This window comes from Halorubrum orientale (assembly GCF_059623105.1).
Genome location: NZ_JBSPSR010000006.1, coordinates 54984 through 111403, shown reverse-complemented (window position 1 = coordinate 111403; position 56420 = coordinate 54984). Strand labels below are relative to the sequence as shown.

The 56420-nt window shown below is 63.6% G+C and carries 52 protein-coding genes, 3 tRNA genes and 2 pseudogenes (2 of these 57 cut by a window edge); 25 read left to right on the top strand and 32 right to left on the bottom strand.

Going from position 1 to position 56420, the window contains the following annotated elements; genetic code table 11:
• Positions 1–744, bottom strand: partial view of a M20 family metallopeptidase gene (locus ACWUI7_RS07355; RefSeq protein WP_496641567.1) — the 5' portion only. 453 nt of this gene lie to the left of the window's left edge; the window shows 744 of its 1197 coding nt (coding positions 1–744); the start codon lies at positions 742–744; the stop codon falls past the left edge of the window.
• 212 nt (positions 745–956) lie between these two features.
• On the opposite strand from ACWUI7_RS07355, the gene ACWUI7_RS07350 reads away from it, so the two are divergent.
• A tRNA-His gene (locus tag ACWUI7_RS07350) sits at positions 957–1029 on the top strand.
• Between the two features lie 502 nt (positions 1030–1531).
• On the opposite strand, the gene ACWUI7_RS07345 is transcribed toward ACWUI7_RS07350, so the two are convergent.
• On the bottom strand, positions 1532–2155 hold the full coding sequence (locus ACWUI7_RS07345; protein WP_496641566.1) for a peptide-methionine (S)-S-oxide reductase MsrA: 624 nt from the start codon (positions 2153–2155) through the stop codon (positions 1532–1534).
• Positions 2156–2715: 560 nt separating this feature from the next.
• Positions 2716–3177, bottom strand: a complete 462-nt coding sequence (gene lrp / locus ACWUI7_RS07340) for an HTH-type transcriptional regulator Lrp (RefSeq protein WP_496641565.1) — start codon at positions 3175–3177, stop codon at positions 2716–2718.
• Between the two features lie 594 nt (positions 3178–3771).
• On the opposite strand from lrp, the gene tnpA reads away from it, so the two are divergent.
• From tnpA to ACWUI7_RS07325, 3 genes and pseudogenes are all read left to right on the top strand, one after another.
• Complete coding sequence (gene tnpA, locus ACWUI7_RS07335; protein ID WP_496641765.1) at positions 3772–4203, top strand: IS200/IS605 family transposase; 432 nt, start codon at positions 3772–3774, stop codon at positions 4201–4203.
• Positions 4200–5473 (top strand): annotated as a pseudogene (locus ACWUI7_RS07330) (RNA-guided endonuclease InsQ/TnpB family protein). Before tnpA ends, ACWUI7_RS07330 begins: the two are co-directional and overlap by 4 nt.
• Before the next feature lie 309 nt (positions 5474–5782).
• On the top strand, positions 5783–6022 hold the full coding sequence (locus ACWUI7_RS07325; RefSeq protein WP_496641564.1) for a hypothetical protein: 240 nt from the start codon (positions 5783–5785) through the stop codon (positions 6020–6022).
• A gap of 136 nt (positions 6023–6158) precedes the next feature.
• Here the strand turns inward: ACWUI7_RS07325 and ACWUI7_RS07320 are convergent, their stop codons facing one another.
• A complete protein-coding gene (locus ACWUI7_RS07320) occupies positions 6159–6332 on the bottom strand; it encodes a hypothetical protein (RefSeq protein ID WP_496641563.1) in 174 nt (57 codons plus the stop codon).
• Between the two features lie 162 nt (positions 6333–6494).
• Here ACWUI7_RS07320 and uvsE point away from each other — a divergent pair, with 162 nt between their 5' ends.
• Positions 6495–7394, top strand: a complete 900-nt coding sequence (gene uvsE / locus ACWUI7_RS07315; protein ID WP_496641562.1) for a UV DNA damage repair endonuclease UvsE — start codon at positions 6495–6497, stop codon at positions 7392–7394.
• A gap of 238 nt (positions 7395–7632) precedes the next feature.
• On the opposite strand, the gene ACWUI7_RS07310 is transcribed toward uvsE, so the two are convergent.
• Positions 7633–9117, bottom strand: coding sequence for a DUF4864 domain-containing protein (locus ACWUI7_RS07310; protein WP_496641561.1), 1485 nt, complete (start codon positions 9115–9117; stop codon positions 7633–7635).
• 200 nt (positions 9118–9317) lie between these two features.
• Here ACWUI7_RS07310 and ACWUI7_RS07305 point away from each other — a divergent pair, with 200 nt between their 5' ends.
• Positions 9318–9950, top strand: a complete 633-nt coding sequence (locus tag ACWUI7_RS07305) for a peptidylprolyl isomerase (RefSeq protein ID WP_496641764.1) — start codon at positions 9318–9320, stop codon at positions 9948–9950.
• A gap of 50 nt (positions 9951–10000) precedes the next feature.
• Here the strand turns inward: ACWUI7_RS07305 and ACWUI7_RS07300 are convergent, their stop codons facing one another.
• Both ACWUI7_RS07300 and ACWUI7_RS07295 read right to left on the bottom strand, forming a co-directional pair.
• A complete protein-coding gene (locus ACWUI7_RS07300; protein WP_496641560.1) occupies positions 10001–10675 on the bottom strand; it encodes a deoxyribodipyrimidine photo-lyase in 675 nt (224 codons plus the stop codon).
• A gap of 488 nt (positions 10676–11163) precedes the next feature.
• Entirely contained in the window at positions 11164–11868 is a 705-nt protein-coding gene (locus tag ACWUI7_RS07295; RefSeq protein ID WP_496641559.1) for a type 1 glutamine amidotransferase, read from the bottom strand.
• Positions 11869–12510: 642 nt separating this feature from the next.
• Between ACWUI7_RS07295 and ACWUI7_RS07290 the strand changes: the two are divergent.
• Positions 12511–12633 (top strand): annotated as a pseudogene (locus ACWUI7_RS07290) (7-cyano-7-deazaguanine synthase QueC); the annotation flags it as partial.
• A gap of 125 nt (positions 12634–12758) precedes the next feature.
• Complete coding sequence (locus ACWUI7_RS07285) at positions 12759–12953, top strand: ribbon-helix-helix domain-containing protein (protein ID WP_496641558.1); 195 nt, start codon at positions 12759–12761, stop codon at positions 12951–12953.
• 88 nt (positions 12954–13041) lie between these two features.
• Here ACWUI7_RS07285 and ACWUI7_RS07280 read toward each other — a convergent pair.
• The 6 genes from ACWUI7_RS07280 to ACWUI7_RS07255 all read right to left on the bottom strand — a co-directional run bounded on the left by ACWUI7_RS07280 (position 13042) and on the right by ACWUI7_RS07255 (position 19313).
• Positions 13042–13114 (bottom strand) — tRNA-Pro (locus ACWUI7_RS07280).
• Between the two features lie 54 nt (positions 13115–13168).
• Positions 13169–13768 (bottom strand): tRNA (pseudouridine(54)-N(1))-methyltransferase TrmY, encoded by a 600-nt coding sequence (gene trmY, locus ACWUI7_RS07275; RefSeq protein ID WP_496641557.1) that lies wholly within the window; start codon positions 13766–13768, stop codon positions 13169–13171.
• Positions 13769–14003: 235 nt separating this feature from the next.
• Complete coding sequence (gene pyrF, locus ACWUI7_RS07270) at positions 14004–14834, bottom strand: orotidine-5'-phosphate decarboxylase (RefSeq protein ID WP_496641555.1); 831 nt, start codon at positions 14832–14834, stop codon at positions 14004–14006.
• Positions 14835–15080: 246 nt separating this feature from the next.
• On the bottom strand, positions 15081–18326 hold the full coding sequence (gene carB / locus ACWUI7_RS07265) for a carbamoyl-phosphate synthase large subunit (RefSeq protein WP_496641553.1): 3246 nt from the start codon (positions 18324–18326) through the stop codon (positions 15081–15083).
• A 152-nt stretch (positions 18327–18478) separates the two neighbouring features.
• Positions 18479–18685: a hypothetical protein gene (locus ACWUI7_RS07260; protein ID WP_496641552.1), complete on the bottom strand. Its 207-nt coding sequence runs from the start codon at positions 18683–18685 to the stop codon at positions 18479–18481.
• Between the two features lie 94 nt (positions 18686–18779).
• A complete protein-coding gene (locus tag ACWUI7_RS07255) occupies positions 18780–19313 on the bottom strand; it encodes a DUF5815 family protein (RefSeq protein ID WP_496641551.1) in 534 nt (177 codons plus the stop codon).
• A 379-nt stretch (positions 19314–19692) separates the two neighbouring features.
• On the opposite strand from ACWUI7_RS07255, the gene ACWUI7_RS07250 reads away from it, so the two are divergent.
• Positions 19693–21210 (top strand): HPP family protein, encoded by a 1518-nt coding sequence (locus ACWUI7_RS07250; protein WP_496641550.1) that lies wholly within the window; start codon positions 19693–19695, stop codon positions 21208–21210.
• Between the two features lie 54 nt (positions 21211–21264).
• Here ACWUI7_RS07250 and ACWUI7_RS07245 read toward each other — a convergent pair whose 3' ends face one another.
• Together ACWUI7_RS07245 and malA are read right to left on the bottom strand one after the other, a co-directional pair.
• Positions 21265–23487 carry a CDC48 family AAA ATPase gene (locus ACWUI7_RS07245; protein ID WP_496641549.1) on the bottom strand — a complete coding sequence of 741 codons (2223 nt, stop codon included), beginning with the start codon at positions 23485–23487 and terminating at the stop codon, positions 21265–21267.
• A 212-nt stretch (positions 23488–23699) separates the two neighbouring features.
• Entirely contained in the window at positions 23700–25688 is a 1989-nt protein-coding gene (gene malA, locus ACWUI7_RS07240; protein WP_496641548.1) for an alpha-amylase MalA, read from the bottom strand.
• Positions 25689–25838: 150 nt separating this feature from the next.
• Between malA and larC the strand changes: the two genes are divergently transcribed.
• Positions 25839–27326, top strand: a complete 1488-nt coding sequence (gene larC / locus ACWUI7_RS07235) for a nickel pincer cofactor biosynthesis protein LarC (protein ID WP_496641547.1) — start codon at positions 25839–25841, stop codon at positions 27324–27326.
• A 144-nt stretch (positions 27327–27470) separates the two neighbouring features.
• Positions 27471–28775, top strand: a complete 1305-nt coding sequence (aspS, locus tag ACWUI7_RS07230) for an aspartate--tRNA(Asn) ligase (protein ID WP_496641546.1) — start codon at positions 27471–27473, stop codon at positions 28773–28775.
• An 11-nt stretch (positions 28776–28786) separates the two neighbouring features.
• On the opposite strand, the gene ACWUI7_RS07225 is transcribed toward aspS, so the two are convergent.
• Positions 28787–29629, bottom strand: a complete 843-nt coding sequence (locus tag ACWUI7_RS07225) for an NAD(+)/NADH kinase (RefSeq protein ID WP_496641545.1) — start codon at positions 29627–29629, stop codon at positions 28787–28789.
• A 604-nt stretch (positions 29630–30233) separates the two neighbouring features.
• Positions 30234–30304, bottom strand: a tRNA-Gly gene (locus tag ACWUI7_RS07220).
• 110 nt (positions 30305–30414) lie between these two features.
• Here ACWUI7_RS07220 and ACWUI7_RS07215 point away from each other — a divergent pair.
• Positions 30415–31851 (top strand): M28 family peptidase, encoded by a 1437-nt coding sequence (locus ACWUI7_RS07215; RefSeq protein WP_496641544.1) that lies wholly within the window; start codon positions 30415–30417, stop codon positions 31849–31851.
• Between the two features lie 49 nt (positions 31852–31900).
• Here ACWUI7_RS07215 and ACWUI7_RS07210 read toward each other — a convergent pair whose 3' ends face one another.
• Positions 31901–32752 carry an NAD+ synthase gene (locus ACWUI7_RS07210; RefSeq protein ID WP_496641542.1) on the bottom strand — a complete coding sequence of 284 codons (852 nt, stop codon included), beginning with the start codon at positions 32750–32752 and terminating at the stop codon, positions 31901–31903.
• Positions 32753–33047: 295 nt separating this feature from the next.
• On the opposite strand from ACWUI7_RS07210, the gene ACWUI7_RS07205 reads away from it, so the two are divergent.
• Complete coding sequence (locus tag ACWUI7_RS07205) at positions 33048–33638, top strand: TrmB family transcriptional regulator (protein ID WP_496641541.1); 591 nt, start codon at positions 33048–33050, stop codon at positions 33636–33638.
• A 44-nt stretch (positions 33639–33682) separates the two neighbouring features.
• Here ACWUI7_RS07205 and truA read toward each other — a convergent pair whose 3' ends face one another.
• Positions 33683–34561, bottom strand: a complete 879-nt coding sequence (gene truA, locus ACWUI7_RS07200; protein ID WP_496641540.1) for a tRNA pseudouridine(38-40) synthase TruA — start codon at positions 34559–34561, stop codon at positions 33683–33685.
• Entirely contained in the window at positions 34554–34991 is a 438-nt protein-coding gene (locus ACWUI7_RS07195; protein WP_496641539.1) for a universal stress protein, read from the bottom strand. Before ACWUI7_RS07195 ends, truA begins: the two co-directional genes overlap by 8 nt.
• A 131-nt stretch (positions 34992–35122) precedes the next feature.
• Between ACWUI7_RS07195 and ACWUI7_RS07190 the strand changes: the two genes are divergently transcribed.
• Complete coding sequence (locus ACWUI7_RS07190; protein WP_496641538.1) at positions 35123–35689, top strand: peptidylprolyl isomerase; 567 nt, start codon at positions 35123–35125, stop codon at positions 35687–35689.
• Positions 35690–35693: 4 nt separating this feature from the next.
• Here ACWUI7_RS07190 and ACWUI7_RS07185 read toward each other — a convergent pair whose 3' ends face one another.
• Entirely contained in the window at positions 35694–36143 is a 450-nt protein-coding gene (locus ACWUI7_RS07185; protein WP_496641537.1) for a universal stress protein, read from the bottom strand.
• 116 nt (positions 36144–36259) lie between these two features.
• Here ACWUI7_RS07185 and ACWUI7_RS07180 point away from each other — a divergent pair, with 116 nt between their 5' ends.
• Positions 36260–37843, top strand: a complete 1584-nt coding sequence (locus ACWUI7_RS07180) for an amidohydrolase (protein ID WP_496641536.1) — start codon at positions 36260–36262, stop codon at positions 37841–37843.
• A gap of 103 nt (positions 37844–37946) precedes the next feature.
• A complete protein-coding gene (locus ACWUI7_RS07175) occupies positions 37947–38198 on the top strand; it encodes a SelT/SelW/SelH family protein (RefSeq protein ID WP_496641535.1) in 252 nt (83 codons plus the stop codon).
• 52 nt (positions 38199–38250) lie between these two features.
• Here ACWUI7_RS07175 and speB read toward each other — a convergent pair whose 3' ends face one another.
• The 4 genes from speB to ACWUI7_RS07155 all read right to left on the bottom strand — a co-directional run bounded on the left by speB (position 38251) and on the right by ACWUI7_RS07155 (position 40931).
• On the bottom strand, positions 38251–39075 hold the full coding sequence (gene speB, locus ACWUI7_RS07170; protein ID WP_496641763.1) for an agmatinase: 825 nt from the start codon (positions 39073–39075) through the stop codon (positions 38251–38253).
• Positions 39076–39084: 9 nt separating this feature from the next.
• The gene (locus tag ACWUI7_RS07165) at positions 39085–39459 is read right to left on the bottom strand and encodes a translation initiation factor IF-5A (protein WP_435161102.1); all 375 of its coding nucleotides are present in this window, start codon (positions 39457–39459) and stop codon (positions 39085–39087) included.
• Positions 39460–39529: 70 nt separating this feature from the next.
• A complete protein-coding gene (locus ACWUI7_RS07160; protein ID WP_496641762.1) occupies positions 39530–39799 on the bottom strand; it encodes a hypothetical protein in 270 nt (89 codons plus the stop codon).
• Position 39800: 1 nt separating this feature from the next.
• A complete protein-coding gene (locus ACWUI7_RS07155) occupies positions 39801–40931 on the bottom strand; it encodes an aminotransferase class I/II-fold pyridoxal phosphate-dependent enzyme (RefSeq protein ID WP_496641534.1) in 1131 nt (376 codons plus the stop codon).
• A gap of 86 nt (positions 40932–41017) precedes the next feature.
• Here ACWUI7_RS07155 and ACWUI7_RS07150 point away from each other — a divergent pair, with 86 nt between their 5' ends.
• From ACWUI7_RS07150 to ACWUI7_RS07135, 4 genes are all read left to right on the top strand, one after another.
• Positions 41018–42664, top strand: coding sequence for a succinic semialdehyde dehydrogenase (locus tag ACWUI7_RS07150; RefSeq protein ID WP_496641533.1), 1647 nt, complete (start codon positions 41018–41020; stop codon positions 42662–42664).
• 129 nt (positions 42665–42793) lie between these two features.
• Positions 42794–43822: a thymidylate synthase gene (gene thyA, locus ACWUI7_RS07145; RefSeq protein WP_496641532.1), complete on the top strand. Its 1029-nt coding sequence runs from the start codon at positions 42794–42796 to the stop codon at positions 43820–43822.
• Positions 43822–44391: a dihydrofolate reductase gene (locus ACWUI7_RS07140; protein ID WP_496641530.1), complete on the top strand. Its 570-nt coding sequence runs from the start codon at positions 43822–43824 to the stop codon at positions 44389–44391. Before thyA ends, ACWUI7_RS07140 begins: the two co-directional genes overlap by 1 nt.
• A gap of 72 nt (positions 44392–44463) precedes the next feature.
• Positions 44464–45219: a competence/damage-inducible protein A gene (locus ACWUI7_RS07135; RefSeq protein WP_496641529.1), complete on the top strand. Its 756-nt coding sequence runs from the start codon at positions 44464–44466 to the stop codon at positions 45217–45219.
• Here the strand turns inward: ACWUI7_RS07135 and ACWUI7_RS07130 are convergent.
• From ACWUI7_RS07130 to ACWUI7_RS07120, 3 genes are read right to left on the bottom strand one after another with little or no spacing between them, the layout of a single operon-like run.
• Positions 45216–46319 carry an ABC transporter permease gene (locus ACWUI7_RS07130; protein ID WP_496641761.1) on the bottom strand — a complete coding sequence of 368 codons (1104 nt, stop codon included), beginning with the start codon at positions 46317–46319 and terminating at the stop codon, positions 45216–45218. The two genes, ACWUI7_RS07135 and ACWUI7_RS07130, sit on opposite strands and share 4 nt — an antisense overlap.
• A 29-nt stretch (positions 46320–46348) precedes the next feature.
• Positions 46349–47056: an ABC transporter ATP-binding protein gene (locus ACWUI7_RS07125; RefSeq protein WP_496641528.1), complete on the bottom strand. Its 708-nt coding sequence runs from the start codon at positions 47054–47056 to the stop codon at positions 46349–46351.
• The gene (locus ACWUI7_RS07120; protein ID WP_496641527.1) at positions 47049–48512 is read right to left on the bottom strand and encodes a CARDB domain-containing protein; all 1464 of its coding nucleotides are present in this window, start codon (positions 48510–48512) and stop codon (positions 47049–47051) included. The genes ACWUI7_RS07125 and ACWUI7_RS07120 overlap by 8 nt, the downstream gene beginning before the upstream one ends.
• Before the next feature lie 138 nt (positions 48513–48650).
• Between ACWUI7_RS07120 and psmA the strand changes: the two genes are divergently transcribed.
• Entirely contained in the window at positions 48651–49466 is an 816-nt protein-coding gene (gene psmA / locus ACWUI7_RS07115; RefSeq protein ID WP_496641526.1) for an archaeal proteasome endopeptidase complex subunit alpha, read from the top strand.
• A 48-nt stretch (positions 49467–49514) separates the two neighbouring features.
• Entirely contained in the window at positions 49515–50378 is an 864-nt protein-coding gene (locus ACWUI7_RS07110) for an MOSC domain-containing protein (RefSeq protein WP_496641525.1), read from the top strand.
• 15 nt (positions 50379–50393) lie between these two features.
• On the opposite strand, the gene ACWUI7_RS07105 is transcribed toward ACWUI7_RS07110, so the two are convergent.
• Positions 50394–50909 (bottom strand): CinA family protein, encoded by a 516-nt coding sequence (locus ACWUI7_RS07105; RefSeq protein WP_496641760.1) that lies wholly within the window; start codon positions 50907–50909, stop codon positions 50394–50396.
• An 86-nt stretch (positions 50910–50995) separates the two neighbouring features.
• On the opposite strand from ACWUI7_RS07105, the gene ACWUI7_RS07100 reads away from it, so the two are divergent.
• From ACWUI7_RS07100 to ACWUI7_RS07090, 3 genes are all read left to right on the top strand, one after another.
• A complete protein-coding gene (locus ACWUI7_RS07100) occupies positions 50996–51646 on the top strand; it encodes a class I SAM-dependent methyltransferase (protein WP_496641524.1) in 651 nt (216 codons plus the stop codon).
• Entirely contained in the window at positions 51639–52253 is a 615-nt protein-coding gene (locus ACWUI7_RS07095) for a transcriptional regulator FilR1 domain-containing protein (RefSeq protein ID WP_496641523.1), read from the top strand. The genes ACWUI7_RS07100 and ACWUI7_RS07095 overlap by 8 nt, the downstream gene beginning before the upstream one ends.
• A gap of 182 nt (positions 52254–52435) precedes the next feature.
• Positions 52436–53761 (top strand): ABC transporter substrate-binding protein, encoded by a 1326-nt coding sequence (locus tag ACWUI7_RS07090; RefSeq protein ID WP_496641522.1) that lies wholly within the window; start codon positions 52436–52438, stop codon positions 53759–53761.
• 399 nt (positions 53762–54160) lie between these two features.
• Here ACWUI7_RS07090 and ACWUI7_RS07085 read toward each other — a convergent pair whose 3' ends face one another.
• From ACWUI7_RS07085 to ACWUI7_RS07075, 3 genes are all read right to left on the bottom strand, one after another.
• Positions 54161–54865 carry an ABC transporter ATP-binding protein gene (locus ACWUI7_RS07085; protein WP_496641521.1) on the bottom strand — a complete coding sequence of 235 codons (705 nt, stop codon included), beginning with the start codon at positions 54863–54865 and terminating at the stop codon, positions 54161–54163.
• Positions 54862–55716: an ABC transporter ATP-binding protein gene (locus ACWUI7_RS07080; protein WP_496641759.1), complete on the bottom strand. Its 855-nt coding sequence runs from the start codon at positions 55714–55716 to the stop codon at positions 54862–54864. The genes ACWUI7_RS07085 and ACWUI7_RS07080 overlap by 4 nt, the downstream gene beginning before the upstream one ends.
• A 104-nt stretch (positions 55717–55820) precedes the next feature.
• A protein-coding gene (locus ACWUI7_RS07075; RefSeq protein WP_496641520.1) for a branched-chain amino acid ABC transporter permease crosses the window boundary here: on the bottom strand, positions 55821–56420 show its end. It continues 756 nt past the right edge of the window; only the last 600 of its 1356 coding nucleotides appear in the window; its start codon lies off the right edge, out of view — the gene reads right to left on this strand; its stop codon occupies positions 55821–55823.

Here is a 56420-nt window from a genome sequence, read left to right as displayed (position 1 = left end):
GGTTCCGGCTTCGATCTCGGTCACCGTCGCAAACGCCCTGCCGCACAGTGATCCCTCACGTTCGCGCAATTTGGCGTCGTATGCGTCGATCGCCTCGAGGACCGGGCGGGCGGCGTCGATGGCGTTCGTACCCGCGTCAGGCTGGCTCGCGTGGGTCGCAACCCCGGGAACGACGAGCCGATACACCGCGAGCCCCTTAGTGCTCGTGGCGACGCGGAGACCGGTTGGCTCTAAGACGATCCCGTACTCGCCGTCGAACCCCCGCTCAAGGAGCCGCTTTGTCCCCGGGTCGGCGGTCTCTTCGCCCATCGCCGCGTGCACGACCACCGACCCAGCGTACGTTCCGTCGCGGATCGCAGGCGCGAGGTCGCGGGCGACGAGCATCGCGAGCGCCAACCCCGTCTTCATGTCTGCGCTGCCGCGGCCGTAGAGCCGGCCGTCCTCTACGACCCCGGCGTAGGGGTCGACAGACCAGACGTCGGGGTCGCCGGCCGGCACCACGTCGAGGTGCCCGTTCAACACGACGGTCGGTCCGCCGTCGCCGATCCGGGCCCCGACCTGTTGCCGGTCAGGATCCGGGTCATCGAGTAGCGTCGCGTCGACTCCCGCGCGCTCGAACCAGTCGAAGACGAACGACGCGGCCGCAGACTCCTCACCAGGAGGGTTCTCTGTCGGAATTTGGACCAGCGCTTTCGCGAGCGACTCGAGCTCAGCCGCTCGTACATCGACAGACGCGTCGTTCACATCACACCCCCATTATCGGTCGTCTCGTCGTGGCTAGTCGTCTCGTTGGGGTCGCTTATCGCGTCAAGATCGCTCGAGCGAGTTAGTGACCGGTCTCGTGAATGCATGTCACCCTGTGGCTCGTGCCGGTACATAAACTCGTCCCGCAATCGATCGGGTCGACGGCGAGTCGTAACGGTTATGAGTCGAAACGCGATATCTCTGGATGCGTGTCCGGGTTAGGGTAGTGGACTATCCTTCAGCCTTGTGGAGGCTGAGACGCGGGTTCGATTCTCGCACCCGGACCTTTTCCGACGAACGAAGTGAGGAGCGAAAAGTCCGGAAGGCGAAATCGAATCACGCGAGACGAGCGGAGCGAGTCTCGCCTCGGGTTCGATTCTCGCACCCGGACCTTTTCACGCGACTACAGACAAGAGTGGAAACGCCGACAGGCGAGAATCGAATCAGAGAGTGAAGCGAGCGAATGCGAGTGAAACGACCGTGGTTCGATTCTCGCACCCGGACCGTACCACTTCTAACCCTGTAGCTGTGGTGCGGTTTTGACTGGTTCTATACCAAGAAAGAAACAATAAACTAGGTCAAAGCGGCGGGGTTCGACGGTGGTAAAATCGTCTCGAACCGGCAGAATCAGAGCTTACAGACCGTCAGCTCGAAGATTATACGAAATCGCATCTTCAGAGACGTCTGTAAAACCGCTGAGGTCCCCTCAGAAGGGAGACCGTTCTATGCGATCCGACACAGCTTGGGAACGTATCTGACGCGTGAGGGCCTCGTGCTCGTGCCGCTGTCACGATGTCTCACGGCCAGGTGTCGAAACGTCCTCAACAACGGTGACATCATGTCCGGCCGCGTATCCATTCAGCTTAGCAGCGATTGGCGACTCACGCAACGCGTCATCGCCGTATCCGACTGCCTCGAACGCGTCCATGAACGACGAAACCGACCGGAGATTGTACTTCTGGTGGTAATCCTCAGCGGGATAGAAACGCGAGAGTTGCTCGATACGTGTTCCGATTCCATCGGCAGTGAGCCCGTGTACAGTGAGAAAATCATCAAGGACTGCCTGCTGGTCTTTCGTCGCAGCAAACACGATATTCTGATACTGTGTTTTTCTGGTCTGGTTCTGTGGGGTGTGTGAGTTAAAAACGTGATTCAGGAGTTTTTGATATGTGATCGTGTCTGGGTTGAACTCAACTTGGAACACCTCGGTGTGGTCACCTAAGTCATGATAGGTTGGCTCATGTTTTGTTCCGCCGGCATAGCCGACGCGGGTTCGAACAACGCCGTCCATCGCACCGAATTGGGCGTCTGGCCCCCAGAAACAGCCAATCCCGAACGTCGCCGTAGCAGTCTCAGCACTATCCATCGCACGATGGTCATACTCGCGTATCTGTGTTTGTGTAAGGGTCATAGGGACTACCAGCCGAGAGAGTCGCCGAAGAGCGGGTCGCGGATCCCACCGCATCTACCGGTAGTCAGACTTGCAGCCATATATGTTGAGTGGGCTCTATTGAAATTCTCTTCTTCAGACACATATCCGTGTAACACAGCCAGTCGACTAGGTAACGGGACATTCACTGGCTTACGCGATATCAAGCCTCGCGAAAACCTGCTCCGTCTGTTGCTCAAGACTCATTGAGCAATGAGCGAGCAGGCTGGACGTAGCTGTTTGCATCCCAACTCCGAGCAGTGCTGATGTTATCGAGGAAGAACGTGCTTCCTCAGGCGTCAATTGACCCGTTCGAACAAACACCGAGAGTAGTGTTAGGGTCGTCACGAGTCGTGTGCCGGCCCGGACGCTGATCGCCTTGCCTACGTCACCGTCCGCCATGCGCGAGCAACTGGCTGCGGTGTTCGACAATGAAGTGTGATATCAAAGCGTGGCTAGAGTTCGTTGGGCACTTCGCGTGAACTCACAACAACACTATACCATCACTCACTGGTGAGTAGAGCTATCTGGCCACTCCGAGCTCAGTCAGTATTCACATCAAGCTCAAACGACCGATTTTCGGTCACGATGTTCAGCACAACGCTCGTGTTTGATTCGTTGATGTCGGCGTTACTGAGAACGCTCTTGATCTGCTCGTTCATGTGGTCCGTGTCGATGAACTTCCCGACCGCAATCACGTCGTAATCGCCGGTCGTTTCGTAGACGCTCACCATCTGTTTTTCATTTCGAAGGCTATCTGTTACTGTAGGAAGCGCCTCGCCACGCACCTTCAGTTGGAGGATAGCCGTGACGTCGTAGCCGAGCTTGTCATAATCAACGATGGGGCTAAATCCCTCAATGACGCCCGCCTCTTCGAGATCAGCAAGGTGATTGGATACCGTCGTCACAGAGACATCAAGCTCCTCAGCCAGACTCCGCAAGCTTGCGCGACCATTGTGTAATAACGCATTGACAAGCTTTCCGTCCAGATTTTCGTACGTCATTGGATAATTGTACGGCTGTTAAGCTAAATACTTGTGTAATTAGATGTGTCAGTTGCCACGATATCACTCCTGTAGTTAATAGACACGCTGGTACCGCCGTACTGCAGACAACGTGTGAACCGCCTCAGGGTCAAACCCCGTGGTATTCGCCTCACACCGCCTGTAAGGTGCTCGGGCTAGCCCCCCAGGCAGTTCACGTTGTGCGTTCGTGTTGCTGGGTTCGCTTCCAAGTGACGTACAGTTCTCGGGCGGCGATAAGGCTGAGTACGACGCCAGCGAGGACCATTACGGTGTCTGCGTCGAGTTTTCTCATACATTACTGTAAGCGCGTACAGATGAAACTCTTTGGGCGGCTCCGAACTTCTACAGGTGAAGTAGCTGAGTGCTTGGAGACTCAACGCTGTGACGGTCCACTGATACGGTGAACCGCCTCAGGGACAAGCCCCATGGCATTCGGCTTACGGGAAATACGAGGCGAAAGCCTCGCGCTTCAGCGCGGGGATGAAGCCAACAAACAGTATTCAACCGCCGTCAATGGCATAGACGGGGTTCCAACGCAGTATTTAAGCCGTCCAACCGTGATAGTATACACAGATAGTAAAGAGTACCCGTCACGCGAAATACGAACTCTACTACCACATAGTGTTTGTACCGAAATCAGGCGGGACCGGAGGTCCCGCTGACCTCGCGGAACAAGGTTCCGCTCAGTATCGGCGTTCGCACCTGACGGGGGAGACGAAGGAACGTCTCGAAACCATCTTCGCGGAAATCTGTGAGGACAAGGGCCTCAAACTGGTCGAGTGCGAAGTCATGCCCGATCACGTACACCTGTTCATCGGAAGTCCACCCAAGAACGCCCCGTCACTCATCGTCAACTGGGTGAAGGGCATCTCGGCGCGGAAGTATAACCAGCGGTACGACGACCGCGTGAAGTGGACTCGCTCGTACTACGCCGGTACGGCGGGGAGCGCATCGAAAGGCGCTGTCGAACGATACATCGCTGAACAAGAGGGTGACGACGGATGAAGCGCGTCAACACCTTCGAGGTGGTTCCACAATCCGAGAACGACAAAGAGTGCCTTCGGCGGCTACTCGATGCGTCCGCCTCTCTGTGGAACGAATTGACCTATGAACGTCGTCAGAACTACTTCGGTGACGGCGACGTGTGGGACACTTCCGAGTACCGAGGACGCTACAACGGCGTCGTCGGAAGCGCGACCGTTCAACAGGTCACGCGCAAGAACAGCGAAGCGTGGCGGTCGTTCTTTGCTCTCAAGGAGAAAGGCGAGTACGCCAACCACCGTCGTACTGGGGCAACGAAGAGGATGGACGCGAACTCCGAACCTACATTCGGTGTGACCAGTACACGATTCAGTGGGGGAAGCGTAGCCGTCTCGAAATCCCTGTTGGGCAAGAATTGAAAGACGAATACGGACTCGGCTACCACGAACGACTCCGCCTCGAAGGCCGAGGCAACCCGAAGTGGGACGGCAAACAGGGTCGTCTGGAACTGGAGTACGACGAGGTTAGCGACACGTTCAGGGCTTTTCAACCAGTCACCGTCCCTGATTCTCGACTGGATTCACCACTGGCTTCTCACGAAGCCGCCCTCGACGTCGGCGCAAACAATCTCGTCGCGTGTTCTACGACTACTGGGAACCAGTACCTCTACGACGGGCGGGAGTTGTTCGAACGGTTCCGCGAGACGACCGACGAAATCGCCCGCCTACAGTCGAAACTCCGAGAGGGACGCTACAGTTCCAAACGGATTCGACGGTTGTACCGACAGCGGACGAAGCGCCGTGATCACGCACAGAACGCGCTGGTGCGTGACCTCGTTGAACGGCTGTACGACGAGAGCGTGGCGACGGTGTACGTAGGCGACTTGACCGACGTGCTGGAAACGCACTGGTCGGTCAGGGTGAACGAGAAGACGCACAACTTCTGGGCGTTCAAGAAGTTCATCTACCGTCTTGCGTGTGTCTGTGAGGAGTACGGCATTAGTCTCGAAACCGAGTCGGAAGCGTGGACTTCTCAAACGTGTCCTGAGTGTAGCGACCACGAGGAGACGGTTCGCCACGGAGATACGCTGATGTGTCCGTGTGGGTTCGAGGGGCATGCCGATCTCACGGCGTCGGAGACGTTCCTTCGAGAAAACAGCGATACGGAAGTCAGGCCGATGGCACGGCCCGTGCGATTCGAGTGGGACGACCACGACTGGTCGGGGAAACCACACCCTCACGAAAGTCCCAAAGAAGCGCGCACGAACCCGCAAGTTGCCTCCGTGGGTCGGTAGCCGAATCCCCAACGGAGGAATCCTCGCGCTTTAGCGTGGGGAGGATGTCAACAGCGTGTAAAAGTCACTAGCTGTTCGGACAGTGAGCGACGCATGCGGCCGACAGAATCAACTTCTATACGTGTAGCGGGTGTAATCATTTGGTACCGATGGCCGGGATAACAAAGAAAATCGGCGTCCGAGACGAGACGCTGTTCGCGCTCCTCATGATCGCCGTGTCGATAGTATTATTTGTAGTTATTTTGCGAAGTGAACGCTCATCAAGGGAGTGATGCGAAGTAATTTACTCACAGGGACAAATTATATGATGTGACTGAAGCACCTGAAGAGACGGCAGTCGACACAGTAGATGAAATCGAAACAGACGGTTTGACCCCTGCAGTGCTGGCATCGGTCGGATCGGTCGCTCTCGCTCTGTACTTCTACTACGTGCGCGGCGACAAGCAGCGCGGCCAGTTCGTTGGCTTCTGGCCTGTTACAATACTTGGTCTCGCGTCGTACTTCAAACTCGAAGAGATCAGACAAATGCTCGCTGAAAACGACGAGTAGGCCGGCCGACCTTTGTGTTGAGTCGTCACGCTGGATTCTAACACATCCAGAGTCAAAGAATCAAGTAGTCAATTAGGTGTAGATCAAGAATCGAATTCACGTTCGTATCGACCTTGGAGCCACGCCCCGAGGCTGGTCATTTATCGAAGTAGCTCGTGAAGAATCCAGAGAAGAACGCTGAGATACCCACTGCCAGTGCCATCTCAGTTAGGCCCCACGGCCCGTCACTGTCGTCTGTGAAAGCGACAGTGACGCCAACGCTGATCACGAGCGAGAGGAGTCCGTTCACGAGGTCCGTTTTGAAACTCATACGTGGTAGTTTGACTCCAGCTACTCGATTGTTTGGCTTAGGTCGACACTGCAGGGTGTCATTGACCCACGACCAGAGTCGTTTGCTTTCTCCTCGAATCTCCGTGTGAGGAGGCTCCGCTTCACCGAGCGATGTAATGGGCTCCGAGCGTAACAGGATCTAATGCTCGGATATCCGGGGTTGAACCGCACGCTGCGCGACCGTGATACGCCGGTACGCTGTACGCGTGGAATGCAGAAGCAGACGTTTGAGGAACGTGGGCTGCCGTATGTCTCGGCGCTTGCGCAGCAAAATCTCACGGACTTGTATGAATTGCTACAGTGGAATCGCGATCACCGAATTAGCTTGTATCGATGTACGTCATCGCTTATCCCATGGAACTCCCAGTTCGCTCTCAGTGAGCTTCCAGCATACGACGAAATCCAGCGTCTCGCACGACGATGCGGTGACCTGATTAAAGAAAATGAGATGCGCTTTACATTTCACCCAGACTATTGGTGCAAGCCGGCGAGTGAGTCAGCCGAGACTCGAGCTCGAGCCCGGAGAGCGATAGAGTATCACGCGGAGTGGTTTGACTTGCTCGGATTACCGGCTACTCCGTACTACGGTATCACCGTCCACATCGGCGCTACGTACGGCGATATTGGGGCAACCGCCGAGCGCTTTCAAGCGTTTGTCGATACCCTCTCAAACGACGCACGAGCACACTTGACGGTAGAAAATGATGACAAACAAAGCCTGTGGAGTGTACCCCAGCTCGTCGAGCGAATCAGTGACCCGACTGGCGTGCCTATCGTTTTTGACTATCATCACCACTCCTTTACCGACCGCGGATACAGCTATCAGGAAGCCTTTGAGATGGCGGCAGACACGTGGCAAGACGTTCGGCCGATAACTCACTACTCGGAGCCGGCATGCCTCCGTGACCCGACTGTACGTCCACAAGCACACGCCGAGCTCGTGAGCGATCTGCCAGAGTGGCTCCAGTCAGCAGCAGATGTGATGATCGAAGCTGACGGCAAAGAACGCGCCGTGCTCCAGCTGCGTGATGCCAAGGCGTAAGAACCGGCTAAAACTGGACCTCGGTGCGAAAACGGGTTTAGAAGACCTCTACTGACTGAGACCTTGTGGAGGCTGAGACGCGGGTTCGACTCTCGCACCCGGAGCTTCTGCGGAACGTCGTGATGAAGAAGGTCGGACGCAGAGAGTGAATCAGGGAGTAAAGCGAGCGAACGCGAGTGGAACGACTGTGGTTCGACTCTCGCACCTGGCCCTCCTCGTTCGACTGACCGTTGACTCTTCACCCGGTCCTCACCGGTTCTGAGGCGATGACGCCGTCGGTCATCCAGCAGCCGTCGTAGCCGGCCGATCCACCCGTAATCGATCCGTCTTCGGCGCCGATTTGCCGAAGTCGGAACGTGTACTGGGCGGTGACGGTCCCGTTCTCACGCGTCACCACACGGATCTTAGCGACATCGCCTTCGACCCGCTCAGAGGCGTACTCCGCGCTGTCGAACGAGAGCATCGGAGCGTACGTCGGCGTCTGAAACAGGTCGATAAATTGTGCCGTGCTCCCGACCGTCCGACGGTTACCGGGAGATGCAAACCGGCGAGTCGTTCGGATGCCGTCGTTCGTCGCCGGGTCGTTCTGCTGGAGTGCGTTCATCTGAATCTGCACGACGAGCAGCGGTGGACGGTCACAGGTCGGCTCCAGCGTCGTGTGTCGGCCGGCGACCGTGTCGGCTGCCAGCCCCGCGTCCCCGCCGTCGACGCTCTCGCCCGAGTCGTTTGAACTGACGCCGTCAGCATAGTAGTGCGGCGGTGACTCCCCTCCGACCGTGGCGCCCCCCTCGTCGGTCGCAACGTCGGGCGGGTCAGTCGAGGGATCGTCGTCGACTGGTCCGCCGGTGTTGCGGTCGTCAAGGTCACCGAGACCGTCGAAGGTACCGGTCCCACCGAAGTCGCCGACGCCGGTGACGAGTGCCGCGGCTCCACCAATCGCCACGAGCATCACCACGGCGATGGCGGCGACTACCACCGGCCGCCGGGTAGCTCGACTGTCTCGACCGCTCAGGGCGTTCTGCCCGTCTGCGTTTTTGCGCGGTCCGGTCGCTGTGGCATCCGCCTCACTCGCACCCGGCCCGGGTGCACCCTCCCACTCCGGGTCAGACGACGGGGTGTCGGCTGTGTCCACACTACGCGTTCGGCCGTCGGTCTCATCTCGCACCGCCGATGGCCTGCCACTGTTACCGGTTGATGCGTCCACCGCACACTCACTCCGCGCGGCCGTGACGGTCGGGTACGCTGTCGACCGAAGGGACACGCTGAGGCCGTCGACGCACAGCCGTTCACCCCTCGCCGGTGTGTGTTCGTAGAGGAGTCGACTGCGGAGGTCGTCGGGGGTGTAAACCGCGCGCCGAAGGCCCTGGTCTCCGCTAGGGCTGTCGTCGGGATCGTTTGAGCTGGCCGGGTCGTTCGCAGTGGCGGCCATCCCATCGCCGAGGGTGTCCGCGGCGTTTTGAGACGCGACCACGACTGCGTCGGCCGTGATACCGTCTGTCTCATCGCCTGTGAGACCCTCGCGTTCCGTCGTGGCGGCAGCCACCGTCCTAAGACGGGTGACACGGCCGTCGGGGGCGTGGACTACGACGAGCGGTGGATCCACTGTGACTGACGCAGCCGTCTCGGCCCATAGGTCGCCGACGAACGCGGCGAATGCTTCCGTGCCGAGTTCGGCGACCGCCTCATGGAACTGCTCGCGCGGTATTGGGGCAGCCCCGCTCACGGTCGGGTCCTCATCTATGATCGTGAGTATGTCACCTACACACTTGCCGCTTCCGACGGCTCTGGATCGTGCGGGTAGTTGGCTCGACTGGCCGATCGACAGGCTACCCGATGCTCGGGGAATCCGCGATCTTTATCTCGCGGAGCGCTTCTTCGTGCTCACGTACGCTTATGAACAGACGTCAATTCGTCACCGGCGCGATGGCCGCGGGCACGACGACGATCGCCGGCTGTGGTGGGTCAAACGACACGCAAGCGGCGTCACCCGAGAATTCCGAACCGACGGCTGAGGACCAGTCTACGGCTGAGGAACCGGCGTCGGGGCTGGTGACAGCAACACTGCAGACGAGTATGGGTGACGTTGCCGTCGAGCTCTACAGCGACCGCGTGCCACGAACGGTGGAGAACTTCGTCGGTCTCGCGACCGGGACGCGAACGTGGGTCGATCCTGAGACCGGTAACGGTGTCGACGGCGAGCCACTGTACGAAGACGTGCTTGTGCATCGCATCATCGACGACTTCATGATCCAGACCGGCGATCCGACCGGTACCGGTCGTGGCGGGCCCGGCTATCAGTTCAAAGACGAGTTCCACGAGGACCTACGTCACGACGGGCCCGGTGTGCTCTCGATGGCCAACTCCGGTCCAGACACCAACGGCTCACAGTTCTTTATTACGCTCGCGGCGACCCCACATCTCGACGACCGCCACTCGGTCTTCGGGCAGGTCACCGACGGGATGGCCGTTGTTCGCGCCATTGGCGCAGTCGAGACGGACGCAAACGACCGCCCGGTCGACCCGGTCGTGCTCGAATCGATCGACGTCGATCGCTGAGGTGACCCTCGGATCCGTGTGTCTCACTCGCTCGCGCGCGAGCGGGCAGTTCACATAGAGAACCGATCGAGTGCGGTGGTATGTGGGTTGACCGCTGGTTCCTGGTCGGTGTGGTCATCTTTGTCGTCACACTGGCGGTATGTCGTTCCGTTCGCGAGGGCACGGAGACGCTTTTGTGCCGCCTCGGTGCCGGCAACGAGTGGTGCCGTGTCGTACGTCTTAGTGCCCAACTGTGTGAGTCGTGGCACCGGCCGGGTCTCGACGGGGAGTGCCTCCGTGTCGGCCAGGTACGCCCCCGGGTCAGTGGGTGGTTCGGTGTCGACTCGGTCCGACGAATCGTCGTTCGGGACGGCTCTGTATTCGACGCTGGTGCGGGTGAGCGCACGCTTGACTGCGCGGTCGCGTCCGCGGGCGAGCCGCGAGTGGTCGTGGTTCCACACAACTTGGTCGGCGTTCACGGTATTCGCGATTTGGTTGACGACATCGGTGGGGTCGCCGTATTGTATCACGAGGTCACTCCCCCGGTCTTCATACCACGCGCGGAGCGCGCGGAGCGACCCGAGCATGAACGCTACCCCCAGTCCGTCTGCGTGCGCCAATATTGTGTCGTCCAAGACGAACACTGGGACGACGCGACTCCCGTCGCGCTTCGCGGCGGTGAGGGCGGTCGAGAGCGCCGGATTCGGGTGCGGCCGAAGGTTACGGCGATGCCAGTACACCTGCATATATTTTGTAACGAGCGCGGCAGTGAGAAGAGTTGTGACGCGCGCCTTGATGACCAGCCGGACCGGCGTGTGTGTCGGCGTGGTCCATGAGGCGGCCGCTTGCCGATTTGGCGGCACCGACGAGTGGGCCTCCGGAGCGCTTCACGCAAGCCATACACAGCGGTGGCGCGCGCCTCGCAGGCCGCCGAAGGCGGACTTGCGAGCGCGTGCGAGGGATGAGCGAGTCGCCACAGGCGACTCACGAATCGGCTGGGGAGGGCGTGGTTAAAAACGGTGTCCGTGACTCACAGAGCCCGGCTATAATACGGCCACCACAACAATACCCCACATACGTACGGAATTGACTGGGGAGGATATGAGTAAAACCCGGCACCGATGTCTCACAGCAACGTGGTGCCCGCATCGAATCACGCTCACTCGACTCGATCGAGATCGGCGTCGAGTCAAAACGGACGCTACGATGACGAGGTTCTCTTACGTACCGCCGATCAGGGCTGTTGGATGGGTCGGTGGCGTTCAGCGAGACGCCGAAAGCTGTCGAAGAGCTGTGTGCTCTTTCGTGCGGCTTCGACGGATTCGTCGGTGATTCCATCGAGTACAGATTGTCGCTGGTCATCTGGGAGGTCTTTACGCTCTGTCACCCAGACGGCCGTCTCACGATCGTACTCTGGGTGGAATTGGACACCGTAGGTGTGGTCAACACGGAATGCTTGTATTCCGTAGTCATTGCGTGCGAGCGTCACCGCACCCGAGGGGAGCTCTGCGACTCGATCAGTGTGTGTCTCGAAGCTGGTGAACTCGGTGGGTACGCCCTCAAACACTGGATCATCGCCCAGACGAACGATCTGCTCGTAGCCGAGCTCGTGTGTGCCCATGTCGACGACACGCCCACCTAGCGCCTGCGCGAGGAACTGGTGCCCCCAGCAGATACCGAGCACAGGGACACCAGCTCGGTGCACGCGACAGATCCATTCGGTTGCCTCGTGAATCCAATCGTAGTCGTCGTACACTGACGTCTGTGAGCCGCTTATGACCACGCCGTCGAACCGCCACGCAGGGTCGGCCATCGGCGGTGGACGCTGCCCCTCACTGATCTTGTAAACGGTGACGTCCGCGTCGAGTTCGCGACGGAGATTCGACTCCGCAGGGGTCTCACCGACCGACGCGTCGATCACCGCGAGTGCGACGCTCATAGTTTGTCTGTGGACTGTCATCAACAAATATTTTCATGTGAGAAATGTGAACTATATACAAGACTATCTCTAGCCCATTGACCGGTGACGCTGTCACCAGGACAGACGAATCGGTTGGTGACCTCAGTATCGCTTTTCCAGTGAGCTGTGGTGGGTCACAACAGTGAGCGAAATCCTGTGAGTGAACACTGTGTATACGAGGATCACACGAGCGTTCTCAAAATGCATAAGCCGACTGGCTGCGGGGCACGCTCCGAGGCGGTTCACTCCCGCCTAGACGTCGAATCCGTTTCGCCTGAGTGCCGCCGCCAGATCGCTATCAGGAGCAGCCGAGAACTCGACTAACGATGACTCCGGCCTCGTCGTCGTGTACAAGTCGGCGTCGATATTATCTGGGATCTCGTTTGTGTGTGAGTTGTCTACAACTGCAACCGATATGTGTGGTCCTGTGGCCGCGTCTTCTGACTCACGCATTACTCGTTCTTACGAGCGGGAGACGGTTGGCTTTTCGCATTCACGAATACCCAGCCACTCGTTCGACACCCCGCTGTGACACGACTTGATAGAACGTGAAATTCTGTACAGGATCAACTAATTTACACGAAACCGAGGAGAAAGCCTCGTGCTTCAGCGCGGGGAGGATGTCAACGCGACGAGGAGCCTGCGTGCGGGACATGTGATTTGTGTGCATTCCGGCTTGAGGCGTTCCGAAATGCTGGGTCACGTGACCCAATTGAATACGCAGAGCGGCCGGAATTCTCATGAGTTCTCATGAGTACTGATTCACACGCATCACTCTCTCACTGAGATCAGGTGTGAACTTTGACCTTTTGTGTGTACTTTATATCCCAGACGATACTGTGATGGGATGACTCTGCGAGTACATATGTATGACAAAAGTGAGTGTCGAAATTCCACAGGAACTGCTTAATGATCTCGACGAGCACGTCGGCGACAACAGAAAATTCGTTAATCGGAGCGATGCAATCCGCGCGTCAGTCCGCAAGATGCTCGACATGCTCGATGCGATCGACGAACGGCACGGACGAATTGACCCTACCGTAAGAACGGATCGCGACCACTGACGGACTCACGTCGCTCGGTTCACTGATCCTTGTCTATAGAAATGATCTTACACCTACAACTTACAGACAGAACGAACTGCGGGAGAAGTGGGCCGGCGCAGATTCGAACTGCGGTTACGGCCACCCGAAGGCCGAAGGATACCAGGCTACCCCACCGGCCCGCAGTCTGAGAAAGGCTAGTCGGGAAGTTAACGCTTCCGAAGTGCCTGACCGGGTCAGTACGTCGTGTAGCCGTCCGTGTCAAGCCAGTTGTGGACGACGGCGATAGTGTCGTCGGCGTGGAGCACTGTCGGACCGACGCGAACTCGCTGGGTGGCCGCTGTGGCGACCGTCCCAGTCTCCACTGCAGTGAGGTCACGGTGATCAGAAAGCACAAAGACGGGATCGACCGGTGGGTCTACGTCGACGAGCGGATCACCCGCCTCGTGAAGCTGCACACAGGTCGCCCCATCAGCCACGATCCGATCGAGGGAGGCCTCGAGACCCATCCGCCGGAGCGTCACACCGGGAGAGACGTCGGCGGGCATGTGTCCGATCGCGTCGGCCGTCGACTCGAGCGCCCCACGAACGCGTGAGGCGACGTTCCGCTCGTCTGGTTGAAGGTGACGAAGCGTGTCCGCGTCGAACGTGACGGTGAACGCGTCATCGAGTACCAGGTGCACACGCACCGACTCGCGGATGTCGTGTGACAAGAAGACGCCGGTCGCGACACATCGACACAACAGGTCGAGTCGACCCGCACCGGGGATGTCCGACAACGAAATCGCCACCGGGTCGGTCGGCACCTCGTGGCCGACGACGACGAACTGGCGCATACACGGGAATTTTCCCCGGCCCTGATAAGCCGTCCGACCCATCACCCCGCATGAGCATCACCGGACTGTGTCAGATCTGTGAGGCGGCGCCGGCACAACACACCTGTCCACTGTGTGGTCGCGCCGTCTGTGATGCACACTGGGACGCTGAAGCTGGGGTGTGTACCGAGTGCGCGGCCGGTCGGCGATAGCTCGGCTGTCGCCGTCATCAACGGCTGTATTCTTCGGGCGATGGCTACCGATACTGATTCAGGCGGCGTTTGAGTCGCTTCGCGGCGTCACCGGCGGCACCGAAGTACGTCGCCTCGTCGTCCGGTCGAACCGACTCCTCACCGGCGAAGATGATCCCTCGCGAGGAATTGACGAGCCCGATGTCGACGTCGGCAGCCGGATGCGACGCGAGTCCGTGATCGACGGCCGCCTCGGCGTCGCCACCTTGGGCACCGACTCCTGGGACGAGAAACGGAATCGTCGGCACGATTTCCCGGACGCGCTCGAGCTCTTCGGTCGTCGTCGCCCCGACGACGAGCCCGACGTTCTGGTTCGCGTTCCACACGTCAGCGAGCGCGGCCACCCGCTCGTACAATGGCTCACCGGACGCAAGCTCGAGCGACTGAAGATCTGACCCACCTGGATTCGACGTTCGACAGAGCACGAACACACCCGTCGATTCGTGCTCAAGGAACGGCTGCAGAGAGTCCCGTCCCATGTACGGGTTGACCGTGATCGCGTCCGCGAACTCGAGCACGTCTGCGTACTGCCGGGCCGTGTTGCCGATGTCACCACGCTTTGCATCGAGCAGTACAGGCACGTCTTTCCCGGCGGCGTACGCGACGGTCTCTCGCAGTGCACGCCATCCGTCAGCGTCCTCGTAGAAGGCCGCGTTCGGCTTGTAACAGGCGGCGTGTTCGTGTGTGGCGTCGATGATACGCCGCGTGAACGCCCATCGCGGCATATCAGTGTCTGATACGAACGCCGGCAGTCGGCTCGGATCCGGGTCGAGCCCGACGGAGACGACGCTGTTCGTCGACTCGACCCGGGCTCCGAGTCGCTCGAAGAATCCCATAGAGTCGCTCTGCGGGCGCGGGCGCTAAACGTTGTGTTCTGTACTGCCCTGCGTCGTGTGCCCGACCGGTTATATACGATCACGACGCAGCCATCTCGTGCGTTGAGCCTCGCCCCGCGTCGGCCGAGACGGTCGTGCGGCACACCGTCGCGGGTGTCACATTTGTGCCGCCTGTTCGCCACACTCCACCGGGTACCAACGGCGGACCTGTCGCCTAATTGAACCGCAGTCTACTCGACGCAGCGATCAGTTCGTGTCCGCAGCGCCCCACATCTCGACGCGTTTTGGCCGGTCGGAGACGGCCATCACGTCGAGGTCGTCACTAGCGTGATCGAGCGCCTCGAGTGCCGCCATCGCGCTGGCGTGTGTCGAAAAGTAGGTGATCTCCTCTTCGACGGCCACCTCGAGCAGCTCACGCTGTCGCGAGACGATGAGGTCGATCTCGCCCGCTCGTGCAGCCGCGATGAGGTCGGTCGCCGTCGAGAGCTCAAAGTGTGTCGAAAAGCCCTCGACCAGCGTCTCACCCGCCGTCGTTCCCGGGTCCGGAAACTCGTCTGCAGAGAGGTCGACGACGGCCGTCCCCGACTCAGGGATGGCCTTCCCCGTCGCGTCCTGTGCCTTCTCGTACGCTTTACCGAACGTCTGTGCCGTCCCCATCACCTCGCCCGTCGACTTCATCTCTGGCCCGAGACGCGGGTCCGACCCCGGAAGCCGGTCAAACGGTAACACGACCTCCTTCACGCTCAGGTGTTCGGGAATTTGTTCGCCGACGTCGAGGGCAGCCAGCGACCGGTCCGCCATCACGGTCGCCGCAATTTTGGCGATCGGCACGCCGGTCGCCTTCGAGACGAACGGGACCGTCCGTGAGGAACGTGGGTTCGCCTCAAGAACGTACACCTCCGCGTCGACATCGGGGTCATGCACGCCAGTCACGGCGAGTTGGACGTTGAGCAGCCCGACCGTCTCGAGCGCCCCCGCGATGTCTTCGGTCACTGACCTGACCCGCGAGAGGGTCTCGTTGTCGAGCGAGCGCGGCGGGATCATACACGCGGAGTCACCAGAGTGGACGCCGGCGCTCTCGACGTGCTCCATGACCCCCCCGATCAGCACATCTTCGCCGTCGGCGACCGCATCGACGTCGAGTTCGACCGCGTCCGCTAAGAACTGGTCGACCAAGATCGGCTTGTCGGGTGAGACCCGCACCGCCTCCTCGATGTAGCGCTCAAGCGCCTCGTCGTCTTCGACGACGCGCATCGCCCGCCCACCCAGTACGTACGAGGGGCGGACTAACACTGGGTACCCGACCTCGTGTGCCAGCTCGAGCGCCTCCTCCCGGCTCGTTGCCGTGCCGCCGTCCGGCTGGGCAATGTCTAGTTCGTCCATCAGGACGTTGAAGCGGTCGCGGTCCTCGGCAAGATCCATCGCCTCGACGCTCGTCCCGAGTATCGTACAGTCCAAGCCACGGCGCTCGAGTTCCGCCTCGAGTGGTGCCCCGACGTTCACCGACGTCTGCCCACCAAACTGGACCATGACGCCGTCCGCGTCGGTCGTCTCGATCACATCTGCGACTTCTTCAGCAGAGATCGGCTCGAAAAAGAGCCCGTCAGAGGTGTCGTAGTCGGTAGACACCGTCTCTGGGTTGTTGTTTACGACGTGGGCGTCGATTCCACGTTCGCGGAGCGCCCGCACCGCGTGGACTGCACAGTAGTCGAACTCGACACCCTGGCCGATGCGGATCGGACCGCCACCGACGACGACGACGCTCTCGACGTCTGGGTCGACGCGAACCTCATCTGACGCCCCCGCTGTGTCGGCGCCCGCGAGGTACTCGGGCAGCCGTGCAGAGTAGTAGTACGGCGTCGACGCCTCGAACTCACCTGCACACGTGTCTACTTGTTTGAACGTCCGCGCGGGGACGGTCGACTCGACAGTATCAATGTCTGCGTCAGCGCTGCCGCCAGCATCTGTGCCGCCGGCGACTGACGCAATCGCCGCGTTTGTCCGTCCAACCATCGCGGCGTCGGTGAAGTCTCCCTCTGCAGCCGCGGCGGTCGCCTCCGCGACGTTCGCGAACCGCTCAACGTACCAGCGGTGGATGTCTGTGTGTTCGACGACCTCCTTGACCGTGTAGCCGCGGTCGAATGCCTCGAAGATCGCGTACGGCCGGTCCGGGCTGGGGCGCACCAAGTACTCGCGTTCAAGCGTCTCGTCGCCGACAGTTCCGAGGTCGACTGCGGGGTCGTACTCCGAGGAGCGGAGCGCCTTCGTGAGGCTTTCTTCGAACGTTCGACCGATCGCCATTGCCTCGCCGGTCGACTTCATCGCGGTCCCGAGCTCAAAGTCCACGTCGTCGAACTTATCGATCGGCCACCGCGGGACCTTCGTTACGACGTAGTCGATCGCGGGTTCAAATGCGGCGGTCGTCTCGCCGGTAATCTCGTTTTCGATCTCGTGAAGCCGCTTGCCGAGTGCGACTTTCGCCGTCACGCGGGCGATCGGGTAGCCGGTCGCCTTTGAGGCGAGTGCGGACGAACGCGAGACGCGCGGGTTCACCTCAACGACGCGATACTCGCCACCTGGCGTGCCGTCGTCGTGCCACGCGAACTGGATGTTACAGCCGCCTTGGATACCGAGTTCGCGAATCACGCCAAGTGCGGCGTCGCGCATTTCTTGATGGCCTGCGTCGGGGATCACCTGTGAGGGGGTGACGACGGTTGACTCGCCGGTGTGAATCCCCATTGGGTCGATATTCTCCATATTACAGATAATGATACAGGAGTCATCGGCGTCCCGCATCACCTCGTACTCGAGTTCGACCCAGCCGGCTATCGACTCAGTGATGAGCACCTCGCTGTTACGCGAGAGCCGGAGTCCTTTGCGGACGCGCTCGACGAGCTCTTCGAAGTCATCGACGACACCAGAGCCGGAGCCACCAAGCGTGTACGTCGTCCGCGCGATGACTGGGAGCCCCCCGACGGCGTCGACGGCCGACTCGACGCGGTCGCGGAACGTCGACTCGTCGAAGTCGGTCACGGATTCGTCGTCGTCGAGTGAGATGGTCGTCGACTTTGGGACCGGCTGCCCGATAGCTTCCATCCGCTGTCTGAAGAGGTCGCGATCTTCGGTCGCGTAGATCGTCTCAAGCGGCGTCCCCATGACGTCGACGTCGTGTTCTTCAAGAATCCCCTGTTCGGCAAGCTCGGCGGTGACATTCAGGCCAGTCTGTCCGCCGAGCCCGGCAATAACGCCGTCAGGCGCTTCGATTCGGATCACTTCCGCGATAGCCTCCGGAGTGATTGGTTCGATGTAAACTCGGTCTGCGGTCTCCGGGTCAGTCATAATCGTCGCCGGGTTCGAGTTCACGAGCACGACGCGTGCTCCTTCCTCTTGGAGCGCCCGACACGCCTGCGCTCCGGAGTAGTCGAACTCAGCCGCCTGTCCGATCTGGATCGGCCCGCTGCCGATGAGCAGTATGGTCCGGTCCTCGCTCATTACCGCGACCGAGTGCGCTCATCGTAATAAGGCCGACGATAGAGTACGAATCTCGCAAGTGATCTGCGATTTTCGCAAGTGGGAAGGGAACACGCCACACTGTAGTGTTTATTGACACCACGGTGACGTCGCATCGATACAGTGCGTGCGCGTCAGCGTTCGAGGGCGTACCGATACGGGCGTCCGGCGATCACATCGACCTCGCCCCGCTGCGCCTGCCGGCCTAGCACGGTTGCTACCCGGTGTGCACTGTCTATCGTGTCGTCCGCCTCGAGCAGTGTGAGTATCTCGCTTGCGGTCAACGGCTCGTCGGCGTCGGTGAGCACACCGCGGATTTGTTTGTACTCGTGGGTGCGCATGTGTCTTACACACGTACGCGACGCGTATAGGGTTCAGTGAGACGCCAGTCTGACAGACGTCAGACAATTGGAGAGATGGGCCCGTCGAGAGGAGTCACACGTAGGGGTCTTCGACCTCGAGATCGCGCTCGGCGCGGTACTGGTCGACAAATTCGTCGACGTCGAACTCGGTCATCGATCGTTCGAACGTCGTGAGCGCCTCGTTGTCGTCGGCGTGGCTCACGGCGTGTTCCATAAGTTCGACGACCAACTCGACGATGACCGCGTGGAGCCGTCGCGAGTCAAAATCGGTCACCCACACCATCGCGTAGCCGACGTCACCATTATCGCTGGCGTCACGCGTCACGACTGCTTCGGGGAACTCCTCGAGTACCACACCGAGGAGGTGTGGTGTGTCGAACTCGGGCATCTCCTCGCTCGTCGTTTCGATTGCCTCGCGCAAGACATCGACGAGAAAGTCGGGAAGAAACCGCTCTGGAGGGTGGACGTCCATCACGACCGCGTGCGCCTCCCCGCAGTCACACGCGAGCTCCCGCATCCCGAGGTCCAGCTCACCGAGCCCGACGCGCTCGCCACACGGGAGCTCCACCGTTTGGCCGCCGTCGCCGGGGACGTGCGGTTGTGCCATACCCGTTTTTGGCCCGTATCGGGGTTAAAATGCGCGGAACGACCCACTCGAATAACCACGATCACGCGCAACCATTGCAGTGGCGCGCGCCTCGTGAGCCGCGAAGCGTGCTCGCGAGCGCGTGCGAGGGATGAGCGAGTCGCCTGTGGCGACTCGCGAATCGGCTGGGGAGGGTGTGGCTAAAATCGTGTCCGGATGTCGCGCGGTCGTATTGTTCACACAATCACTGCCACCCATGTATGGAATCGGCTGGGGAGGGAGGTAACGAGGGGTATCCCAGCGTCTCAAACGGTACCCCTCGAGCCAGTGTGTCCATCGACTCCGTCCTGTCACCTACTCAAGCACCGTGTTTTTCGAGGCTGCGCACCTACTACGGAGTATGCTGGACGCGCTGTGGCGGCAATATTATGCGGCCCGCCGGCGGTTACGTCGGCTTAGTCGTCGAGAGGCACACGAGATCCGACGCTGGCTCGAAGACACGGAAAACTTTCTGCACCTCTCGACGCTGCTCGTCGTCCCGCTCGTCATCGGCGTCATCACGTGGGTCTCGAACGCCTCTCCAGTGGTCTCGTTTCTGATTTATCCGCCGTTAGCCTCTGGAACGTACGCGCTTTTTACCGACCCCGGCGGCCCGTACGCTGACCCGATTACCTTCGTCGGGGGGATCACCGCCGGCGCGGTGAGCGGGCTGGTTGCATTCCGTGTCACCGTCCCGTTCGTGTACCCCACACAGCCGGGGGTGTTCGAGGTGTACGCGGGAACGGCCGCGCTCGGCATCTTCCTCACGAGCGTCCTCACGTGGACGCTCGGTCTTGAGGTGCCGACCGCCTTCTCAACCGCGCTACTGGTGCTCGTAACCGGCTCAAGCGATCTCACGTATGTGGTCGGGATCGTCGTTTCGAGTGCGATCGTGGCGGGAGTGTTCGTCGGGTGGCGGCGCTACTTCTATCAGGAACGGTCGCGGTACCTCTTCCGGTCGACGAGTGGTGACGACCACGTGCTCGTCCCGACACGTGAGGAGACGCCCGACTCGATCGGGTTGTTTGCGGCGCGGCTGGCCGTCGCACACACGTCTGGGAAGGTCATCTTGATGGAGGCTATAAGCGAATCAACGATCGAGGAGGCGGCCGTCTCGAAGGACGACGTCCGGTCCCGAGAGGAGTCTCCGAATACCGGGTCGAACGTAGCGGACGCAGAGCCGGTGGTGGCCGTGGACGCCGCGGGATCCACCGACGCTGATGCTACAGCGAGTGCCGACGCCGAATCGGCGGTGACCGCAGCAGCCCTCGAACGGCTCGAACGACGCCGCAATCAGATCACGGGTGCGGTGTCGGTTCCGTGTGAGTACGTTGTCGCGGTGGCCGCAGATGACCCGGGCGAGACGGTAGTGGACACCGCACACGCCGAGAACTGTGATCTCATCTGTGCGCCGTATGAGGCTGACGACGACGCACTGGCCGCACACACAAAGACGTTGTTGACCGGCGACGTCGACACCATCGTCTTTCGCCCTGCTCGTGAGCGAACTGAGTGGCACCGCGTCTTAGTCATGGTTCGAACCTCAGGAGAGATCGCAAATGCGATGATGGAGTTCGCAAAACGACTGGCCTCGCCTGGCGGCGTCATCAGCGCGTGCTCGGTCATTTCGGACGAGCGCGAGCGGCGACACGCAGAGATCGTCTTAGAGGACGTCGTCGACTCACTCTCGGTTCCGGTCGAGACTCGGATTGGGTACGGCACCGTCCCGGAGTTTCTCGAGCAAAACGCGGCCGCGTACGACGTCGTCTTCGTCGGCGCAAGCACTGACCGACCTGCCGCCTCGCGTCTCGTTTCGACACCGACCTACGAGCGCATCCGCGAGCTGGACTGTGATCTGGCCATCGTCCACCGTGGGTGAGCGGGTGCGGTCGCCCAGAAGACGCGTGGGCCCGTCGTCGATACGCCGGTCCCGCTACTGGAAGCCGACGCGGCCGCCAGTGTCCCGGAATGCCTCGCGACTGCCGCCTTTGAACTCCTGTTCGACCTCCTCGTAGTAACTCATGATATCGTCGGTGATCGTCGGGCGCACCGATTCCATCGCCCGCCGGAAGTGTTTCATCTCGACCTCCTGGGCGTCGTCGTCGTCCCTGAGCGCTTCGATAGCGGCTTCGCGGGCGATTCCTTCAAGATCCGAGCCGACGTAGCCGTCAGTGATCTCGGCCACTTCGCGCAGACTCACGTCTGGTGCAAGTGGTGTGTCACCGGTGTGGATCTCGAGGATTCGTTCGCGACCTTCCTGTCCCGGCTGGCCGATCATGACGAGCCTGTCGAACCGCCCCGAGCGGATCAACGCGGGGTCGATCATGTCCGGACGGTTTGTCGCACCGATAACCATCACATCGCCCATCTCTTCGAGCCCGTCAAGTTCGGTCAACAGCTGGTTGACGACGCGTTCAGAGACGTTGTTCCCCATCTCTTGGCCGCGCGAGGGTGCCAGGCTGTCCAGCTCATCGAAGAAGATGATGGTCGGGCTCACCTGCCGCGCCTTCCGGAAGGTCTGCCGGATCGCCTTCTCGGACTCGCCCACCCACTTTGAGAGCAGTTGTGGTCCGCGGACCGAGATGAAGTTGGCGTTCGTCTCGTTGGCGACCGCCTTCGCCATCAACGTCTTGCCGGTACCGGGCGGCCCGTACAAGAGGACGCCTTTCGGCGCCTCCACGCCCATCCGGTCGAACTTTTCAGGACTCGTGAGTGGCCACTCGACCGACTCCTGTACCTCCTGTTTTGCATCCATGAGCCCTCCGACGTCTTCCCAAGACACCTTTGGCAGCTCGACGAGCACCTCGCGCATTGCCGAGGGCTCAACCTCTGTTAACGCTCCGGCGAAGTCGTCGCGTTTGACGATCATCCGGTCGATCAGACTCGGGGGCACCTCCTCTTCGTCGAGGTCGATCTCCGGGAGGTACCGACGAAGCGCCTTCATCGCGGCCTCCTTCGTCAGACTCTCGACGTCAGCGCCGACGAAGCCGTGTGTCTCGTCGGCGAGGTGGTCGAGTGAGACGTCATCAGAGAGCGGCATCCCGCGGGTGTGAATCTGGAGGATCTCTTTGCGACCCACCTCGTCGGGAACGCCGATCTCGATCTCGCGGTCGAACCGCCCAGGACGCCGGAGTGCGGGGTCGACGCTGTCAACACGGTTGGTCGCGCCGATGACGACGACCTGCCCGCGGGTCTCTAAGCCGTCCATCATCGTCAGCAGTTGCGCAACGACTCGGCGTTCGACCTCGCCGGTAACGTCCTCGCGTTTCGGCGCGATAGAATCTAGCTCGTCGATGAAGACGATCGCAGGCGACTCTTCTTTCGCGTCCTCGAATATCTCTCGCAGCTGTTGTTCGGACTCGCCGTAGTACTTCGAGATGATCTCCGGGCCGGCGATCGAGAAGAACGACGCCGACGTCTCGTTGGCGACGGCCTTCGCGAGGAGGGTTTTCCCGGTGCCCGGCGGCCCGTGTAACAACACGCCTTGCGGGGGCTCGATCCCGAGCTTCGAGAAGATCTGCGGGTGCTTCATCGGCAGTTCGACCATCTCGCAGACGCGCTGGATCTCGTTTTTCAGCCCACCAATGTCCTCGTAGGTGATCCCGCCGCCGGTCTTTTCGAATCCCGTGATGGGCTCTTCGCGCAGTTCGACGTCGGTGTCTTCGGTGATCAAACAGACGCCGTCAGGGTCTGTCTCGACAGCGATGAGCGGGATTGCCTGCCCGGGCGAGCGCATGAACGGGTGGTTCGTCGAAGACATCACTGGGACGATGTCGCGCTCGACGACCGGCCGCTTCAGGATCTGTCGTTTTACCATGCCGGCAGCGTCTGACCCGAACTGGACGGAAGCCTCCTCTGGCGGGGCCAACACCAGCGTATCTGCGGTATCGGCTTCGGCTTTGCGGATCGTGACCCGTTCGCCGATGCCGACGTCGGCGTTCTGTCTGGTAAAACCGTCGACACGAACCGTGTCGGTGTTCCAATCCTGTCTGTCCGCGCGCCACACCTTTGCGGCCGTCGTCTCTGCGCCCTCGATCTCGATGATGTCGCCGGGGGAGAGCTTGAGGTGTAACAGCGTATCGGGGTCGAGTCGGGCGATGCCGCGCCCGGAGTCGTTTGGGTACGCTTTCGCCACTTCGAGTTGAACTTCGTTCATTGTGCCTCGCGGGGGATACCCGTATCTGCAGCCGGTTCGCGAATAAGCCTGTTGCTCCGTGCGATAGCCGCGGCGTGGTGCAGCCGCGAGCGCACGCCCGAGCCGTGGCGTGTCATAGTATCACACGGTATGGCGCCCGTGGTTAAAACGCCGTCGTCGGCGCGGGGTTTCGCCGCCGCCGAATGGGTCTCCCCAGGGCGTTCCTGACCGGGTCAGCCCGTCGCTTCGAAGACGGCGACGTCATCGACCGTGAGTCCGTTGGCAACTGCTCGCGACTCACCACTGACGAGGTCGGTGGCGTCGACCGACTCGTCGATGCCGACAGTCGCCTGTTCTGCTCCAAAGTTGAGCAGCACGACGTAGCGTCCTGTGTCGGTCTCTCTGGCGAACGCGATGACGTCATCTTCCGCGTGCGTCTCGTAGGTGAGCCGCTCGAGTTCACCATCACCTTGGAGCCCCGGGTGGGCTTCTTGAAGCGCGAGCAGGTCGTCGTAATGCGCGCGGACCTCCTCGCGGGCGTGGTCCCACGCCAAAGGGTCTCGATTTCCGCGCTGGCCCAGCTCTTGGCCGCCGTAGAGCATCGGCAACCCGGGAAGTGTAAAGAGCGCTCCCGCGGCGGCCTTCGCCGCTGCGTCGCCGCACTCGACGATGTACCGCGTTTCGTCGTGATTCTCTAAGTAGAGCATGAACGCAGCGTGGTCCGGAAAGCCGGAGCGCGTCCGTCCCTCGACCGCGTCGAGGATCGCCTCTGCCGGTTCGTGGCCGTTGCCGACCTGTCGGAGCGCGAAATACAGCGTCGTGTCGAAGTGGACGTCGAACATCCCCTCGTGGAAGTCGGCGATGTACGGAATCGTCTCGTCAAGCAGCAGGAACTCCGGATCCCGGGATTTTAGCCGATCTCTGAGTTCACGCCAGAACGACTCGGGAACCGCCCACGCCATATCACACCGGAAGCCGTCGACCAGGTCGGCCCATGTGTCGGCCGCATCGAGGAGGTGTCGGCGGACGTCGAGAGTCGAGAAGTCGAAGTTGGCGATGAGCTCCCAATCGAAGTACGTCCCTGGCTCTCCGCTCGTCTGCCACTCGTACCGGTCCCGGTACGGTGAGCCGGGGTCCTGATAGGCGTCTTCGAACCACGGGTGGTCGCGCGCAGAGTGGTTCGCGACGAAATCAAAGAGCACGCGCATCCCGCGGTCGTGTGCCGCCTCGACGAACCGCTCGTAGTCCTCGCGGCCACCAAGGTCCTCGGCGATCGAGAAGAAATCCGTGATGTTGTACCCGTGCGGGGCGCCGTCGTGTTGAAGCACCGGGGTGAGCCAGAGCGTGTCGACACCAAGTTCTTCGATGTACTCGAGGCGGTGCTCAAGCGCTTCAAATATCGTCTCTGCTGTCTCGTCGTCCGCAGCAAATCCGCGGACATAGATCTCATACAGGGTGGATTCGGCCGCCCACTCCGGTGGGTCGTTGAGCCGCTCGATGGCAACGTTCTCGCCGTCACCGAGACGCTCTACGCGTACCGCGTCGGCGACGCTGTAGCTCGTGCCGACGGCAACGCCGTGGACTCGAAGGCGATTGTCGACCGCGGCCAGCGGGACGCGAAGCTCGCGGTCTGTAATCGTCACACTCCCCCGATCCACGTCGTCGCGGTCGTCAAGCAGGAACTCGACGCCGAGGTCGTCGGCTGATCGACCGGAGTCCGGGTGTGGTGTCGGCGTCGCGCGGACGACGACTTCGTCGCCCTCGACCCCGGCGTCAAGGCGGACTCGAGGACGACCGCCTGCACCGCCGGTCGTCTGATCGCGGGCGCCAGAGCCGGACCCGGATGCGAACCCGCTTTGCCCGCTTTCGAACGGGCGCGCTGACCCGCTCGCCCCGCTGTAGCCGCTGTAGCCGCTCATCCCGCTGTACCCGCTTGCCCCGCGAATGCCGGCCGCGGCGGCCCGGCCGGTCGGGCGCTGTTCGCCCGGGAAGACGCGGATCGACCGGTCGTACTCCTCGTGTGGCGTCTCGAGCGTCACCACGTACCGTCCGGGAACATCGGGAACGAACTCCGGTACGGGGTCGTCTCCGAGCCGGGCATCGCTCGCGATTGGCGCTTCCGTGATCGACCACTGGTAGGCGGCACTTGGGTCCGGATCACGTGGTGAGAGTTCGACGACGTCCCCTACCGCGACGAATCGCGGCGGGCCAGGATGTTCCATGATTACGTCATCAGTCGGCTAGGTGAGATTTATGTGTTCGGAAACCACAGTAATCCGACATACTCCTGGTAACGACTGAGTGCACCGATCTCACCCGTCGTGCGGGTCGATCCGAGTGAGTCTTTACTTGGAGAGCGTCTTCGGTCGCCCATGCGCACGCTCGCTTTCGACGGTCGGACCGGTGCGGCCGGTGACATGCTCTGTGCCGCGCTCATCGACGCTGGGGCAGACCCAACCGTCCTCGACGCGGTCGAGACGCACCTCCCCGTCCACTACGTAGTCGACGAGACGGTAAAAAACGGCATTCGTGCGACAACCGTCGACGTGCTCGTCGACGCAGACGATACCAATGCACGCGACCCTGCCGAGCACGGTTCCGAACGCGATCGCCACGAACACGATCATAGTCACACTTACCACCACAGCCACGACGACCACAGCCACGACCACGACCACAGCCACGACGACCACGACCACAGCCACGACGACCACGGCCACGACGACCACGGCCACAACGCTCACCACGCCGAAGGAAGCGGTGTCCACCGAAGCTATCCGGCGGTCGTCGATCTCGTCGAATCGATGGGACTTGAAGCCGACGTGGAGTCAACCGCTCTCGACGCATTTCGGCTCCTCGGGCGCGCGGAGGCGGCAGTCCACGGCACTGACCTCGCCGAGACGGCCTTTCACGAGGTGGGCGCGAACGACGCCATCGCTGACGTCGTCGGTGCGGCCCTGTTACTCGCCGACCTCGAAGTCGACCGAGTAGTCACCACTCCAGTCGCGGTCGGCGGCGGCACGGTCGAGATGAGTCACGGAGTGTACCCCATCCCGGCTCCAGCCGTCGTCGAGGTCGGCACTCGGACTTCGCTCGCGTTTGTCGGCGGCCCAGTCGACCAGGAGCTGCTGACACCGACTGGAGCGGCGATCCTCGGGGCGGCAGCCAATGCCGTCGAGGCCGTGCCGCCGATGGACGTCGACGACGTCGGCTACGGTGCCGGCGACGCGACACTCGATCACCACCCGAACGTGGTACGCGCGCTCGTCGGCGAGTCGGTCGACCCGCGTGGCGACGTGGAGGATACGGCCGACGCAGACGCTGCGAGTGAGACGTCGAGTGGAACCCAAACAGCGGGGTCCACAATAGACCGCAGACTCGTCCGTGACGACATCGCAGTCCTCGAGACGACACTGGACGACGCGGCGCCTGAGGTGCTCGGTGGGCTCCAGGAGTCGCTCGCGGCGGTCGGCGCCCGCGACGTGACGATTGTCCCGGCGACGATGAAGAAGTCACGACCAGGACACGTGGTGACGGTCATATGTAAGCCACCGGATGCGGCCGCAGTCGCCGAGCGCCTCGCCCGTGAGACTGGCACGCTCGGTATCCGCCAGACCGGGGCGACCCACCGCTGGATCGCTGAGCGCCGGTTCGAGACCGTGACCGTCGTCGTTGACGGCGAGTCTCACGAGGTGTCGGTGAAGGTGGCGTCAACGACCGACGGCGACCTGTACGACGTGAGCGCGGAGTACGACGATGCGGCCGCGGTCGCGGCGGCGACTGACCTCCCAGTTCGTGAGGTCTGTCGACGCGCGGAGGGGGCGGTTCATGACCGCCTCGCTGACGACAACAGCGAGTGAACCGCCTCGAACCCTGTAGACCGACGCGTCCACCGACTACGACATCGGGTGAGCCCGCTCGTGGGTGGGTCGTGGCGGGCCGCACCCGCAGTGAAGCCGACAGGCCTATGCCACACGCCCGGCCACTCTGAGCCACCTACACACATGATCGACCGAATACACACGTCGGCGGTCGACCCGGAGATGGACGAGGTCGCCGTCGCCGGTCACGTCCACGAGATCCGCGACCTCGGCGGGCTGGTGTTCTTGATCGTCCGCGACCGCGAAGGGCTTGTCCAGGTCGTCTTCAAAGAGGAGCGCGAACCGGACCTGTTCGAGGCGGTCGAGTCTGCCGGCTCCGAGGACGTTGTCCACGTCGTCGGTGAGCCGGTCGCAAGCGACCAGGCCCCCGGCGGCGTCGAGATCGCTCCAACTGACTACGAGGTGCTCGATACGGCCGACTCGCCGCTTCCGCTCGAAATCTCGAAGGACGTCAACGTCGACCTCTCGACGCGGCTCGACAATCGAGCGCTTGACTTACGGAAGCCGGAGACGCTCGCGGTGTTCTCGTTGCGCTCGAAGCTTATGACCGCGATGGAAGCGTGGTTCGACGAGGAGGGCTTCGTCGACATCAAGACCCCGCTCATCTCGAAAGGCGGTGCTGAAGGCGGTGCCGAGCTCTTCCCGATCCTCTATTACGACCGCGACGCGTTCCTCTCACAGAGTCCACAGCTGTACAAACAGATCCTGATGGCTGCCGGCTACGAGGCGGTGTACGAGACGGGGACCGCGTTCCGTGCAGAGGATTTTGCCACCTCACGACACGTCTCTGAGATCGCGATGTTCGACGTTGAGCTGGCGTACATCGACGACCACCACGACGTGATGGACGTCCAAGAGGAGTCGCTGCGTCACGCGCTCCGCGTCGCCGACGACACCGCGACCCGCGAGCTTGAGCTGCTTGACGTCGACCTGACGGTCCCCGAAGAGGACTTCCCGCGAATCACCTTCGACGAAGCGCTCTCGATTCTCGAGAGCAAGTTTGGCCACTTCCCGGAGGACCCGACCGACCTCGATACCGAGGGTGAGAGGCTGCTCGGTGAACACTTCGCCGAGCAGGGCCATCCCGCCTTCTTCGTCGTCGGCTACCCCGACGAGAAGTTCTACTACATGCAAGACGTCGACGTCGACGAGGTCGCCTCGCGCAAGTTCGACCTGATATACGAGGGCCAGGAGCTCTCTTCGGGCGGCCAGCGCGAACACAACGTCGACCGTATGGTGGCAGCCATGGAAGCAGCGGGCGTCGAACAAGCGAACTTCGAGTTCTATATCGAGGCGCTGAGCTACGGCACGCCCCCACATGGTGGGTACGGCCTCGGCATCGACCGGCTGGTACAACAGGCCGCCGGACTCGACAACATCAAAGAGGCAATCATGTTCCCGCGCGATCCGACCCGGCTCGAACCCTGAGCGCGGCGGCCTCAGGACAGTTTCGTCAACGCCTCATAGAAGTCTCCTTCCGGTCCTGCGATCCGCATCGGCGGATGCGACCGCTCTACCCGCACCGTTACTGGTCCTGAAACCCGCCTGGCGTTCCGCCCATCGGCGACGACCGTAACGCCATCCGGGTCATGAACGGTCACACCAACTGTCGCGTCAGCGTCGACCACGATCGGCGGCATCCCCGTTCTCGCCGCCATCTCGTTGACAACGAGGCCGTCCACGTCTGGAGCGACGAGCGGCCCGCGCTCCGAGAGGTTGTACGCCGTGGAGCCTGTCGGTGTCGCTACGAGTACGCCGTCGGCTCGACCTGTCGAGTACGGCGAGTCGTCGACAGCGAGTTCGTACTCGATCCCACTTCCGGGCCCACGTCGGTCGCCGTGCACGACAATCTCGTTGGCAGCCGGGACCGACTCCCACTCGTCGGTCCAAGCGACGAGCCGCGGGGCCTCGCGAACGCTGAGAGCTCCGTCGGCCAGTCCGTCGAGTGCCGAGCGAACGGCGGCGGTCGCCGACGCCGGCGGGACGGCGTTGAGAAAGCCCACCTCACCGAGGTTGACCCCGAGTACCGGCGTCTCGCCGGCATTCCGCGCCACGAAAAGAAAGGTCCCGTCGCCGCCGATCGCGACAGCGAGATCACACGTGTCGAGCGCTGCCACGGGCCGTCCCGTCACTGCCGGCGCATCGGTCGCAGACATGAGACTCGATGCGGTCTCCTCGTCGACCCACACTGTCTCGCCGCGGTCGCGAGCCACCTCGTACACGTCGAGCGCGGTCGCGACCGCCTCGTCGTTCCCCTTTCGCGCCACGATCCCGACGTTCATGCGTGACGCTCGGACGCCGGATGGATAAAGCGTGGCGACTGCTTCGAGCCGCTCGACGTCTCCTCTCGTGCAGTCAGCTGATCGACTCTTGGGTGACGACGTCAGGATGACTCTCATCTATATCGTGGCGCGCGCCTCGCGAGCACGCCGAAGGCGGGCTCACGAGCGCGTGCGAGGGATGAGCGAGTCGCCTGTGGGCGACTCGCGAATCGGCTGGGGAGGGTGTGGCTGTAAGAAGTGTCCGGCTATCGCGCGGTCGTGTTGGTCACAACTCTCACACCAGTATCTGCGAGCGAATCGGCTGGGGAGGGTGTGGCTGTAAGAAGTGTCCGAGTGTCGCGCGGTCGAATTTCTTCACACAGCCATTTTCACCGTTCTCTCAGGATATTCAACAGATGCACTGTCCACGGATGTCTCTCACGGTGTTCGAGACATGTACCGTCTGGGAGTCTCGTGAGCGAAGCGAACGGGACAATGGACGGTGCGACGTATGCACCGTCCGGGAATTGAACCAGAATCAGACGTGCTCGTTCATGCTATTGGCTGCGCGCGACTGATAGGGTTCAATTCCCGTCCGCCGATGTCTCTCACGGTGTTCGAGACATGCACCGTCCGGGAATTGAACCCGGGCTATTAGCTTGGGAAGCTAATGTCCTACCACTGGACCAACGGTGCTCTATTCACGGTACCGAAGCGTCACACTTCAACTAATCGGTCGCGCGCTGACTGTACCCGGCGACGGCCACAGCGAGAACGGTCTTGTCCCCGCGACACAGACATGCGGTGTGACCGACGACATCGACACACGCGCCGATCCGCACGGCAGCAGTGACGAAGCACAGACCGCAGCGATCCAGCGGGTGACCGCCCAGTACCAGGCGCTCGCACCGACCCTAGGCCAGACGTGGGCGACCGATGCGCCGTGGCGATTCCTCACCGATCTCACCGCGATCGGGAGTCGAATGGCCGGGAGTGATGGCGAGCAAGAGGCGGCCTCACTCGTCGTCGACGCGTTCGAGGACGCCGGTGTTCAGGCCGTCCACACGGAGTCGTTCGAGCTGCTGGCTTGGGAGCGGGGGGACGCGATGTTGTCCGTGACGACGACAGGCATGAACGGGACCGACCGAACGCGTGAGTTTCCCGCGCTGGCGCTACCGTACACACCGAGCGGGTCGGTATCCGGCGAACTCGTCGACGTCGGCTATGGGACGCCCACGGAGATTGCCGCCACCGACGTGACCGACGCCATCGCGGTCGCCTCGACGACGACGCCGCCAGGCTCGCGGTTCGTCCACCGAATGGAGACGTTCGGGTGTGCAGTCGAGGCTGGAGCCAGCGGCTTCATTTTCGTCAACCACGTCGACGGGCAGCTCCCGCCGACGGGGTCGCTCACCTTCGGCAAGGAGGCCACGGCGGTCGCGGTGGGCGTCTCGTCGGAGACCGGCGCGTGGCTCCGCGAGTACGCCCGAAACACCGATGGACCGACCGGGACCACGGCGCTGTCAGTCGAGGCGTCGGTTCGGCCGGGGACCTCACAGAACGTGGTCGGTCGGCTCGGTCCTGCCACCGAAGAGCGGCTGTTGGTACTCGCACACTACGACGGCCACGACATCGCAGAGGCGGCACTCGACAACGGGTGTGGCATCGCCACGCTCGTGACCGCGGCGCGGATCCTCGCAGCCGCCGACCTCCCGATCGGCGTGGACGTCGTCGGCGTCGGCTGTGAGGAGGTCGGGCTGCTCGGTGCCGAACACCTCGCGTCGACCACCGACCTCGAGCGGATTCGCGGCGTCGTCAATGTCGACGGGGCAGGACGGTTCCGCGACCTTCGTGCGCTCACGCACACCTCCGAGACGGCCGCGGCCGTAGCCCGAGCGGTGTCGACGGCGACCGGTCAACCGATCGCGGTCGAGGAGACGCCCCACCCCTTCTCGGATCAATGGCCGTTCCTCAGGCGAGGAGTTCCTTCGTTACAGCTCCACAGCGACACCGACGAGCGCGGCCGCGGCTGGGGACACACGCACGCAGACACCCGCGACAAAGTCGACGACCGGAACCTCCGTGAACACGGGATACTGGCCGCGCTCGTGGTCGCCGAGTTCGCGGCACCGGCGCGGTCGCCGGGACGACTCGCCTCGGAGACGCTCGCCAGGGCGTTCCGCGAGGCCGACTTCGAGACGGGGATGCGCGCTGCCGACCTCTGGCCAACCGACTGGGCTTGATTCTTCCGGACTGGTTCCTCGATTTCCCGGTATCGGCCGTACTAGACGCTCACGACGATCGGCTCGGCATCGGGGGACGTCGGCGCTTGTGGGCAGTCGTCCGGTACCGCTCAAGCAGTCCGTCGACGACGTCGCGGTCGACGTCGAGCTGTGCGGCGATCGTCTCCACGTCGTGTCCCTCGTCGACGCCGAGTCGCAACACGGGGTCGATCACGGTGTAGTCGGCACCGAGGTCTTCGGCGTCGCGCTGACCCGCGACGATACCGGCTGTCGGTGGCTTCTCGCGCACAAACCGGGGCACGTCGAGTTCGACGGCCAGCGCCTCGACCTCCGTCTTGTAGAGGTGACCGATCGGGAGCAGGTCGGCCGCCCCGTCGCCGTATTTTGTCACGTACCCGAGGAGCCGCTCGCTTCGATTGGTTGTCCCACACACCAGCCGGTTCTCGGCGTTCGCCGCAAGGTACGCCATCGTCATCCGGAGCCGCGCGGTCGCGTTTCCGACGAGCGTCGGTCGGTCGTGGAGTTCGAACCGGTCCGGTGTGACGCTGCCGAACTGCGCGAACAGCGGCTGGAGGTGGATCGTGTCGGATTCGATCCCGAGCGCCTCGGCGAGCGCCTCGGCGTCCCAGGTGTGGTGGACACCCAGCTTCGTGGAAGGCTGGATGAGTCCGTACACCTGTTCGGAGCCGAGCGCCTCGACCGCGAGCGCCGCGGTGACCGTCGAGTCGAGCCCACCGCTCAAGTTCACCACCACACCGTCCGCATCAGCCGACATCACTGACTCACGGAGGAACGACGTGGCTCGCTCTCGTGTTACTGACGGGTCGACCCGCCACGAGTCGTCCGTCGGTTGGTCCCTGTCGCGGTCCGTCTCGGTGCCGTCTCGTGTCGCAGTGTCCATGTCAAGTCGGCGTCGCTCGTGTGGCCGCTTATACGCTCTGTGGGTATTGTTTAAGGAATACGCGGGGGTGTTTCAGCACTGTCACGCCAGAGCGGTGGCGAATCGATCACCGATTGCCCGATGACGGCCCGCGCTCCGTGAGGTGCCGGCGTCTCTGGCTGGATGAACCGCACGTTTGTCTCCCACTGGCCCATATTATGACACCACACGAGATATTTCGGTCCAGATCTGCGAGTTAACAATATTAGGAGTTAATAACCAAACATTTATTCATCAAAAGACTTTGTTAATGGATATGTCCTCGCTAAATCTGAGTTCAAGCCAGGAGCGGATCCTCACGTCGCTTGTAGACCTCGCTGAGGGGCGTGAAGACGCGGTCTGTGGCCGACGAATCGCAGAGGCGATAGACCGGAACCCCGGCACGGTCCGGAACCGCATGCAGAGCCTGCGGTCACTCCAGCTCGTCGAGGGCGTTCCCGGACCGGACGGCGGCTACCGCCCGACCAACGAGGCGTACGAGACGCTCGATCGAGAGCGAACAGCTGATCCGATATCGGTCCCCGTCGAGCGGAACGGAAGTCCGATTGAGGCGGTCACGGTCCGGGAAATAGACCTCTCAAGCGTGACCAACCCGGAGCTGTGTCGCGCCGAGGTCGTCCTCTGTGGCTCGGTCCGTTCATTCGAGCGGGGTGACCACGTGCGAGTGGGGCCAACCCCGAGTGCGGGCCTCCGGCTCGTCGGTGTCGTCGACGCGGCAGACGTCGACGGGAACACGCTCATGCTCCGTGTCGACTCCATGGAGACCCTTTCAGAAGACGCAGCGACCGTCGTTGACGCGGCGACGGACCCCTCAGAGCCCGTGAGCGGCCGGTCGGCGAGTGACTGAGGCCTCCGGGCCACAGACACCGACACCACGGCTGGCGCGAGCGGTCATCGTCTCCCGACGTTGGCGGCGTTCGCGACCCGCATACAGAGCGCTTCGGTGACGGCGGCGGCTCGGCTGGCGTCGCGGTGTCGCTCTCTGAAGGCGTCGCGAGCGCTCGCTGCTGCGGTCTCATCGACGTCGAACGTGACGCCCGGGTACGAGACGTCCCACAAGACAAGTGGCGTCGCAGGCGCGGGACCGACGCCATACTCGCCGGAAATGGGCTCCGACTTGAGGAGCCGATCGAGGAGCGGCGCGTCCGCGGCTCCGCGTGCGACCTGCGTCGCGGCCGCAACGAGCCGGCGAACGAGTGCTCGCGGGAAGCCGTCGGCACCGACCTCAACGAGCAGTACGTCGCCCGAGCGCGTTACTGTCGCCCGCACGTCTCGGACGGTTCCCGTCTCGTCGGTCGTGAGATTGTGGAAGTCGTGTTCACCGGAGAGCCGGTCGAGCGCGGCTACGAGCACGTCCTCGTCGATTGCGGGTTCGTCGTCTGGCAGTTCCTCGAGGGGCGCATACAGGTGATAGCGATACGTTCTCGCGGTCGCGTCGTGGGTGGCGTGAAACGCCGTTGAGACGTCGGCGGCCGCCCAGACGCGGATCGAGTCAGGAAGCGTCGCGTTGAACGCGCGGGGACTGAGCCACGTCGGCGCGTCGAACGCCACGGTCTGTGCGACCGCCGAAACACCGGCGTCGGTTCGTCCGGCCGCGGCGTACCCCGGTGGCGTGGCGCGTGTGGGTCCATCTCCTCGGTCGAGCACGTCGTGATCCGCGAGGGCGGCGAGCAACGTCCCCTCGACCGTCTTTGCGTGCGGCTGTCGCTGGAAGCCCGCGTACGGTCGGCCGTCGTACGCGACGCGGTACGCCCGCATCAGCTTACGCATCTGGATCGCGTATCGGCACGGTGCACACCGGCACCGGTGCGGTGCGAACGACGTGTGCCGTGACGCTTCCCAAGAGGAAGCGCTCAAGGCCGGTTCGCGCGTGGGTCGGCATCACGACGACGTCGGCATCGACGTCGTCAATCGCGTTCGCGATGACGCGACGTGGGTCGCCGCGAACGACGGTTCCGTCGGTGTTGATGCCAGCGGCCTCGAGGGTCGTCGTGACCGATTCGACGCGACGTTCGGCGCTCGACTCGATTCGGTGGGCGGCCGCGTCCGACCACGATGCTGAGCGCGAGCCCGGTGGGACGTCGACCGCGCTGACGACGTGAACCGTCGCATCTGTCGGCCGCGCGAGTCGCTTCGCGTGCGGGATCGCGTCGGTGGCAACACTCTCCGGTGCGACCGGGAGGAGGACGTGCTCGTACACGACTCAGCCTGTGCTCGGTGGGCGCAAAACGCTACCGGCGGGTTCCTAGGCGGGACACGATCACAGCGTGGGCTGGCACCCATCCGGCTGGGATGGGCAGCGTTTTCCGCGGGGCGACCCTGCTGTGACGTATGGGACGAGACGTGTCCACCCCCGAGAATCCGCAGGTAACACTCCACACGAACCACGGCGACGTCGTGCTCGAACTGTTCGCAGAGCGCGCACCGCGCACGGTCGAGAACTTCCTCGGCCTGGCCCGCCACGACCCGGCGGCCGACACCGAGCCCGCGCCCGGCACCACCACCTGGGAGGATCCAGAGACCGGCGAGGTGCGCGGTGACTCGCTGTACGCGGGTGGCATCTTCCACCGCGTCATCGACGACTTCATGATCCAGGGCGGTGACCCGCTGGAGTCCGGTCGTGGCGGCCCCGGCTACCAGTTTGACGACGAATTCCACGATGACCTCTCCCACGACGGGCCCGGCATCCTCTCGATGGCCAACTCAGGACCGAACACGAACGGCTCTCAGTTTTTCATCACGCTTGCAGCAACACCACACCTCGACGGCAAACACGCCGTCTTCGGTCAGGTAATAGACGGGATGGACGTTGTCGAGACAATCGGCTCGGCACCGACCGACCGCCAGGATGCCCCCCGGGAGACGGTTTCCATAGAGCGCGTCACCGTCGAGGAGTAAGCACTCAGCCCTCAACGGTCGTCTTCACGATGCTGACGGGTGCAGTCGACTGTCGCGACACCCGCTCGGTCACCGACCCGAGTAGCCGTCGGTATTCGCCCGAGTGCGCCTTCGATCCCATCACGGTGAGGTCGACGTCTTCGTCGGTGATGTATCGCAGTATCTCTTCATGCGGTGTGCCGTATCCGAGGTGGGTGACGACATCGACGCCAGCACTCTCGGCGCGTGCTGCGACCGCATCGAGTGCCGTACGTCCTGTGCCTTCGAGCGTCTCCTCGGCGCCTTCCGCGCCGCTGATAAACTCGTCGCCGGAGTACGCGTTGATCACGTCGGTGTCGACGACGTACAACACGTGTAGCGTCGCGTCGTAGCGGTCGGCAGCATCGATTGCGTGGTCGGTCGCACGGTCGACGCCTTCGGTACCGTCCGTCGGGAACAAGATTGTGTCGTACATGCCGCATAATTCGGCCGAATCCCGGATAAATTGTCCGCCCGGTTCTCGCTGGCACGGAGTCCGCACCGTCGACCGGGCTCCCAAACGATTAATCTCTCCGGGCAGCGACATATATCATGACCGAACCCGCCGACCGCGTCTTTTGTAATGGCGCGGTCCACACGCTCACCGAGCCCGACGAGACCGTCGAAGCGGTCGCCGTGCGAGACGGGCGCATCTGCCGGCTCGGGACCACCTACGACGTCGAGTTCCTCGTCGGGGTCAGCACCGACGTGGTCGACCTAGCGGGTCGAACGCTGCTTCCAGGGTTCGTCGACGCACACACGCACCTCACGACCGTCGGGCGCTCGCTCGTCCACGCCGACCTCGGCGTTGCCGACTCGCCCGCGGACGCGGTCGACCGCTTGGCCGAGCGCGACGCTGTCGTCGACGCGACCGATCCCACCGAGTCGGTTCCGAGCGCTCCGTGGGTGCTTGGCTACGGCTACGACGAGTCGACGTGGACCGACGACCGGTACCTGACCCGTGCGGACCTCGACCGCGTCTCGACGGACCGGCCGGTCGCGGCGTTCCGGGAGGACATGCACGTCGCGGCGGTCAACGAGGTCGCACTCGAGCGGTTCGCGGACGCCCTTGCGGCCGCCCCGCCGGGGACCGTCCCGACGGACGCGAACGGCGACCCAACAGGGGTGCTGCTCGAGGCGGCTATCGACCCGATATACGAGGCGGTCGAGCCAGGCGTTGAGGGAACCCGTGCGGAAGTCGAGGCAGGACTCAGGCTGTGTCGCGAGCAGGGAATCACGACGTTTCACGACATGGTCCGTGACTCACATGCGCCACGGGTGTACCGCGAGCTCGAGGAGGCAGGTGAGTTGACCGCCCGAGTCCGGATCAACTACTGGACCGACCACCTCGACGCGGTGCGTGAGGCGGGGCTCCCGACGAATGCGGGCTCTGTGTTCGTCCAGACGGGCGCGATTAAGTCCTTTTCCGACGGGAGCTTCGGCGGCCGGACGGCGAAACTCACCGAACCGTACGCCGACGCGCCCGCAGAGACCGGACAGTGGGTCGTCGACCCAGACGCGCTCGGCGAGTGGGTCGCTGCTGCGACCGACGCCGGCTACCAGTTCACCACACACGCCATCGGCGACGCGGCCATCGACGCGGTGATTGAGGCCTACGAGACCGACGCGGTCGACGACCCAGGGATCGCACGTCACCGGATCGAGCACACCGAACTCGCCGACGATACCGCTATCGAGCGGCTCGCCGAGACGGGAATCGTCGCCAGCGTGCAGCCCAATTTCTTGAAGTGGGCCGGCGAGGACGGCCTCTATGAGGCGCGCTTAGGGCCCGCACGCACCGCTCAGACGAACCGGTACCGCGACATGCTCGATGCGGGAGTGCGGCTGGCGTTCGGCTCCGACGGGATGCCGATGGACCCGTTGTATGGGGTCCACTGTGCGGTCACCGCACCGGCCGACTCCCAACAACTCACCGTGACCGAGGCGCTCCGGGCGTACACCGCCGGTGCGGCGTACGCCGGCTTCGACGAGGACCGACTAGGCACGCTCGAACGAGGCAGGTGTGCCGACTTTGTGGTACTTGAGGAGTCGCCATGGACCCCCGCAGAGACGATCTGTGACATCGACGTGGCGATGACAGTCGTCGACGGGACGGTGGTCTACGACGCGCGCTGAAGCGTCAGCCGTGGTTGGTGGTTCCCTGCTGACAGCCCACACAGATTCCCGCAAGCGCTGCCCGAAAACGCTAGTTATTAATTGTGTAGTTCTAAACGCGGGTATGGCAGAGATAGCCATCGAGTACGCCTCCGGCAATCGCCTCCGAGCCGAGGCAGAGACGGCACGGCGCCTGATAGACGCCTACCTCGGTGACCGCTCAGACGTCGATGCCGTCACCCTCGCGCCGTCTGCGGAGTCGGTGTTCTGTGTCAGTGTCGAAGGCGATCGCATCTGGTGTACGAATCCTCGCGAGTGGATCGACTCCATGGAGGCGGTCTCGGCCGCCAGAACCCGCCTCACTGAGAGAGCGTAATCGAGTTGGCAGTCGACTCGAAGCTCACACCAACGAGAGCGACCATCTAGAGTCATTCATACGCCGCAGCCGCGTTGGCGAAGACGAACGCACGAAGGAGCCGCCCGGCGAGGGCCGCCGCCTGGCCGTCGTCGCGGTCGTTCACCTCGACGACGTCGAACCCCGCGGCGTGTGGGGCGACCGCCCGCACCAGATCGTGGACCTCCCGCGGATGGAGCCCGAACGGTTCCATCGTTCCGGTTCCCGGCGCAAAGCCTGGGTCGACCCCGTCGATGTCGACCGAGAGATATGCTGTCTCGTCGGCGAAGGTGTCCGTATCGACCCCGTCGACCCACGCGCGAGCGTCTTCGGGCGCAACCACTTCGACGTCCCCGTCTGCCGCCCGATCCCACTCGGCGGCCGAGCCCGTCCGAGCACCGACGACCACGACGCGGTCGGCGACCGCGAGCGCTCGTCGGGTGACACAGGCGTGGCTCCAGCGGTTGCCGTTGTACGCCTCCCGCAGGTCGAGGTGGGCGTCGACGACGACGAGGGCGTCTGGATCGACAGCCTTGACGCCCGCGTAGGTGACCGTGTGCTCGCCGCCAAGCACCAGCGGTACGCTGCCGTCGAGCCCGACGCTCCGTAGTTCTGCGGCGAGGTGGTCGAGGTACTCGGAGACGTCGTCCCACGGTGCGACGTCGCCGGCGTCGTGGACGCCAAGTGCAGAAAAGTGCGTCTCCGTGCGGTGGTCGTAGTCGTCGTGAGCCGTGGCGAATCGCCGAATGCGGTCGGGACCAAAGCGGGTACCGGGGCGGAACGTCGTCGTGACGTCCAGTGGCGCGCCGACGACCGTGTACGCCGCCTCGTCGCGGTCGGCGCTCGCACCGGGGAACATTCGCACCGACTAGACGACCTTCCGCTGGCCCTCGTACTCGAGGTATTCGATCGTGTCGTCCGAGGCGAACGACTCGCCCTCGGGGATCCGCATCGTGAACGTCTCGTAGGTGTCGAGGTCCATCACCTGCGCGTCGTCACCGGAGACGGAGACGACCTGCCCCTGCTTCCGCTCGATGATCGGGACCCACACCTTCGCGTCGACCGGCTGCGAGAGCGAGCGCTTCTTCTCGTCGAAGACGCCCTTCCCCTCGACACGGGCTTTTGCGCTCCCGTGTTTTCCAGGTTTTGCGGTGCTGTAGTGGTTGATCTTGCAGGGCGAGTCGTCCATCATGACGTAGCTCCCCTCTTGAAGTTCTCGGACCTGCTTCTGCTCTCGCGGCATACTCCGGATTCTCCGGGCGCAGGTATAAACGGTACGGAACCCGCCGGCGGCGTCCGTGACGGGCTTCCAGTCAGTTCTCGCCTGGCTCGTCGTCCGGCTCGTCCGCCTCCTCGTCCGGTGGCACGAACTGGCCTGTAAGTAGGTAGCTCGTGACAAAGAGCGCGAGGAAGCCGACGCCGACGGCTGCAGTCGTCCGCACCACGAACGGGAAGTCCTGCCAGAGGAAGTATCGATCGGCGACCGCGATGGCGACGAACGCGACCAGGATCACTTTCTGCTCGTCGGTCGGGTCGCGAATGAATCCAACGACGTCGTCTCTGAGATCGCTGACGACGCCCACGTCACTCACCCCCCGTATCGGCCGTCACCGCCTGCCGCGCCTCGATGACCCCGCTCACCCGATCGAGTCCCGTTTCGAGTTCGTCGGTAGGCAAACCGAAGCCGATCCGGAAGCGGTCAGGGAAGCCGAAGAGATCACCGGGCGCAAGCACGACGCCCGCATCTTCGACGACCGTCCGACAGAAGTCGCGGGCGTCCGTGAACCCGTCTGGGATCGTCGGGAACGCGTTCACACCGACGGGCTCGTGCCAGGACAGGTCGTGTCGGTCGACCCATGCGGCGACACGTTCGCGATGAGCCGTGGCGAGGTCGCGGTTCTCGGAGAGGATCGTCTCCTCGCGTCGGCCGAGCGCCTGCTTCGCGACGTGCTGGCCCACAAGCGCCGGCGAGATGGTCGTGTAGTCTTTCCACTGCCAGGCGCGCTCGACGAGCGGCTCGGGCCCGGCTATCCACCCGAATCGCAGCCCGGCCAGCCCGTACGCCTTCGTCAGACTCGTCGTCGAGATGCCATGTGCCCCGAAGCTCGCGACCGGCGGGAGCGGGTCGCTCGCAAGTAGCCGGTACACCTCATCACACAGCAGGTAGGCGTTCGACTCGACGGCGACGTCGTAGACGGCTCGCATCACGGCCTCGTCGTGGTATCGACCGGTCGGGTTATTCGGGTTGTTCACGACGACAACCGCCGTGTCCTCGCGCACAGCGTTGGCGACCGCCTCGGGGTCGAGCTCCCACGTGGGTGCTGAGAGCTCCACGCGAGTCACCTCGCCAAACGCCTCCGGGACCGCGTGAAGCGCCTGGTACGTCGGTGTCACGACGACCGCGTGTGAGCCGCTGCCGATCTCGTCGTCGCCGACCGCGTCCGCCGATCCGACGAGCGAGAGGAACGCGAGGAAGTTCGCCTCTTGGGTGCCACAGGTGAACAACACCTCGTCCGCGCTGCGGCCGTAGCGGTCGCCCACCCGTGCCCGGAACGCCGGGTCGCCGTTCGTCGGGATTACGTACTCCATCGTGCCCGGATCGAGGTCGAACCGACTGGCCTCAAGCGATCGAATCCCGCTTTCGGCCAGCATGATGTCGGCCTCGTGCTCGTACGCTGCGAACCACCGCTCGAGCCCGAACGGGTCGATGTCCATGACCCCTGTGTGCCCGGCGGCGAGTTAGGTGCTGCGGTCGCTCGTGGCCGACACGGCTTTGCCTTCAGCGCGACCAGTAGTATTTGATGGCTACGGACACCCCGCCGACCGCAGTCACGGCCGCGTCGACGCTGTCATCGGAGCGACTCACCGCGCTCGCCGACGGCGCCGTCGGGGGCAGCGACGAGCCGATAACCGTCACCGCGCCGGCAACGACGGAGCGGATCGGCCGCGTTCCGGCTACTGCGGCCGACGACGTCGCACAGGCGGTCGAGACCGTCCGCGAGTCGAGCGCGGGAGCGGCGTGGGCCGACCGACCGGCGCGCGAGCGGGCGGCCGTCCTCGACCGCTTCGCTGACCGTGTCACCGAGAACCGAGCGGAGCTGCTCGACCTCCTCCAGCTTGAGACTGGAAAGTCCCGGCGGACCGCAGCTGAGGAGATCCTCGAGGTGCCGATGGCGTGTCAGTACCTCGTCGGGAATGGACCGGCAGTGATGGCCGACGAGCGACGGGGGGCGGCGATCCCTGGGCTCACGACCGCGACAGTGACGTACGACCCCGTCGGCGTCGTCGGCGTCATCTCACCGTGGAATTACCCGATGACGCTCGCGGCCGCGGACGTGCTCCCCGCGCTACTCGCCGGCAACGGGGTCGTGCTCAAGCCGGACGAGAAGACGCCGTACACCGCGCTAGCGCTCGCCGAACTGCTCGAAGCAGCTGGGCTCCCCGAGGGGGTTCTCACCGTCGTCACCGGGAGGGGCGAGACGGCCGGCCCGGCGCTCGTCGACCACGTCGACCACGTGGCGTTCACCGGGAGCACCGAGACCGGCCGGGCGGTTGCCGCCCGAGCGGGCCAGAACCTGATCGACTGTTCACTCGAACTCGGCGGCAACAACCCGCTTGTCGTGCTCGCTGACGCCGACCTCGAGACGGCTGCCCGCGGCGCAGTCCAGGCGTGTTTTTCGAACGCGGGACAGCTCTGTCTCTCCGCCGAGCGGCTCTACGTCGTCGAGTCCGTCTACGACGCCTTCCTCGAGGCCTTCGTCCGTGAGACCAACCGACTCACGCTCGGCACCGCGTACGACTACGACGCCGACGTCGGATCGCTGATCGACGCCGCCCAGCTCGACCGCGTTCGCTCACACGTCGATGACGCGCGGGATCGCGGGGCGGTCGTCGAGACAGGCGGCCGACACCGACCGGACGTCGCTCCGTACTGCTTCGAACCGACCGTGTTGACGGGCGTCGAGCCGGACGCAACGGTCGCCTGTACGGAGACGTTCGGCCCGGTCGTCTCCGTGGGGCCAGTCGCCGACGCCGACGCGGCGGTCACAGCGGCGAACGACTCGCCGTACGGCCTCAACGCGAGCGTCTGGTGTGGCGATACAGCCCATGGTGAGGCAGTCGCGCGCCGGATCGAGTGTGGGACGGTCTGTGTCAACGACGGGATCCTCTCCGGGTGGGGCGCGCGTGACGCGCCGATGGGCGGCGTTGGAGACTCCGGAATCGGGCGGCGTCACGGTCCCGAAGGGATCCGGCGGTTCCTCGAGCCCCGGACAGTAAGCGTCTCGCGTGTCGGACCGTTCAGCTTCCCCGATCGTATCCCGACCGGCTGGATCGTTTCCGGATCGCTCGCGGCGGCATCGACTGTCCGACACGTCTCACGGAACGCTCGGGCGGTAACGCGCCGCGTGAAACGGGCCGTCGCCGACCGACGTCAACCGCGCGAGTGAGTGCGGTCGCCTCCACGTGTGGGTCCGCCGCTCGCGGACGGCTTCGTCCCGCAGCCTTATGACCGATCGCGAGCACAGTACGTGTATCCGACCGCCGCGGCGCCTCGCGCGCCACCCCTACACCCCACAATGAAACAGTACCACGACCTCGTCGACGACGCGCTCTCTGCGGGCGCGTACAAGCCGAACCGAACCGGCGTGGACACGATCGCGACGTTCAGCGCACACTACACCGTCGACCTCGCCGCGGGGTTCCCGTTGCTCACCACGAAGCGGATGGACGGCTACCGATGGAACTCGCTCATCCACGAGGTGCTCTGGTACCTCTCTGGCGAGGAGCACATCCGCTCGCTGCGCGAGGAGACGAAGATCTGGGACGCGTGGGCCGACGAGGCGGGACGGCTCGACACCGCCTACGGTCGCTTCTGGCGACGATTCCCGGTGCCGGACGATGACGCGACGCTCGATGGCGAGTCGTGGCCCGACGACGCGAACCGCTGGGTGCACGTCGAGACCGCCCCTGATGGCACCAAGCGGCGTGTCTTCGACCAGATCGGGTACATCCTCGACACCCTCCGCGAGGATCCGCACTCGCGACGGATGGTGGTGAGCGCCTGGCACCCAGCCAACGCGGCCGTCTCGACGCTCCCGCCGTGTCACTACACGTTCGTGGTGAATGTCCAGGACGGACGATTAAACGTCCACCTCACCCAGCGCTCCGGCGACATCGCGCTTGGCGTCCCATTTAATCTCGCGGCCTATGCCCTGCTCGCGCAGGCGCTCGCACAACGGACCGACTTTACCGTAGGCGAGTTCGGCCACACCATCGTCGACGCACACGTCTACTGCGGACAGGGCGCACGCGGCGAGTGGTACGCCGACCACCTGCCGGAGCTGCAGGAACGACTCGCGGCCGTCGAGACGCCGGCAGCGTATCGTGACGTGCGAGACTGGCTGGCAGAGACGGCCCCCGCAGAGCCAGCAGACGAGTCGGGGTACGACCACGTCCCTGGACTGCTCGAACAGCTCTCGCGTGAGCCGCGTGCGCGCCCCCGTCTCGAAATCACAGATGTTCCGCTCGACGAGCTGCGGTACGAGGACGTCTCGCTCGTGGAGTACAACTGCGCTGATGGGCTCTCGTTTGCGGTGGCCGAGTGATGTCCGACGACGCCCCTCCGCAGGCTGAAGACGACGATACGAATCCGAGCGCCGACACGAGCGATGCGGACGTTTCGTTCGTCGTCGTGGCGGCGATAGCCGAGAACCGCGTTATCGGTGTCGACGGCGGGATGCCCTGGCACTACCCTCGCGACCTAGCTCACTTCAAGACGTTGACCACGGGCCACCCGGTCGTGCTCGGCCGGGTCACTTACGAGAGCATCCTCGAACAAATAGACGAGCCGCTACCCGATCGGACCAGCATCGTCCTCACGACACGGGATCTTGACGTCCCAGACGACGTGGTCACCGCCGGCGGGGTTGAGGAGGCGACCGCGCTTGGACGGCGAGCCGCGGCCGACCGCGACGTCGAGACCGTGTACGTGATCGGTGGGGCGAGCGTATACGAGACGTTCCTCCCGATTGCCGACCGCATGGTACTAACCGAGGTTCCCGAACGGCCGGACGGCGACACCCGGTTCCCGGCGTGGGACGAGGAGGCCTGGGAGGAGACGGCGCGTGAGGCTGCCGACGACCTCGCGTTCGTCACCTACGACCGGGTCAAGTGAGACGGCGCGGCGGGTGGCGGTCGACGCCGTCACACCGAAGCGCTCTCCCGTTGTCACGGCGAGGTGCAATCGATGGACGTTGCACTGATCACAGTCGGCGACGAGCTCCTGTCCGGCGACACGGTGAACACGAACGCGAGCTGGCTCGCCGAGCAGCTGGCAGACCGCGGTGTGACCGTCCCGCGCATTCTTGCATTGCCGGACGAACGGGCGACGATAGCCGAGCGGGTCACAGCGTACGCCGACGCCTTCGACCGCGTGATTGTCACCGGCGGGATCGGCGGAACCCCGGACGACGTGACCGTCGAGGCGGTCGCGGACGCCTTCGACAGAGACCTCACGGTGTCACCGGTCGTCCGCGCAGACGTTGAGGCTGGGCTCGCCGAGATCGAAGCGCGCGTCCCCGACCGCGACGTGGACGTGGACGTCGACGCGGAGGCGGCACTTCCCGCAGAGAGTCGACCGTTGTTGAACGAGGCCGGACTCGCGCCAGGATGCGTGCTCGAGAGCGTCTACGTCTTTCCGGGGATTCCGGACGAGCTCATGTCGATGTTTGCGTCCATCGCGGACGAATTCACCGGTGAGCGTCGGTCACGGTTCCTGTACACCGTCGAGCCGGAGGCGAATATCGTTCCCTCACTTGAGGAGGTAATGCGTCGGTACGACGTCACGGTCGGCTGTTATCCCGATCGCGCGGCGAAGCACAACCGGCTCAAGATCGTCGGGACCGACGCGGCCGCGATCGACGACGCGGCGACGTGGCTGTTGACGGCGATTGACGCGAGCAAAGAGCCGGTCTCGCGCGACTGGGAGTCTGTCGACGGCTAGCTCCGAAGCGCTTCGACGGGCCGTTCGTTCGCGGCCTTCCAGGCCGGATACGCGCCGCTTACTAACCCGACGCCGACGCCGAACGTGAGCGCCAGCGCCAGATACGTCCCGTTCGAGGGGTCGAGGACCACGTCGGTGTCAACCGCCGGCGTCGAGACGACGAGCCCGGCGACCACGACGACAGTCAATGCGGTCCCGACGACTGCCCCGATCGCACCGATGAGCCCGGCTTCGGCAAGCAGGACGCGAAGCACGTCGCGTCGGGTCACCCCGACAGCACGCATCACACCGATCTCCTGCCGGCGCTCCACCGTACTCATCAACATCACGTTGAGGATCGAGACGCCAGCGACGACGAGTGAGATGCCGCCGAGCCCGAGCAGGAACGTCCCGAGCAGGTCAAAGAACTCATTGATCTCGTCGACGATAGCTGCCAACTCGAAGACGTCGACGCGCGCTTCGCGGGCGTTTACCGACTCGCGGATCGACTCGGCAGCGGCGCGAGCCGTAGTACCGGAGTCGGCCACCACAAGGACCTGGTCGTAGCCGGTACCCGTGAACGCCGACTTGGGGAGGAAGACGGCGTCGTCGGGAGCGACCGGGCTGAACGTCTGGCTCTCGGCAAGGACAGCGACGACCCGGGTCTGGGCCCCGGCGACCTCGACGCGGTCACCAACCGCCAGACCGAGGCTCTCGGCGACACTCGCCCCGACGATCGCCCCGTTTCGATGTCGCTCCGGCAGCGCTCCGTCGGCCGCAGTGAACGCGAGACCAGGCTGTTCGACGCCGTACACCGTTGCGAACTGCTGGTCGGTGGCACCAGAAACGATCGCCCCATCCGAGCGGAGCGGAACCACGGCCGGCTCGCCCACGGCGCGACGGATCGCAGTGACGTCGGCGTCGGTGAGCGACTCCACCCCGGCGTCGGCGTTCGGTGAGAGGACCACCTGTGTACCGATGTCGCCAATTGCGTCGTCGGCGCCGAGCGCGAGGACGTTCCCAAACACGCCAAGGGTTGCAACGGCGAACACGCCGATTGCGACGCCTAAGACCGCGAGCACCGTCCGGACCCGGTTTCGCCGGAGGTTTCGCGCCGCCATCGCCACCGAGGACCGCCACGCGCCAAGGGTCACGGGTCACCTCGCACGTTCGGGTCCGGCGCTTCCTCGTCGGCTCCAGGTGAGAGCACGCCGTCTCTGAGCTCGACGACCCGGTCGGCGAACGACTCGACGATCGGGTCGTGGGTGACGGCGATGACGGCGACGCCCTCCTGTTTGACCCGCTCGAACTCAGCGAGTATCGACTCACCGGTCTCGGTGTCGAGGTTGCCGGTCGGCTCGTCGGCGAGCAGCACCGCCGGCTCGTTGATCAACGACCGGGCGATCGCTACCCGCTGTTTTTGCCCGCCGGAAAGTTCGGTCGGCTCGTGGTTGAGTCGGTCGCCGAGTCCGAACCGATCGAGGAGTGTCGCGGCTCGCTCGTCGGTGTCGCCCGGGTCGAACGCCGTCGGCAGGGTAACGTTCTCGACGGCGGTGAGCGTCGGCAGCAGGTGAAAGTCCTGAAAGACGAAGCCAATCGACTCCTTCCGGGCGGCTGTCCGTTCGCGCACGGAGAGACTCGTCACGTCGGTCCCGTCGAGGCGTCGCTCGCCGGCTGTCGGGTCGTCTAACAATCCAAGCACGTTGAGAAGTGTCGACTTCCCAGATCCGCTCGGGCCGACCACGGCGACGAACGCGCCGGGTTCCACCGCGAAGTCGACATCATCGAGCGCGATCACCGGCTCTGTGCCACCACCCGGATAGCGCTTTTCGACGCCGCGGAGTGAGACGCTATACATCTCGTCGCCGAACGACAGCGCCGACCACAGCCGCGAGTCCAACGCCAACAGCCAGCGCCCAGCCGAGCCCGGTCGGCCCGCCGCCGAGGAGTCCAGTGGCTCCGACGCCACCGAAGACGGTCGCCGTCCCGGTTGCAGACTCGTTTGCAGACTGTGGCGGCGCCGGTGTCTCAAGTGCGACCGTCTCGACGTAGCGCACGCCACGGTCGGTGTAGGCGATTTCGACGGGAATCGTCTCTGCTGCCGATGCGTTCGCGTCCACGGTGAGTTCGAACGGCACGAAGTCGTCGCTCGCGACGCCCCCGATGAAGTACCCACCACCTGCGGGGGTGGCCTCAACGCCGGGTGCATCGCCGACGGAGACGACGACGCCAGTGATATCGGGACTCCCCGCGTTCGCGAGGTTCGCGTCGATCGCCACCGACCCCTCACCCGTCTGGGTTACCGTCGCATCGGTAACGACCGGCCGTCCCGCACTCTGGGGGTACACGAGGTCAACAGTCGCACTCCCGGTGGTGCCATCACCCGTCGGCGGGCTGGCGGTCGCGCGGAAGGCGGCGCTGAACGTCACGTCGGTCTGGCGGTCAAGCGAGCCAAGATCAACGACGACCCGTCGCGCTTCGCCCGGCGCGATGTCCTCGATGACGAACGGTCCGGCCGCGAGCGTGTCGTTATCGGCATCGCTTCCTGACGCCTCATCGCCGCCGACGGCTGCGTTCCCACTCGCATCGAGCGGTCCGGTACCGGCAACGGCCGCACCCGACGCGGTCACGCTCACCCGCTCTGCGGAGACGGTCCCCGTGTTTACCACGGTAAGAGCAACCGGGCCGTCCATCACTGTCGGCATCACCTCGTCGTCGTTTCCAGTTTCGAGGCCGCCACCGCCGCCACCGAGAATGCCGTCGATGCCGTTCACGCCGCCCACGTTGACCCCGCTGTCGTCTTCGTCGGTCTGTAAGTCCTCCGGTGCGAGCGGTCGCGCCCGAAGGGCGATCGACGGCTCTGCTGGGTCGACATCGACAATGACGTCTCGAGTGACTGTCACGGTCGGTGGGTCGTTCGGATTGGCGTCTTCGTCGTCGCCAACAGCCTCGTCGACAACTACCTCGACAGTGAGTCGGTGCTCGCCGGGTACCTCGAACGTCGTCCAGAGCTTCGTTTCGAGCGTGTCGCCCGCCGACAACGAGCCCGGTGTCGACGCCTCATCGAGGGTGGTGTCGTCGGCGTCAAGGAGCCGAACCGCAGTCACCTCACCGGCATCCGGGCTGCCACCGGAGTTGGCGACGGTGACGTTCATTTCGGTTCGTTCGCCAACCACCGGTTCGCCCGGTGTGACGGTGACCGCGTCAACGGTTATTCTGGCATCCGGCACGGCACCGGCCGTACCAATGGTGCCGACGGCGCCGGCCACCACGAGGCTCGCGACAAGAAGCACTGGGAGGACATTCGAATCCACGTTATTGTGTCGTACGCGCTCGTGACCCATATACTCGTCGTGGGTGCGGGAACGTACCGGTTGAGCAGGCTTTTTCAACCGTGCGCCATAATCACTCGTAATGGATTACCTCGCCACTGTGCGAGCGGGTGGGCATCGATGATGGGCGGTAACGACCAGCAGGCGTACGACCGCGGTACATCGCTGTTCTCGCCTGATGGGCGGATATACCAGGTCGAGTATGCCCGCGAGGCGGTCTCTCGCGGAGCCCCAAGCCTCGGCGTCAGAACGGCAGACGGCGTCGTCTTCGTGGCGATGTCGCGGGCGACGTCGTCGCTCATGGAAGCTGAAAGTATCGAGAAGCTCCACAAGCTCGACGACCATCTCGGCACCGCGAGCGCGGGCCACGTCGCCGACGCCCGCCAGCTGATCGATCTCGCCCGTCGGCAGGCGCAGGGGAATCGTCTGCGGTACGGTGAGCCGGTCGGCGTCGAGACACTGACGAAGTTCGTCACCGACCACATCCAAGAGAACACCCAGCGCGGTGGAACCCGTCCCTACGGTGCGGCGTTGCTCATCGGCGGTATCGACGACGGCGAACCGCGTTTGTTCGCCGCAGATCCATCCGGGACGCCCAACGAGTGGAAAGCAACTGTCATCGGCGGCGGCCGCTCGACGATCCAGGGTGTTTTCGAGGACGACTGGGAATCAGATCTCTCGCTGACGGATGGCATTGAGCTCGGCATCAGCGCACTCGCCGAACACGACGACGAGTTCGACCCCGCAGACCTCGCCGTCGCGACGATCACCGAGGCAGACGGCTACCGACCGGTACCCGAAGATGAGGTCGCAGACGCGTATGCGGCTGCGGGACTGGGGACCGAGGAGTCCAGCGAGGGCGACGATGCCGCTGCGGACGACGAGAGCGACACTGATTCGGCTGCGGACGACGAGAGCGACGACACAGCCGAGTGACGCCACGGCCGAAGTGACGTTTTTGCACCAGCGGTCCGAACAGCTGTCATGACTCGCCTCGACAGCCTCGTCGCGTATCCCATCAAGTCGCTTGACGGGGTCACCGTCGAACAGGCTGCACTCGGCCCCAACGGGGTCCTTCACGGCGACCGCTCGTACGCGCTCGTGGAGGCCGGTGTCGACCCCGAGACCGCCTCTGTCGGCGGTGGCGGCGGCTACGTCAATGGCAAGAGCGAGCCAGCGATCCACCGACTCCGTGCGAGCTACGAACTCGCCGGGCCGGCCGACGCGACACCCACTGCCGTCACGCTCGAACGTCCGGCAACCGGCGACGTCACAGCCGACACGGCCACGTTCACACTCCCAGAAGAGCGCGACGCGCTGGCGGCCTGGGTCGGGGCGTACCTCGGCTACGCGGTCGACCTCGTCCGTGACCCGGGAGGATTCCCCGACGACCGCGCCGCCCCCGGTCCGACCGTGGCCAGTGTTGGGACCCTCGTGGCCGTCGCCTCGTGGTTCGACGCGGTAGCCGGCGGCCACGAGATTCGCCGACGGTTCCGCCCAAACATCGTGCTCGCCGACTGTCCGGCGTTCTTCGAAGACCAACTGTTCGCTGACCACGGTGCGGCCGTCCGATTCACCGTCGGGGACACAACGGTGCTCGGCGTCAACCCCTGTCAGCGATGTGTCGTCCCGTCACGGCACCCCGACACCGGCGAGCAGCTCGAGAACTTCCGGACACGGTTCGTCGAGCGACGGCGCGAGACACGCCCCTCGTGGACCGAGACCGACCGCTTCGATCACGACTTCCGACTCATGGTGAACACGGTTGTTCCGGAGGCGTCGTGGGGGCAGGGTATCGAAGTCGACGACCCCGTACGCGTCGACGGGACCGTTTCGTTCGACGGGTAACCCCAATTGCAAACACTACGACTCTGTATGGTCACGGACTGCTGTGAGCAGTTCGGCGAGTACTCTGTCGGCACTCGCTCGCTTCACCGCGCCCCGATCCCCCGAGAACTCAGCACGCACACTCCGAGTGAACGACGACTCGGTACCCCACGGCGCCGCGTACGCGATACCGAAATACACCAGTCCGACGGGTTTTTCATCGGTCCCGCCGGTCGGTCCCGCGATTCCGGTGGTTGAGACGGCCCATGTCGTCTCGGCGCGGTCCCGTGCGCCGGCGGCCATCTCACGGGCGACCGGGGCGCTGACCGCGCCGTGGGCGTCGAGTGACTCCCGGGCGACGCCGAGCATCTCGAGTTTGGCGTCGTTCGAATACGTCACGAATCCCCGGTCTAGGTAGGCCGACGATCCTGGGACGTCGGTGAGGCGCGAGCCGACGAGCCCGCCCGTCAGCGACTCGGCAACCGCAAGCGTCTCATCGAGGTCGGTGAGCAGCTCGCCGAGTGTCACCGCCGGCTCACTGTTGTCGGGTATGTCGTCGTTCACGCCCCATCTTCGCACTCACCCCGCTTCAACAGTTCGTCGTGGGGGTTTTCCGCGGCGACGAGCACCCTCACAGTATGAGCGACGAGGGCCTCGGAAGCGATTGGGACGAGCGGTTCGTTGCTGGCGAGTATCCACGAGACCCGGAGCCGTCACCGGTATTGTGCGCGTATGCGCCGTCCATTCCGGACGGCCGCGCGCTCGACGTCGCGGCGGGTACTGGCCGAAACGCGGTGTACCTCGCCGGCGTTGGGTACGATGTCGACGCCTTAGACGCGTCGCGTGAGGGACTCGCGACCATCCGTGAGCGGGCGACTGAGCGCGATATCGCTGACGCGGTCACCACGATACACGCCGATGCGACGACCTACGAGCTCCCGACCGCGCGCTATGAACTGATAACGATGAGCTTCTATCACTCTCTCGATCGGTTTCCCGACCTCTCTGCGGCACTCGTTCCTGGCGGCTACCTCTTCGTCGAAGGACACCTTCGCTCGACTGCTCCGACCCCATCAGGCCCGAGTGACGACCGGCACCGGTTCGGCTCGAACGACCTGCTCCGGGCTGGTCTCGGGTTGACCGTGCTCCACTACGACGAGACGACCGTCGAGCGTCCGGATGACCGCCGGCGAGCCACCGCTCGGCTCCTCGCCCGACGGTCGAGCGGCCCCACACAGTCATACCCGGTGCGCCCGAACGAGAGCGAACTGACTGCCACCGATGAGTGAGGAGTCACCGACACATCCGATAGATGAGATGTCGACGACGACGACCCCGGACGACGCAGTCTCACCAGCCGACAAATCGGTCGACGCACTCGTCTCGCTTGTCGAACGCGGGGCGGGAATCGACCTCCCGAATAGGATGCCGTCCGATGACGATCCCGCCCCGATTGATACCGAGCGTGCCACCCTTGTCACCCGCGATGCGGGCGACCTCGTCGACAGCCTCGCGACACGCCTGGCCGACGCCGGTGCCCTCGTCGCCGTTCTACCCCACATCGACTCTGCTGTCGTCCAGGCAGTCCAATCCGATGTTCGACCTGCAGCATCGTCCACGGACATCCGGATAGTCTTTGTTGAACCAGCCCGAACACGCATCTCGGGACCGAGAGGCACGGCGATACGTGCGGCACTCAAAGCGCAATCGATCGACTGGTACGCATCCGATGTGAGTGCTCCTGTCGGATTGCTTCTCGCCGACGAGAACGCGGTTGTCGGTGGGTTCGACCAGGGACGACTCGAAACCGCGCTTTTGAGCACGGATGACGCTATTCGCTCGTGGGTCGCAGAGACCTGTCGACGCTATCTCAGATCCACCGATTCGAGGGGGTGAGCCGCCCGTTCTGTGAGGTCTCTATGCGCCTCACGCCTGTACCCCGCGCTGATACTCGCCCAATTTCGCCCATGGTCCCTGTGCTGGACATGGATTATATTCCATATATGTGACTAGATGCCACAATTTATCCGGTATCTGACAGGGATATACTTATGAACGAGGCCTCTATATGACTGGATATGTCATACCATAAGAGACGGCGTGACGTACTAAAGGGAGTGGGCGCGGCTGGGGCGGTCGGCCTCGCTGGCTGTGCTGGAACCGGCAGTGATGGCGGAAATGGTGGCGGTGAGGGCGGCGGGAGTCCTGACCTTCTCGTGGTGATCGGCTACCCAGAGAGTGGCATCCAGCTCTTCCGAGACTACTACGCGGCCTCCGACGGCTCAGAGGACATCCTCATTCCCGACGGACTTCAGGACGCCGCACTGCCGGGACAGGTCGGCAACGACATGGCGAACGTCACCGGTACCGCCCCAGCGGCCGGCGGGCCGAACCAGGAGGCGTTCACCAGTTTGTACGAGGACACCTATGACGAGTCGCCCGGCGTGTTCACCTCACAGTCGTACGACTCGGCCGCAGCACTCATCCTCGCGAACGTCGCCGCCGGCGAGAACGACGGCACCGCGATCCGCGACCAACTCCGTCGGATCTCGAACCCGGACGGCACGGCGTACGGACCGGGTGAGTTCCTCGACGCCGTCGAGGCGGCTGCGAACGGCGAGAACATCAACTATCAGGGTGCGTCGAGCTCGGTCAACTTCGACGAGAATGGCGACCCTGCATCCGCGGCGTACTCTATCTGGGAGTTCGAGGGTCAGAGTGCCGAGTCGGTTGCGGTCCAAGACACCCAGACGTTCGAGGGCGCAAACCCCGACGGGGCCGGCTCGTCTGCCGACGAGTCGCCCGGCGGCTTCGGTCGTGAAGTGAGCGTCGGTATTCTCCTGCCTGAGACCGGCGACCTGGCGTCGACCGGCCAGCCGATGATCCGTGCAGCGGAGATTCCAGCCCAGCAGATCAACGAATCTGACCTTGATCTCACCGTGAACGCCCAGTTCGAAGACACCAACACCTCACCAGATCAGGGCGTGAGCGGCGCGGAGTCGCTCGTTAGTGCCGGTGTGCCGGCAGTGTGTGGGACGGCTTCCTCCGGTGTGAACGTCCCGGTCTGTCAGGAGACGCTCATCCCAAACGAGGTCGTCGGCTGTTCACCCTCGAGTACCGCGCTTTCGGTGACGAACCTCGAGGATGACGACTACATCTTCCGGACTGCACCCAGTGACCAGCTCCAGGGCCGTGTCATGGCGCAGGTCGCCTCCGATCGGCTTGGGGCCACGTCTGCTGCGACGCTGTACGTGAACAACGACTACGGACAGCAGCTCTCTGAGCGGTTCAGCGGCGTGTTCGCCGACGAGTTTGGTGGTGAAGTGTACGACCAGATCAGCTTCAACATCGGCGCGTCGTCGTACTCCAACGTCATCGAACAGGCGCTCTCGAGCGGCAACTAAGCGGGTCACCCAGTTCCTCGTTTTTTTCGACCCACCAGCGATAGCGCCCTCCAGGTAGGCTCTGTCTCCACCCGACAACACAGGCGTACAGCATATCTCTTCACTACCGCGGTGGCGCACGCCTCGCGAGCCGCCGGAGGTGTGCTCGCGAGCGCGTGCGAGGGATGAGCGAGTCGCCGGCAGCGACTCGCGAATCGGCTGGGGAGGGTGTGGCTGAAATTCGTGCCCGGGTGTCGTGCGGTCGTGTTGATCACAACGCTCACACCAGCGTATACGTACGGAATCGGCTGGGGAGGATGTGGCTTTGACATCTTCCCCGCGCTGAAGCGCGAGTCGGTCTCATCGATGCTCTGTACCCAGTCAAAAAACGGCGAGTGACGACAGTGGCGGTGTCTCCGGCTACCCGCCGAGGAACTCCCGCCGAACCTCCTCGTCGTTCAACAGCGCAGTGCCGTCATCCTCGTAGCGGTTCTGCCCGTTCGCGAGCACGTAGCCGCGGTCACACCGCCTCAGCGCCTCCTTGGCGTTCTGTTCGACCATGAGGACTGCGGTCCCACTCTGATTAATCTCGTCGATCTTATCGAACATCTCATCGACGAGGTCCGGAGCGAGCCCGGCCGAAGGCTCGTCGAGCAACAACAGGTCTGGGTCGAGCATCAACGCACGCCCCATCGCGAGCATCTGTCGCTGGCCGCCGCTCATCGTCCCCGCCTTCTGATCGCGCCGCTGTTCGAGGATCGGGAATCGGTCGTACACCATTCGGAGCGCGTCCTGTGGTACCGAATCGAGGATGTACGCACCCATCTCGAGGTTCTCTTGGACGTCGAGTTCGGCAAAGACGTTCTCAGTTTGGGGGACATACCCGAGCCCCTTATGGATGATCGACTCGGGCCTTGTGCCGCTTATGTCCTCGTCGTCGAACGTTACCGTCCCGCCCATGTACGTGGTCAGTCCGAAGACGGACTTCATCACGGTGGACTTGCCGGCGCCGTTTGGTCCAACGATCGTGACGTACTCTTCGTCGTCGACGGTAAGATCGACGTCGGTGAGGATCTGGAGATCCCCGTAGCCCGCGTCGAGTCCGCGGACATCTAGGAGGCTCATACCTCACCTCCGAGGTAGGCCTCGATAACGTCCTCGCTCTCTCGGATCGCCGCCGGCGTCCCGTCTTTCAGCACGCGCCCTTGGTGTAACACGATGACTCGCTCGCAGTTGTTCATAATGAGATCCATGTCGTGTTCGACGATGAGGAAGGTGTACCCTTCTTCACGCAGCTCGTGAATGTGTTCAAGCAGCCGCTTCTCGAGGGAGGGGTTCACCCCCGCGAACGGCTCGTCGAGCAGCAACATGTCGGGGTCGGTCAACAACGCGCGCGCCATCTCGAGCAGCTTTCGCTGGCCGCCAGAGAGGTTACCGGCGTACTCTTCGGCCAGATGGTCGATCTCGAAGAAGTCGAGCACCTCCCACACCCGCTCGAGTTGTGCTGTCTCCTCGCGTTCGACCGCCTCGCGCGTGATCGGAAGCACCGACCGCCACAGCGCCTCACCGGACTGCCCCTTCGGCGCGAGCATCATATTCTCGAGGACGGTCATCTCTTCGAGCTCTCTCGCGATCTGGAAGGTACGTGCGAGCCCGCGGTTCGCAATCTCGTACGGCTGTAACCCGGTAATGTCCTCGCCGTTGAACCGGACCGTTCCGGTGTCGGGCTCAAGCATTCCTGTAATTAGGTTGAACGTCGTCGACTTTCCAGCCCCGTTCGGCCCGATGAGCCCGGTCAGTGTGCCGGCTTCGACGTCGAAGCTGACCTCGTCGACCGCGACGATGCCGCCGAAGGTCTTGCGTAGCCCTTCGACTTCAAGTGGCGTCTCGCGGTCGGCATCGACCCCGGTCTCCGCGGTGTCGACTACGTCACCCGCGACGCTATCGGCATCCATTGTGTCGTCTGTGGTATCCATTTCACTCTCGTCGTCTGTGACCACATCGGTGTCGCCTGCGTCTGTCGTCACCGATTCGCTATCGGCCGTGGCCGTCGGCGACACCACCTCCTCGTCGGTGTCGCTCATCGCGTCTCACCTCCGTCCGCGGCGGCTGGCGTGTCGGTCGTTCCGTCGCCACTCGGCCGGGAGAGATCCACGCTCGAGGCGATCTCCTTGCGGTGACCGAGCAGTCCTTCTGGCCGGTTGTGCATGAGCCACACTAACACCACGCCCATGATCACGAGCCGGAGCTGACTGACGCTATCGAGCGTGTAGGTGATGAACGGCATCGGGTCGAGCGAGGCGAATCCCGCCATCGCTTCCCCAAAGTTCCGAGGAGCGTCACCGAGCTCGAAGGCGGCTTCGACCAGGTTCTTCACGTATCGCGGCCCCTCGTACAACAGTCCGGCGAAGATCGCGCCACCCAGGAAGCTGCCGGTGTTCGAGCCCGCGCCGCCGATGATGAGCGCGATCCAAATGAAGAAGGTGATGTTTGGCCGGAACGACGGCGGGGTGATGCTCCCGCGGCTCGAGTACCACAGGATCCCGCCGAACCCCATCAGTGCCGCCCCGAGTACGAACGCAGTGAGTTTGAATCGGTCCGTATCCTTCCCCAGGGCGTTTGCGACGTCTTCGTCTTCGCGGATGGCCTTCAGGACCCGCCCGAACGGCGAGCGCCCGAG

Bases quoted from the DNA above. Each gene is read 5' to 3' on its own strand.
- aspS (WP_496641546.1), top strand. From the start codon at position 27,471: ATGATCGACCGAATACACACGTCGGCGGTCGACCCGGAGATGGACGAG.
- ACWUI7_RS07140 (WP_496641530.1), top strand. From the start codon at position 43,822: ATGTCCGACGACGCCCCTCCGCAGGCTGAAGACGACGATACGAATCCG.
- psmA (WP_496641526.1), top strand. From the start codon at position 48,651: ATGATGGGCGGTAACGACCAGCAGGCGTACGACCGCGGTACATCGCTG.
- ACWUI7_RS07225 (WP_496641545.1), bottom strand. From the start codon at position 29,629: ATGAACGTCGGGATCGTGGCGCGAAAGGGGAACGACGAGGCGGTCGCG.
- ACWUI7_RS07180 (WP_496641536.1), top strand. From the start codon at position 36,260: ATGACCGAACCCGCCGACCGCGTCTTTTGTAATGGCGCGGTCCACACG.
- lrp (WP_496641565.1), bottom strand. From the start codon at position 3,177: ATGACGTACGAAAATCTGGACGGAAAGCTTGTCAATGCGTTATTACAC.
- ACWUI7_RS07095 (WP_496641523.1), top strand. From the start codon at position 51,639: ATGAGTGAGGAGTCACCGACACATCCGATAGATGAGATGTCGACGACG.
- ACWUI7_RS07085 (WP_496641521.1), bottom strand. From the start codon at position 54,865: ATGAGCCTCCTAGATGTCCGCGGACTCGACGCGGGCTACGGGGATCTC.
- ACWUI7_RS07300 (WP_496641560.1), bottom strand. From the start codon at position 10,675: ATGCAGGTGTACTGGCATCGCCGTAACCTTCGGCCGCACCCGAATCCG.
- ACWUI7_RS07125 (WP_496641528.1), bottom strand. From the start codon at position 47,056: ATGTATAGCGTCTCACTCCGCGGCGTCGAAAAGCGCTATCCGGGTGGT.
- ACWUI7_RS07255 (WP_496641551.1), bottom strand. From the start codon at position 19,313: ATGGCACAACCGCACGTCCCCGGCGACGGCGGCCAAACGGTGGAGCTC.
- ACWUI7_RS07100 (WP_496641524.1), top strand. From the start codon at position 50,996: ATGAGCGACGAGGGCCTCGGAAGCGATTGGGACGAGCGGTTCGTTGCT.
- larC (WP_496641547.1), top strand. From the start codon at position 25,839: ATGCGCACGCTCGCTTTCGACGGTCGGACCGGTGCGGCCGGTGACATG.
- ACWUI7_RS07205 (WP_496641541.1), top strand. From the start codon at position 33,048: ATGTCCTCGCTAAATCTGAGTTCAAGCCAGGAGCGGATCCTCACGTCG.
- malA (WP_496641548.1), bottom strand. From the start codon at position 25,688: ATGGAACATCCTGGCCCGCCGCGATTCGTCGCGGTAGGGGACGTCGTC.
- ACWUI7_RS07150 (WP_496641533.1), top strand. From the start codon at position 41,018: ATGGCTACGGACACCCCGCCGACCGCAGTCACGGCCGCGTCGACGCTG.
- ACWUI7_RS07295 (WP_496641559.1), bottom strand. From the start codon at position 11,868: ATGAGCGTCGCACTCGCGGTGATCGACGCGTCGGTCGGTGAGACCCCT.
- ACWUI7_RS07185 (WP_496641537.1), bottom strand. From the start codon at position 36,143: ATGTACGACACAATCTTGTTCCCGACGGACGGTACCGAAGGCGTCGAC.
- ACWUI7_RS07135 (WP_496641529.1), top strand. From the start codon at position 44,464: ATGGACGTTGCACTGATCACAGTCGGCGACGAGCTCCTGTCCGGCGAC.
- ACWUI7_RS07345 (WP_496641566.1), bottom strand. From the start codon at position 2,155: ATGACCCTTACACAAACACAGATACGCGAGTATGACCATCGTGCGATG.
- ACWUI7_RS07305 (WP_496641764.1), top strand. From the start codon at position 9,318: ATGGCCGCGGGCACGACGACGATCGCCGGCTGTGGTGGGTCAAACGAC.
- ACWUI7_RS07190 (WP_496641538.1), top strand. From the start codon at position 35,123: ATGGGACGAGACGTGTCCACCCCCGAGAATCCGCAGGTAACACTCCAC.
- uvsE (WP_496641562.1), top strand. From the start codon at position 6,495: ATGCTCGGATATCCGGGGTTGAACCGCACGCTGCGCGACCGTGATACG.
- ACWUI7_RS07210 (WP_496641542.1), bottom strand. From the start codon at position 32,752: ATGGACACTGCGACACGAGACGGCACCGAGACGGACCGCGACAGGGAC.
- ACWUI7_RS07175 (WP_496641535.1), top strand. From the start codon at position 37,947: ATGGCAGAGATAGCCATCGAGTACGCCTCCGGCAATCGCCTCCGAGCC.
- ACWUI7_RS07250 (WP_496641550.1), top strand. From the start codon at position 19,693: ATGCTGGACGCGCTGTGGCGGCAATATTATGCGGCCCGCCGGCGGTTA.
- ACWUI7_RS07260 (WP_496641552.1), bottom strand. From the start codon at position 18,685: ATGCGCACCCACGAGTACAAACAAATCCGCGGTGTGCTCACCGACGCC.
- ACWUI7_RS07110 (WP_496641525.1), top strand. From the start codon at position 49,515: ATGACTCGCCTCGACAGCCTCGTCGCGTATCCCATCAAGTCGCTTGAC.
- pyrF (WP_496641555.1), bottom strand. From the start codon at position 14,834: ATGGGATTCTTCGAGCGACTCGGAGCCCGGGTCGAGTCGACGAACAGC.
- ACWUI7_RS07245 (WP_496641549.1), bottom strand. From the start codon at position 23,487: ATGAACGAAGTTCAACTCGAAGTGGCGAAAGCGTACCCAAACGACTCC.
- speB (WP_496641763.1), bottom strand. From the start codon at position 39,075: ATGTTCCCCGGTGCGAGCGCCGACCGCGACGAGGCGGCGTACACGGTC.
- ACWUI7_RS07165 (WP_435161102.1), bottom strand. From the start codon at position 39,459: ATGCCGCGAGAGCAGAAGCAGGTCCGAGAACTTCAAGAGGGGAGCTAC.
- ACWUI7_RS07320 (WP_496641563.1), bottom strand. From the start codon at position 6,332: ATGAGTTTCAAAACGGACCTCGTGAACGGACTCCTCTCGCTCGTGATC.
- truA (WP_496641540.1), bottom strand. From the start codon at position 34,561: ATGCGTAAGCTGATGCGGGCGTACCGCGTCGCGTACGACGGCCGACCG.
- ACWUI7_RS07080 (WP_496641759.1), bottom strand. From the start codon at position 55,716: ATGGATACCACAGACGACACAATGGATGCCGATAGCGTCGCGGGTGAC.
- carB (WP_496641553.1), bottom strand. From the start codon at position 18,326: ATGAGCGAGGACCGGACCATACTGCTCATCGGCAGCGGGCCGATCCAG.
- ACWUI7_RS07285 (WP_496641558.1), top strand. From the start codon at position 12,759: ATGACAAAAGTGAGTGTCGAAATTCCACAGGAACTGCTTAATGATCTC.
- trmY (WP_496641557.1), bottom strand. From the start codon at position 13,768: ATGCGCCAGTTCGTCGTCGTCGGCCACGAGGTGCCGACCGACCCGGTG.
- ACWUI7_RS07155 (WP_496641534.1), bottom strand. From the start codon at position 40,931: ATGGACATCGACCCGTTCGGGCTCGAGCGGTGGTTCGCAGCGTACGAG.
- thyA (WP_496641532.1), top strand. From the start codon at position 42,794: ATGAAACAGTACCACGACCTCGTCGACGACGCGCTCTCTGCGGGCGCG.
- ACWUI7_RS07090 (WP_496641522.1), top strand. From the start codon at position 52,436: ATGTCATACCATAAGAGACGGCGTGACGTACTAAAGGGAGTGGGCGCG.
- ACWUI7_RS07130 (WP_496641761.1), bottom strand. From the start codon at position 46,319: ATGGCGGCGCGAAACCTCCGGCGAAACCGGGTCCGGACGGTGCTCGCG.